Origin of the sequence: Faecalimonas sp. LCP19S3_D12, from assembly GCF_052121495.1 — a bacterium.
GTDB lineage: Bacteria > Bacillota > Clostridia > Lachnospirales > Lachnospiraceae > Faecalimonas.
Window position 1 is genome coordinate 1 of sequence record NZ_JBQKED010000024.1, and the last position, 53,158, is coordinate 53,158.

General features: G+C 47.9%; 45 protein-coding genes and 4 pseudogenes. 15 read left to right on the forward strand and 34 right to left on the reverse strand.

Annotated features, from left to right (window positions below; translation table 11 throughout):
• Positions 1-112 precede the first annotated feature (112 nt).
• The 13 genes and pseudogenes from ACTQXY_RS08745 to ACTQXY_RS08805 form a co-directional block, all read left to right on the forward strand.
• A pseudogene (locus ACTQXY_RS08745) lies at positions 113-652 on the forward strand (methyl-accepting chemotaxis protein); the annotation flags it as partial.
• Between the two features lie 632 nt (positions 653-1,284).
• Positions 1,285-1,725 (forward strand): RNA polymerase sigma factor, encoded by a 441-nt coding sequence (locus tag ACTQXY_RS08750; RefSeq protein WP_441362827.1) that lies wholly within the window; start codon positions 1,285-1,287, stop codon positions 1,723-1,725.
• Positions 1,706-1,957 carry a helix-turn-helix domain-containing protein gene (locus tag ACTQXY_RS08755; protein WP_441659162.1) on the forward strand — a complete coding sequence of 84 codons (252 nt, stop codon included), beginning with the start codon at positions 1,706-1,708 and terminating at the stop codon, positions 1,955-1,957. The genes ACTQXY_RS08750 and ACTQXY_RS08755 overlap by 20 nt, the downstream gene beginning before the upstream one ends.
• Before the next feature lie 418 nt (positions 1,958-2,375).
• Positions 2,376-2,579, forward strand: a complete 204-nt coding sequence (locus ACTQXY_RS08760) for an excisionase (RefSeq protein ID WP_441362825.1) — start codon at positions 2,376-2,378, stop codon at positions 2,577-2,579.
• Positions 2,580-2,657: 78 nt separating this feature from the next.
• Complete coding sequence (locus ACTQXY_RS08765) at positions 2,658-3,851, forward strand: site-specific integrase (protein WP_441362824.1); 1,194 nt, start codon at positions 2,658-2,660, stop codon at positions 3,849-3,851.
• Between the two features lie 214 nt (positions 3,852-4,065).
• Positions 4,066-5,175 carry a DNA polymerase III subunit beta gene (dnaN, locus tag ACTQXY_RS08770; RefSeq protein ID WP_004612641.1) on the forward strand — a complete coding sequence of 370 codons (1,110 nt, stop codon included), beginning with the start codon at positions 4,066-4,068 and terminating at the stop codon, positions 5,173-5,175.
• 28 nt (positions 5,176-5,203) lie between these two features.
• Complete coding sequence (locus tag ACTQXY_RS08775; RefSeq protein WP_441659163.1) at positions 5,204-5,497, forward strand: hypothetical protein; 294 nt, start codon at positions 5,204-5,206, stop codon at positions 5,495-5,497.
• 26 nt (positions 5,498-5,523) lie between these two features.
• On the forward strand, positions 5,524-5,865 hold the full coding sequence (locus ACTQXY_RS08780) for a hypothetical protein (RefSeq protein WP_441659164.1): 342 nt from the start codon (positions 5,524-5,526) through the stop codon (positions 5,863-5,865).
• A complete protein-coding gene (locus tag ACTQXY_RS08785; RefSeq protein WP_441659165.1) occupies positions 5,846-7,921 on the forward strand; it encodes a PcfJ domain-containing protein in 2,076 nt (691 codons plus the stop codon). The genes ACTQXY_RS08780 and ACTQXY_RS08785 overlap by 20 nt, the downstream gene beginning before the upstream one ends.
• A gap of 87 nt (positions 7,922-8,008) precedes the next feature.
• Positions 8,009-8,983 (forward strand): hypothetical protein, encoded by a 975-nt coding sequence (locus ACTQXY_RS08790; RefSeq protein WP_441659166.1) that lies wholly within the window; start codon positions 8,009-8,011, stop codon positions 8,981-8,983.
• On the forward strand, positions 8,983-11,976 hold the full coding sequence (locus ACTQXY_RS08795) for a DEAD/DEAH box helicase (RefSeq protein ID WP_441659167.1): 2,994 nt from the start codon (positions 8,983-8,985) through the stop codon (positions 11,974-11,976). The genes ACTQXY_RS08790 and ACTQXY_RS08795 overlap by 1 nt, the downstream gene beginning before the upstream one ends.
• Positions 11,977-12,187: 211 nt before the next feature.
• Positions 12,188-12,385, forward strand: coding sequence for a helix-turn-helix domain-containing protein (locus ACTQXY_RS08800; protein WP_083864358.1), 198 nt, complete (start codon positions 12,188-12,190; stop codon positions 12,383-12,385).
• Positions 12,386-12,497: 112 nt separating this feature from the next.
• Positions 12,498-13,592, forward strand: coding sequence for a tyrosine-type recombinase/integrase (locus ACTQXY_RS08805; protein WP_441659168.1), 1,095 nt, complete (start codon positions 12,498-12,500; stop codon positions 13,590-13,592).
• Between the two features lie 37 nt (positions 13,593-13,629).
• Here the strand turns inward: ACTQXY_RS08805 and ACTQXY_RS08810 are convergent, their stop codons facing one another.
• The 4 genes from ACTQXY_RS08810 to ACTQXY_RS08825 form a co-directional block, all read right to left on the reverse strand.
• Positions 13,630-15,156: a recombinase family protein gene (locus ACTQXY_RS08810; protein WP_321170264.1), complete on the reverse strand. Its 1,527-nt coding sequence runs from the start codon at positions 15,154-15,156 to the stop codon at positions 13,630-13,632.
• On the reverse strand, positions 15,141-16,799 hold the full coding sequence (locus ACTQXY_RS08815) for a recombinase family protein (protein WP_321170265.1): 1,659 nt from the start codon (positions 16,797-16,799) through the stop codon (positions 15,141-15,143). The genes ACTQXY_RS08810 and ACTQXY_RS08815 overlap by 16 nt, the downstream gene beginning before the upstream one ends.
• A 3-nt stretch (positions 16,800-16,802) precedes the next feature.
• The gene (locus ACTQXY_RS08820; RefSeq protein ID WP_142411306.1) at positions 16,803-18,431 is read right to left on the reverse strand and encodes a recombinase family protein; all 1,629 of its coding nucleotides are present in this window, start codon (positions 18,429-18,431) and stop codon (positions 16,803-16,805) included.
• A gap of 122 nt (positions 18,432-18,553) precedes the next feature.
• Positions 18,554-18,766, reverse strand: a complete 213-nt coding sequence (locus tag ACTQXY_RS08825; RefSeq protein ID WP_057572774.1) for a DUF6870 family protein — start codon at positions 18,764-18,766, stop codon at positions 18,554-18,556.
• Between the two features lie 723 nt (positions 18,767-19,489).
• Here ACTQXY_RS08825 and ACTQXY_RS08830 point away from each other — a divergent pair.
• Positions 19,490-19,864 carry a helix-turn-helix domain-containing protein gene (locus tag ACTQXY_RS08830; RefSeq protein ID WP_154466801.1) on the forward strand — a complete coding sequence of 125 codons (375 nt, stop codon included), beginning with the start codon at positions 19,490-19,492 and terminating at the stop codon, positions 19,862-19,864.
• Positions 19,865-19,924: 60 nt separating this feature from the next.
• Here the strand turns inward: ACTQXY_RS08830 and ACTQXY_RS08835 are convergent, their stop codons facing one another.
• The 17 genes and pseudogenes from ACTQXY_RS08835 to ACTQXY_RS08915 form a co-directional block, all read right to left on the reverse strand.
• Positions 19,925-20,350 (reverse strand): RNA polymerase sigma factor, encoded by a 426-nt coding sequence (locus ACTQXY_RS08835; RefSeq protein ID WP_154466803.1) that lies wholly within the window; start codon positions 20,348-20,350, stop codon positions 19,925-19,927.
• Between the two features lie 464 nt (positions 20,351-20,814).
• Positions 20,815-21,186 (reverse strand): metal-dependent transcriptional regulator, encoded by a 372-nt coding sequence (locus ACTQXY_RS08840; protein ID WP_154466805.1) that lies wholly within the window; start codon positions 21,184-21,186, stop codon positions 20,815-20,817.
• Positions 21,187-21,210: 24 nt separating this feature from the next.
• Positions 21,211-22,944 (reverse strand): ABC transporter ATP-binding protein, encoded by a 1,734-nt coding sequence (locus ACTQXY_RS08845; RefSeq protein WP_154466807.1) that lies wholly within the window; start codon positions 22,942-22,944, stop codon positions 21,211-21,213.
• A 3-nt stretch (positions 22,945-22,947) separates the two neighbouring features.
• Entirely contained in the window at positions 22,948-24,762 is a 1,815-nt protein-coding gene (locus ACTQXY_RS08850) for an ATP-binding cassette domain-containing protein (RefSeq protein WP_441659169.1), read from the reverse strand.
• 2 nt (positions 24,763-24,764) lie between these two features.
• Positions 24,765-26,243: an ATP-binding cassette domain-containing protein gene (locus ACTQXY_RS08855; RefSeq protein WP_441659170.1), complete on the reverse strand. Its 1,479-nt coding sequence runs from the start codon at positions 26,241-26,243 to the stop codon at positions 24,765-24,767.
• 10 nt (positions 26,244-26,253) lie between these two features.
• A complete protein-coding gene (locus tag ACTQXY_RS08860; protein ID WP_226915964.1) occupies positions 26,254-26,955 on the reverse strand; it encodes an energy-coupling factor transporter transmembrane component T family protein in 702 nt (233 codons plus the stop codon).
• Positions 26,952-27,563, reverse strand: a complete 612-nt coding sequence (locus ACTQXY_RS08865) for an MptD family putative ECF transporter S component (protein ID WP_154466815.1) — start codon at positions 27,561-27,563, stop codon at positions 26,952-26,954. The genes ACTQXY_RS08860 and ACTQXY_RS08865 overlap by 4 nt, the downstream gene beginning before the upstream one ends.
• A gap of 126 nt (positions 27,564-27,689) precedes the next feature.
• Entirely contained in the window at positions 27,690-28,646 is a 957-nt protein-coding gene (locus ACTQXY_RS08870) for a helix-turn-helix domain-containing protein (protein WP_321170267.1), read from the reverse strand.
• Between the two features lie 217 nt (positions 28,647-28,863).
• A pseudogene (locus ACTQXY_RS08875) lies at positions 28,864-28,950 on the reverse strand (TnpV protein); the annotation flags it as partial.
• 220 nt (positions 28,951-29,170) lie between these two features.
• Positions 29,171-30,586 (reverse strand): relaxase/mobilization nuclease domain-containing protein, encoded by a 1,416-nt coding sequence (locus ACTQXY_RS08880; RefSeq protein ID WP_154466817.1) that lies wholly within the window; start codon positions 30,584-30,586, stop codon positions 29,171-29,173.
• Between the two features lie 55 nt (positions 30,587-30,641).
• Positions 30,642-31,070, reverse strand: coding sequence for a hypothetical protein (locus ACTQXY_RS08885; protein WP_154466819.1), 429 nt, complete (start codon positions 31,068-31,070; stop codon positions 30,642-30,644).
• Complete coding sequence (locus ACTQXY_RS08890; protein ID WP_154466821.1) at positions 31,063-32,103, reverse strand: PDDEXK nuclease domain-containing protein; 1,041 nt, start codon at positions 32,101-32,103, stop codon at positions 31,063-31,065. Before ACTQXY_RS08890 ends, ACTQXY_RS08885 begins: the two co-directional genes overlap by 8 nt.
• Positions 32,104-32,208: 105 nt before the next feature.
• A complete protein-coding gene (locus tag ACTQXY_RS08895) occupies positions 32,209-32,520 on the reverse strand; it encodes a CD1845 family protein (RefSeq protein ID WP_058722595.1) in 312 nt (103 codons plus the stop codon).
• Between the two features lie 156 nt (positions 32,521-32,676).
• Positions 32,677-33,015, reverse strand: a complete 339-nt coding sequence (locus ACTQXY_RS08900) for a plasmid mobilization protein (protein WP_154466823.1) — start codon at positions 33,013-33,015, stop codon at positions 32,677-32,679.
• Positions 33,016-33,017: 2 nt separating this feature from the next.
• Positions 33,018-33,824 carry a DUF3848 domain-containing protein gene (locus tag ACTQXY_RS08905; protein ID WP_154466825.1) on the reverse strand — a complete coding sequence of 269 codons (807 nt, stop codon included), beginning with the start codon at positions 33,822-33,824 and terminating at the stop codon, positions 33,018-33,020.
• Between the two features lie 2 nt (positions 33,825-33,826).
• A pseudogene (locus tag ACTQXY_RS08910) lies at positions 33,827-39,025 on the reverse strand (SNF2-related protein); the annotation flags it as partial.
• A 2,069-nt stretch (positions 39,026-41,094) separates the two neighbouring features.
• Positions 41,095-41,439 (reverse strand): TnpV protein, encoded by a 345-nt coding sequence (locus tag ACTQXY_RS08915; RefSeq protein WP_330378457.1) that lies wholly within the window; start codon positions 41,437-41,439, stop codon positions 41,095-41,097.
• On the opposite strand from ACTQXY_RS08915, the gene ACTQXY_RS08920 reads away from it, so the two are divergent.
• On the forward strand, positions 41,438-41,722 hold the full coding sequence (locus ACTQXY_RS08920) for a hypothetical protein (RefSeq protein ID WP_226915952.1): 285 nt from the start codon (positions 41,438-41,440) through the stop codon (positions 41,720-41,722). The two genes, ACTQXY_RS08915 and ACTQXY_RS08920, sit on opposite strands and share 2 nt — an antisense overlap.
• A gap of 583 nt (positions 41,723-42,305) precedes the next feature.
• Here the strand turns inward: ACTQXY_RS08920 and ACTQXY_RS08925 are convergent.
• The 13 genes and pseudogenes from ACTQXY_RS08925 to ACTQXY_RS08985 form a co-directional block, all read right to left on the reverse strand.
• Positions 42,306-42,929 (reverse strand): class I SAM-dependent methyltransferase, encoded by a 624-nt coding sequence (locus ACTQXY_RS08925; RefSeq protein ID WP_154466829.1) that lies wholly within the window; start codon positions 42,927-42,929, stop codon positions 42,306-42,308.
• A gap of 29 nt (positions 42,930-42,958) precedes the next feature.
• Positions 42,959-43,186 carry a hypothetical protein gene (locus tag ACTQXY_RS08930; RefSeq protein WP_021659625.1) on the reverse strand — a complete coding sequence of 76 codons (228 nt, stop codon included), beginning with the start codon at positions 43,184-43,186 and terminating at the stop codon, positions 42,959-42,961.
• Positions 43,187-43,279: 93 nt separating this feature from the next.
• Positions 43,280-43,495, reverse strand: coding sequence for a transposon-transfer assisting family protein (locus ACTQXY_RS08935; RefSeq protein ID WP_154466831.1), 216 nt, complete (start codon positions 43,493-43,495; stop codon positions 43,280-43,282).
• A 1-nt stretch (position 43,496) separates the two neighbouring features.
• On the reverse strand, positions 43,497-46,268 hold the full coding sequence (locus tag ACTQXY_RS08940; RefSeq protein WP_441659171.1) for an LPD28 domain-containing protein: 2,772 nt from the start codon (positions 46,266-46,268) through the stop codon (positions 43,497-43,499).
• Positions 46,269-46,270: 2 nt separating this feature from the next.
• Positions 46,271-46,552, reverse strand: a complete 282-nt coding sequence (locus ACTQXY_RS08945; protein WP_002578878.1) for a hypothetical protein — start codon at positions 46,550-46,552, stop codon at positions 46,271-46,273.
• Complete coding sequence (locus tag ACTQXY_RS08950) at positions 46,549-48,666, reverse strand: DNA topoisomerase 3 (RefSeq protein ID WP_441659175.1); 2,118 nt, start codon at positions 48,664-48,666, stop codon at positions 46,549-46,551. Before ACTQXY_RS08950 ends, ACTQXY_RS08945 begins: the two co-directional genes overlap by 4 nt.
• Positions 48,647-49,339 (reverse strand): conjugal transfer protein TraG, encoded by a 693-nt coding sequence (locus tag ACTQXY_RS08955; RefSeq protein ID WP_441659172.1) that lies wholly within the window; start codon positions 49,337-49,339, stop codon positions 48,647-48,649. Before ACTQXY_RS08955 ends, ACTQXY_RS08950 begins: the two co-directional genes overlap by 20 nt.
• A complete protein-coding gene (locus ACTQXY_RS08960; RefSeq protein ID WP_412343421.1) occupies positions 49,336-49,530 on the reverse strand; it encodes a hypothetical protein in 195 nt (64 codons plus the stop codon). Before ACTQXY_RS08960 ends, ACTQXY_RS08955 begins: the two co-directional genes overlap by 4 nt.
• Positions 49,527-50,285, reverse strand: a complete 759-nt coding sequence (locus ACTQXY_RS08965; RefSeq protein ID WP_441659173.1) for a CD1107 family mobile element protein — start codon at positions 50,283-50,285, stop codon at positions 49,527-49,529. Before ACTQXY_RS08965 ends, ACTQXY_RS08960 begins: the two co-directional genes overlap by 4 nt.
• Entirely contained in the window at positions 50,275-50,520 is a 246-nt protein-coding gene (locus ACTQXY_RS08970) for a DUF4315 family protein (protein ID WP_441659176.1), read from the reverse strand. Before ACTQXY_RS08970 ends, ACTQXY_RS08965 begins: the two co-directional genes overlap by 11 nt.
• Before the next feature lie 25 nt (positions 50,521-50,545).
• Positions 50,546-52,243 (reverse strand): CD1108 family mobile element protein, encoded by a 1,698-nt coding sequence (locus ACTQXY_RS08975; RefSeq protein WP_441659174.1) that lies wholly within the window; start codon positions 52,241-52,243, stop codon positions 50,546-50,548.
• Positions 52,236-52,604: a hypothetical protein gene (locus tag ACTQXY_RS08980; RefSeq protein WP_154466843.1), complete on the reverse strand. Its 369-nt coding sequence runs from the start codon at positions 52,602-52,604 to the stop codon at positions 52,236-52,238. The genes ACTQXY_RS08975 and ACTQXY_RS08980 overlap by 8 nt, the downstream gene beginning before the upstream one ends.
• Positions 52,585-53,055, reverse strand: a pseudogene (locus tag ACTQXY_RS08985) (VirB4-like conjugal transfer ATPase, CD1110 family); the annotation flags it as partial. The pseudogene ACTQXY_RS08985 and the gene ACTQXY_RS08980, both read right to left, overlap by 20 nt.
• Positions 53,056-53,158: the final 103 nt, after the last annotated feature.

Below are 53,158 nucleotides of genomic sequence, written 5' to 3' on the forward strand. Positions count from 1 at the left end.
ATCTAAAATGAAAGAATCTTGGAGTTTTTTAAGATTTTTATTAAAACAGAGGCTATTTACAGAAAAGTGGTGCTGGGGATAACTCCCAGCACCAACTTTGTCTACAGTCTGCATCATCAAAATGATTGATGATATATCTTTCCAAACTAATATTCTTGCTTTAAATGCTGCGGTAGAAGCAGCCAGAGCCGGAAGTGCTGGTAAAGGCTTTGCGGTGGTAGCAGACGAAGTAAGAAACCTTGCAACAAAAACGGCAGAAGCAGCAAAGAGTACGACACAGATGATTGACGGCTCTATTGCAGCCGTCAATCATGGTGAGGAATTGGCGCAGAGGACGCATACTGCATTTGGAGAGTTAAATGCCAAAGTAACAGAGGTTGTGAAAATTGTGGACGAAATTTCAGTTGCTTCCGAGGAACAAGCACATGGAATGAAACAGCTTTCCATTGGAGTAGATCAAATTTCTGCCGTTGTCCAAACAAACTCTGCAACCAGTGAAGAAAGTGCAGCGTCTAGTGAGGAACTTTCTGGACAGGCTAGTATGCTGAATCAGTTAGTGGCACAGTTTAAGTTAAATGAAAATGGAGCTGTTGAGGAAGATATAGTTCCTCTGTCTGACGAAAAAAATATCGGTACAACTATCAAATATTAACACAATGATACATGTGTTACTCTCTGATACAGGGGGGCAGGGAATGACATACCCTGCCCCCCTGTTCTATTCTTTTACTTGGCATTGCTATTCAAGTCTTTTTATAGCATTGAGGATATAAGGGGGAAAAATATGTTTTTTATTAGGAAGATGGAAAAGAGAGTTAACAGAATGCAATGCCGAGAAAACAATCCTTTCTTCATGAATAAGGGCGATAATCATTCTTTCAGAAATTTGCTGCAATATTTTTGTCTTGCAGTAACTTTTCTGTGTTCCGATGATTGTGGCTTATTTATTTTTTGTTGACCTATTATCAAACAACAGCCTTTATATTCTATATGTCCATATTTTACTTCAAGGCACCTATGCGAGTTTTCATGCTCGCATGGGTGCCTTTTATCATGTACAGAAACATTCTTTTATGAGCTGTCGTTCTCCCCCTCACTTCCTTTCCTTTTAACTATGAAAAACTCATAGGAGGTGTTGCGCATGGATAGCTCCTAAAAAAATTTTAAATTTTTTCAAAAATTACTGCTTGAAGTTGGCAAAATCAAATTTTCAAGTGGTGTGGGTAGTGAAAGGGGAAATCCACCTATCACCCGCTTTCGCGGCTGCGAAAGGAGGTGAATACCTTGAATGAACCTTATCGCACCCAGTTTGAAATACGTTGTGCTTTTAACGGATTTTGCAAAAAGGCGTTGAAATATGAAGCCAGCAATGCCCACCGCGACGTTAGAAACAGGCAGCTTCGGGAGGTTACTTTTTCTGATTTAACACCAGATGAGGAATCACAGCTTTACACGACAGATACATATTCGTTTGATGAAGCTGACAAGTTTTTCTTTGTGGCAGGAAAGACCTTTACCGCAAAACTGCTTGCCGACGCGCTACACGCGCTGCCGGAGGAAAAGCGCAATGCCGTACTGCTGTACTACTTCTTTGACATGACGGACGCGCAGATAGCGCAACAATTGAATGTTCCAAGAAGTACAGTACAATTTCGACGGACAAGCTCCTTTGAGCTACTAAAAAAATATTTGGAGGGACGTGCTTATGATGAAAATGAATGGTAACAGTGATTTGGACGAACGCGGTTTGTTACCATATCCGGTAATCGTAGCCGCCACCAAGGGCGACCCGGACGCGGTTAAAATCGTCGTACAGCATTACGATGGATATATATCCTCACTTGCTACCCGCAAGCTTCGAGATGAGCGGGGTAATACCTTTTTTGGGATTGATGAGGATATGCGCGACCGTCTACGTTCACGGCTGATTAAAGCTGTACTAGAGTTTAAGGTGTAACATCACCATAGCGACGTACTCCCCTTTCCGTCGCATGGAAAAGCCTTATATTCTCTCTGCTCCTTGACAAAGAAAGTGGCGCAAGATAACAGCGACACAGTATAGGGCAAATCAGATACATTCCTTTTGCGCCGAGCCATGCGGAGGGTGCGCCATGACTTCCCGAACGGGAACGAGCGGGAAACACTACGCCGGAAAACAAGTGTAGCGGCTTGTGGGCGACGACGCGCAGAATACATAATGATACTCCCTTACAGCCACAGTCCGAGCGTTCAAAGCGTCGCAGGCAATGGGTAGGGCTACGGCAGACCGCCGCAGGGGTGAAATTCCCGTGAGATTGTAGCTAACAATCGTCTGACGAAAGCCTATATTTTAGTAACTATCAGATGTTTATTCAATTTCACGAAAGGGGTATTTTATGAGCAATACTGATGTGCCTATTTGGGAAAAGTATACTCTGACTATTGAGGAAGCGTCGAAATATTTTCGTATCGGTGAAAACAAACTGCGCAAGCTGGCAGAGGAAAACTTATCTGCAAATTGGGTAATTGTGAACGGAAATCGTATTCAGATAAAGCGAAAACAGTTTGAAAAAGTGATTGACAATTTAGATACCATATAGATTATGAGCCTTGAATATGCTATAATATTCATAAGCATATCAAGGCTCTTTCCGTCATGGAAAGGAGCATGACGCAAAATGTCACAGAAAAGACGCGATAATAAAAGCCGTATCTTACGGACAGGTGAGAGCCAGAGAAAAGACGGGAGATATGCTTACAAATATACAGATACTTTTGGAAAACCACAATTTGTTTATGCTTGGAAGTTAGTACCCACCGACAAGACCCCGGCAGGAAAACGGGAAGATATTTCTCTTCGAGAAAAAGAGAAAGAAATCCAAAAAGACCTTGACGACAGGATAGACCCTATCGGCAAGAAAATGACCGTCTGCCAACTTTACGCAAAGCAGATACGCCACCGGGCGAATGTGCGTCATGGTACGAAGCAGGGACGACAACAGCTCATGCGGATTTTGCAGGAGGATAGTCTGGGCGGCTGCCCTATCGAAAACGTGAAGCTCTCCGATGCGAAAGAATGGGCTTTACGCATGAAAGAAAAAGAGTATTCTTTCAAGACTATCAACAACTACAAGCGTTCCCTCAAAGCTGCTTTTTACACAGCTATACAGGACGATTGTATCCGTAAAAATCCGTTCGACTTTCAGCTTAACACCGTCATAGAAGATGACACGGAGCCAAAGGTACCGTTATCCCCTACGCAAGAAGCGTCTTTCCTATCCTTTATAGCGGGTGATAAAGTCTATCAGAAGTATTACGACGAAATCACCATACTGTTAGGGACAGGGCTTCGCATTTCCGAACTCTGCGGGCTGACCGACAAAGACATTGATTTTGATAATAAGTTAATCAACGTAGATCACCAACTGCTGAAAGTTTCTGGCATTGGGTATCACATTGAAGTACCGAAAACAAAAAGCGGTGTCCGGCAAATCCCTATGAGTACAAAGGTATGTGAAGCGTTTAAGCGGGTGCTACGAAACCGTAAGCGTACAACACCGATAATCGTCGGTGGACACAACGACTTTATATTCCTCAACCGGGACGGGCTACCGAAAGTAGCGGTCAACTATGAAAGTATGTTCCGGGGGCTTGTGAAGAAGTACAACAAGTACCATGAGGTAGCATTACCGAAAGTCACAACGCCGCACACCTTACGTCATACGTTCTGCACCAATTTAGCAAACGCTGGAATGAACCCAAAAGCATTGCAGTACATCATGGGACATTCCAACATCACAATGACGCTAAACTATTATGCCCATGCGACTTCTGACAGCGCAGTTGCTGAAATGGAACGGCTGATTGCGTAAGTAGTAAATAGCGATTTTACTACCCTGTTTACTACCTTTGAGCAGAAAAACATGAGGGGATATAAAAACTTTTAAGAATATCTCCCATAAAACAAAATGCCATATAGCCCTGAAACATAGGGCTTTGACGGCATTTGAGAAGTTATAAGAAGATAATCAATTTATATATATAAGTTTATAGTAAACATCACAGTTGTATGAAAGGAGAATATTTATGAAAATTATTTGTAAAAAGGCAGATTTAGTAAAAGCAGTTCAGACAGTATCAAAGGCGGTTCCTATGAAATCATCCACCACTATTTTGGAATGTATTCTGCTTCGGGCAGAAAAAGAGAAAATCACTCTTACAGGAAATAACTTGGAACTAGGGATTGAAACGATGATGTCAGGAAATATTGAAGAAGAAGGAAGTATTGCAATTCAAGCAAAAGTATTTGGGGAGATTGTACGAAAACTTCCAGAGGGAGATGTTGTCCTAGAAACAGGAGAAAAAGATCAAGCGACTGTACGCTGTAAGAAAACCAAGTATAATCTTGCAGTAAAGTCAGCAGAAGAATATACCTGTATACCAGATGTGGAACGGAAGAATCGTGTTATGATCTCAGAGTTTGATTTAAAAGAGGCAATTCGACAAACGATTTTTTCAGTAGCAGATACTACCACGAAGAAGGCGATGACAGGAGAATTGTGGGAAATTAATGGAAAGGAATTGAAAATCGTTGCATTGGACGGACACCGTATTTCACTCAGAAAGGTCAAACTGAAAAAGGAGTATGAACCACGAAAGGTCATTGTTCCAGGAAAAAACCTGGCAGAAATGATCAAGATTATTGGTGGGGATCCAGAGAAGGAAGTCGCAGTTTATTTTACAGAGAATCATATTCAGTTTGAGATAGAAAATACAAGAGCAATCTCCCGGTTGATTGAAGGAGAATATTTAAAAGTGGAACAGTTGTTATCAAAAGATTATGGAACAAAAATAAAAGTACAGAAAAAGGAGTTACAGGAATGTATTGACAGGGCAGGTTTATTATTGAAGGATGATGCGAAAAAGCCGATTATTCTAAATATTGAGGAAAACATTTTATCGTTGGAAGTAGCCTCAAACATGGGATCTATGAATGAAAGTATGTTCATTGTAAAAGAGGGAGAAAAATTACGAATTGGGTTTAATCCCAAATTTTTATTAGAGATGTTACGAGTGATTGATGATGAGGAAGTCTTTATGTATTTTACAAATGCGAAAACACCATGTACCGTAAGAGATGAAAAAGACAGCTATGTGTATCTGGTTCTTCCAGTCAACCTTAGTGCCGCAGCATAAAGTGAGAGAAGAGGGTGAATAAAAAGGTATGGAAATTGTTCGAAATGGGCAGAAAATTCTGCTGACAGAATGGGAATTATTTCAGGCATATGAAGAACAGAAATATTTGTACTTAAAGGAAAGCATTCTGGAAAATATGGAAGATTATCTTCCCAAAGAGGTATATAGCAAATTGAAAGCAAATGAAGACTATAGGGAAAGGTGCATCACTTTATTCCAGAAATATTATGAGGATTATCGTATGGAACATGATGTAGCACTAAAAGAGGCAATCCGCGATTCTGCAAAAGCGTTTTTTGATGCAGCAAAACGGAACCTGTAAAAGAAAGAAGGAAGGAATAGTAAAGGATGAAAAGAGAAAATTATATTATTACGGTAAAAAGCATCTATATACGTGATGCAGAGATATTCTGCCCAGAAGATATGACGGAACAGGAAATTTTGAACTTAGACGATATAGATATTTTTCAGTCCTGCGAGTTTGAAAGATACTGGAAAAATGCAGAGGTTTCTGCTTACTTATGTCAGATGGCTTGTGCAGAAGAAGAATGTGAAAAAGAACTGCAGAAAATTGCAGAGCATTTTAAGATACCTGCCTGTTTTTTGGAAGCAATTCCTATGAAAAAAGGCTCTGGAGATGATGAAATTTATAATAATGGAGAGAAGGAAAATGAAGAAAGCACTACTTAAAAAGATACCGGTTATAGAAGCTGGTACTAAGGATAAACAATATATGGAACTTTGCAGACAAAACTATCTGTTAAAGGTACAAAAGACTACGGTAGAGCATAAACGGACTTTAATTCTAAATCTTTATGACGCAGAAGACATCATAAAGGAGCAATACCAGCCGTTCTGTCGCATCTTTTTTTCCAATGGAGACTTTATTACATATTTTATAAGAGAAAACCGTTGGTCTGTAAAAACTTTGGACATATTGGAAGCTAAAAAGGGGAAATTTATATCTCAGATTGCGATACGAACATGTAAGGAAAAAAAGAGTATTAAACAATTTTTTCATCGCGCAGATGATGCAGTAGACAGCATAGAGTTGATAGAAATAGAACAGTATAAAATAAAAGAAGAAAAGGCATTAGAAAGAAAAAAAAGAATGACAAAAGATATAGAGTATCTATTTCGCAGTGTGAAACCAGTGACTAGAAAATTTGAAAAATGGCTGGAACATGAGGTACTAAAAGAAAGTCAGTACATTTTCTATCAGTATTCTAGAAAAAAAATGATAGATTGCACATGTAGTCATTGTAAATCTGAGTATCAATTGGAGAAATCTATACCAAGGCATAACAAAGAATATCTATGCCCCATTTGCAAGCGGAAATCAATTTTTAAGGCAAAAGGAAAATCAGGATATTTTTCTGATCAAGCAGAAGCTATTAAAATTGAAAAAGCATCAGAAGGAATCATATTACGCCATTTTGAAGTTAGAAAATCTTATGTTACGCATGGTACAGGAGAATATACATTATCTTATCAGGAAGACTATCGAGCTGTATTTCATGAGAAGTTCCGCTTTTATTACCCAGTTTATAGCTGTCTTGTTCATAAGTATGTATGGAAAGAGAAATATATAGATCCTTATTTCCATTATAAATACCATATGAATTATACCGTAAAGGTCTATCAGACGATAACTCAAATGCCCGGAATGGTGTATCCATGTAATTTAAAAAATGTTTTTAAAGGAACTCCATTTGAGTATTGCTCTTTAGATTATTTTGTTAAACATAATCGTTCTGTAGAATTTCCGGTTGTATATTATTTGAAGACATATTTGAACTTCCCATTGCTTGAACAGTTCGTGAAGCAGAATATGTTTTATTTTGCTTTGGAATGTCTATATCACCTTCCAAGTGAGTGGAAAGAAACAAATGAAACAAATATCAGGCATCTATTGGGAATAAATTCACGTTTTTGTTCTATTCTGAGCAGGTATAATATGGGAATGAAGGAATTGGACGTTTTGAAAAAAATGGAGAAACTAGATATCCATTTGTCTGAACAGGAAATCTTTGGGTATTGTAAAATTTTTGAGAGTAATAAAGATTTTTTGGAATTACACCAGTATGCATCTATTCGGAAAATTGTGAATTATCTAGCAAAACAGATTGCGAAGAAAGAAAAAGGAAAAGCATATCAGTTGTCCAGTGATGTGTCTTGTATCAGTAGTGCTGAAATAAAATGCTATCAGACATATATAAGAAGCTGGAAAGATTATATTGGATGGGCAGAAAAATTGGAATATGATCTGAAAAGCCGATACGTTCTGTTTCCAAAAAATTTCAAAGATGTTCACGACAAGACTTTTCGGGAGTATCAAAAACAACAAGATAAGATGGAAAGAAAAAAACAGGCAAAAGAAAGACGAACCGTGAACCGCCTTTTAAAGAAAGATATAAAACTACTGGATACACAAATTCAGGATAAGAACTATATCTTAAAAGTTCCTGGGAATTATCAGGAAATCCAAAAAGAAGGACAGGCGTTAGGACATTGTGTAAGCGGCTATATTCCACATATTGCCAATCGGAAATGTGATGTGTATTTTATCCGGAAAAAAACAGATCCGGATACTCCTTTTTTTACTGTTGACTGGAGAGGAGGGAAGATTGTGCAATGTCAGGGGAAAGGGCGGATCCATTATCCACAGGAAATGGTAGAATTTGTTCGCTATGCAGAAGAAAAATTAAGGTTGCTAAAGGGAGAAGAAGAGAAAAAGGCTGCGTAGGAACATGGGAATTTTAAGAGAATAGAAACACAGGCAGAGGGATTAGAATATTCTTCTGCCTTTTTTTATAATGAAAGGGATCAAGTTATGAAGGACGTATTGGAAAAATTACAACATGTCAAAATCCAAAATAAGAGCAGACTTTCCGAAGAGGATCAGAGATTTTGTCAGATACAGCAAAAATTATATGACAGTACTAGGAATCACTTTTTAAGTATGTTTGTAGATATGGAAACACTGCACCAACAGGAACTGAGCTTTTATGGGAGGATACAGAAATATGCAGATAGGGTGTACCAACAGAACTTAATTAGTATGGATAAGAAGAAGCAAACAGAAGTTATGGAAAAAGTACATAATCATTTTATTAAAATAATCATTTCTTTCTTTAATCGGAAATATGGCCTTGCTATACAGATACATTCGTATGAACGCTATATTTCCCTGCAAGATTCAACAGAACCCGTATTACATAACCGGATTTCTTCTTTAACAGAAGAAGAGAAACAAATTTATCGGGAAGAAATGAAGAGGTGCCGTAAACAGAAAGAAGAAAATCTTTATGAAGTTTTATTTGCCAAAATTGATTATCCGCTTATTGTAGATGATATTTTTTCTTATCTTGGTGGTTTTAGTTTTCAAGAAAAGGTAGAACAGGAAATTAAAAAAAATGTGAAAGCCGGATTATCCTACGTAAAATATAATATACAAAGTAAAAAACTGACCATCAAAAATCTGGTCTACAGCAAAACAGATCTTTGGGGAGAATATGAAATTTGTCTGGATAATGAAAAATATAAGGCCGTTTTACGTGCATTGACATTTTTTGACTCTGGAAAAAAACAGTTTAACATTTATGATGGGTGGCTGGAAAGATTTGTGAGTTTTTCATACATCGGGAAAAAAGAAAAAGAAGGGATTTTTGATGAGCACCTCGCACTTGGTAAGAAAGTTGTCAAATTTAAGTATTTTAAAAATGGTAGATGGGATATCGTTTTTGACAGCGGCGTACATGCATTGTCTTTTGCAAAAGAGTACCTGGGCTATAAGGAGGTAATCTAATGGAAAAATACAAAAAAGATACGGAACTTCAAATACCAATGGAGCAAAGGCAAAAATTGAATGAAAAAATTTTGTATCTAGTGGAAAATCATGAAGCAGAACTATATGGGATCACACCAGAGGATATTTTTAATGTATATACAGGAAATGGTGGGCTGCATGGACTGGACAGGAAAGACTTTCAAAATTTTCATGCTTATACAGAAGCGAAAAAAGAAATAGAGCAGGGACAGTTTTTTACACCCCAAGAAGTATGTAAATTTCTTGTTGCCTGTGTCAAACCGGAACCGGAGGATATTATTTATGATTTGACTTATGGAAAAGGCAATTTCTTCAATTATCTTCCTACAGAAAACAATATCTATGGGACAGAAATTGATATGAAAGCGGTAAAGATTGCCCAGTACCTCTATCCGAAGGCAAATCTGCAATACGGAGATATCCGGCAGTATTCCCCTGTTTTAAGCGGAGATATTGTGTTTGGAAATCCGCCCTTTCATTTGGAATGGGGAACAAAAGAAGCACCGGTATCCTCCCAAATGTATTATTGCAAAAAAGCATATCAGGTACTGAAAAACGGAGGTCTTTTGGTTTTGCTGGTTCCAGAAAGCTTCCTTTCAGATGATTTTTCAAATAAAGGGGATATTGAAGAAATCAATCAGATGTTTAATTTGATTGTACAATTTTCTTTGCCGGCAGATGTATTCAAAGAGTATGGTGTGACATCTTTTCGGACAAAAGCCATGATCTTACAGAAAAAGAGTCAATATGTAACAGAAAGACCTTACACCACAAAGAAGGAGGTTCTGAAACATCCCCAAGAAATTTATCAAACTTATGTGTTACCGGTTCTTCAGGAACGGAGAAAAAATGCTGCAAATATTTATTTTGAATGCCAGAATACAGACTTAGAGGGAAAGCAGAAACAGGCATTTCAAGAAAAAACAGTGAAACTGTTGTTTGATATCAAAAGAAATCGAAAGATTACTCATAAAGCGGGACAGGCAGAGGAAATTTTGCAAGAGTACCTGAAACAAACAAAACCAGAGGAACTATCCTGGCAGGAGTGGGAAAAAATCAAGATACAGCCGGAAGATGTTTTACGGAAATTAAAGGAAATTTTATCTTCTGCGAATAAGATTTACAGGAATGAAACTCGGATTGTAAAGACAAATTATAGATTTAAAGTAAAGGATTATCGCGAAAATGGAAGTGATGTAGAGTTAGGTTCTATCCATTCGTTTGTTTTAACAAAGGCGGAAGTTCCAGGATTTGAAAAGTTTTTGAGAAAGAAACGACGGAACTTTGAACTACAGGAAATACCATTTAAAAAAATAAAACAGGATCAGAAAATTACAGAATATCTGGAAAAGTGGCATGTAAAAAGCCAGATGACAGGAGAAGTCAAATATCTAAATCCTATACAGAAACAAGAAGTGAATAAACTGTTGCAGAAACGATATGCCGCCCTACAGTTTTCTATGGGAACCGGAAAAAGCCTTTGTACGCTGGCGATGGCACAGTACAGAATAAAATATAGCCCTGTTCGGAATGTGTTTATTGTTAGCACAGCTCTGGCAATCAATAATACATGGGAAGAAATACTTACAGACTATCAGATTGATTTTTACCGTATCCGAAAAAGAGAAGATATCAAAAGGGTGCAGAAAGGGCAGATTGTACTTTTGACAGTCAACTTACTGACAGACTTAAAAAGAGAGATGAAAAAACTGGTCCGTATCCGTTGTCAGAAGGTCATGTTGATTTTCGATGAAAGCGATACAATCAGCAATGGAAGTTCCAAGAGGACAAAAGCAATGCTTTCTGTCTTCCGAAAGTGCAGATATAAAGTGCTGGCGACTGGAACAATGACGCGAAACAATGTTGTAGAAGCTGCTCCACAATTAGAGCTGCTTTATAATAATTCGATTCATTATCTGGCAAAAAATGAGTGGATTTTCCGATTCGGGAATGGACAGATGGAAAAATATGCGAACCCTTTTTTTAATCAACCATTTCCTGCTTATAAAAAGGGGTATGAACTATTTTCTTTCTCTTATTTGCCAAAGAAGATTACGGTGTTTGGCCTTGAAAAGGCAAACCAAGACATTTATAATTCCTCATTTTTAGATGAATTATTAGAAAAAACCGTAATAACGAAAAATTTTGAGGAAGTAGTTGGTAGAAAAATTTATAAAATTTATCAAGGAACTTGCTCTTTTAATCAGACAGAAAAGGAAGTTTATCTGACTGCCATAAAAGAATTTGATAAAATCCGCAGGAAATACTTTGTGGCTTGTAAAAACGCAAGAAAAGATGCTATGTTTCGGATTTTACAACAATTGATGCTGCTTCTGAAAATATGTGCAGATCCTTCTCTTGCATACGAATATAACAGTAATGAACCGCCTACAAAAGTTAAAAAAGCAATACATCTTTTACAGATGTGGGAAAAAGAAAGAGTTGCCATTGGAGTTCGCAAGATAGAAGTAGCGGAGTCCTATTACCACTATTTAAAACAGGCATTTCCGAAAAGGCCAATTTTTATGATCACAGGAAAGAAAAATCCTTGTAAACAGCGACAGCGGATTGTAGAAGAACTGAGAAAGACAGAGAATGGAATTTTGCTTTCTACACAGCAAAGCTTATCAGAGTCCATGAATATTGATGATGTGGATAAAATTATTTTGCCTGAACTTCATTATAACCATGCAGCTATGGAACAATACTATTTTCGGTTTATTCGTTATACATCTCAAAATTTTAAACAAGTGGTATTTTTGATTTACGAAAATTCCATTGAAGTGAATCTGCTAAAAATGATATTGGCAAAGGAGAAAATTAATTTGTTCATGAAAAATCAATTAATAGAGAACGGAGAATTATATGAAAAATTCGGTATCAATCCTCAGATATTTTCTCTTTTAATGACAACTGGTGTGGATCAGGAAGGGAAACTTCAAATTCAATGGGGTGAGCAGAAAATCCGTTAGAATCGATATTTTACTATTTGTAAACTCTTAAAAGAGGGAACAGAGAAAGGGTTATTTAACTATTTTTAGGTTTTAATAAATTCAATTCAGATTACAAATCTTACAGAAAGAATTCATGTTGTCTAAATGTATCTAAAATAAAATCCAATTATTTACAAATAACTAAAAATCAGAAAATCCAAATGAAATTGGCATCTTAGGAGGTGAGCATATAGGTACACATTCAGAAGAAAAACGTGTATACGAAGTAGAAGATATTCAGGAAATCTTAAATATTGGTCGTACAAAAGCCTATGCTTTTATACAAGAGGTTTATGTAAAACAGAAACCTTTCAAAGTTATAAAAATTGGAAATATTTATCGTATTCCCAAAGCTTCATTTGACCGTTGGCTAGATGAAGGAAACTAAAGCATGTTTACAAACATAGATGCAGGTATTGACACACACAAATCAATTATGTTACGGTGCTTATATGGCAAAAGAAAGCATATAAGCACCTACCAAACAGGAGGTACTTTATATGGAAAAATCAATGATTAATAAAGGAGCTGTATTTTATGAAAATGGCACATGGAGTTTTCTGACAAAGACAGTTAACTGTAATACCTATACAATTGAATATGAGAAAAAAACAGGATTTTCCTCTATTGAAGAGGCAAAGCAGGCACAAGAGCAGGAAAATGAACGATATCAAAAACAGATGAAACGAATTAAAAGTTTGACAAATATGAGATATACGTTCTTTGAATATTTAGATTACTGGTGTCAAAAAATATTTCTTCCTAATGCAGATAGTTCTATTAAAGTGGGGTATTCATGGACGATTTATAAAATCATTATTCCAAATACACCGAAGGATATTTTAATAGGCATGGTATCTTCCAATTATCTAAATGAAATTTTAGAGAATTGTAAAGACTATTGTAAAAGTGCAGGGCCAATGATAAACAAAGTATTTAATGTAGCCTTGAAAGATGCTCTTGATGATGGCTATCTTGAGACCAATCCGTTGCTAGATATGAAAAAGTATTATTGGGATGTTCCTGCAATGGTTATATATTCTAAAAAACAGATACAGACATTGCTTCAAGCAGCATATGAATACCATTCTGTTTATTTAGAGATTTTACTGGCTTTGTTTGTAGGTTTACGCAAAGGTGAAATTTTAGGTTTAAAATATTCGGATTTTAATTCGGAAAATCAAACGGTTAAAGTGGAACGACAGGTTACGAGAGATTATGAAATTGTTGTAAAAGGAAATTTATCTTATAAGATACTATCTTCAAAGCAATCTGTAAAACCGCCAAAATCATTATGTAGTTATCGGACACTGCGTATCCATAACATTATTTTTCAAGAATTAGAAATTCGAAAAAAGGAAAATATGCAGTTGTTTGAAAAACTTGGAGAAGATGAACCAGAATGGAAAGATTTTATCTGTATTGGACCAAAAGGAAATATAAAAGGAGAAACTACCTGTAACGCTGCTTTAGAGCGTATGTGTGAAAGAAACTCACTTCCCAAAATCGGTATGCATGATTTGCGTCACCCGTATGTCAAGCACACGACAAAAAATATAATTCTGAAAAGCAGAAAACCCAAGCTACCAAGATAGATTTGATAGCCTGGGTTTTCCGTTTTTGTATCTTCAATTATTCAAAGAGGTCATGGATTTTGTAAACAATCTCAATGCGGTTGTCGGGGAATACATACACCTTTTCAATCAGCAGATCGGTCAGCTCAGACGTCAGCACATCCGCTTCTACAATCGAGTGAACGATCTCTTGTCGGCTGCTTTGGCGGGCCTGTTCTTCTCGCTTCAGCTTTGCCTGGGCGGTGACAGCAGCATAGGCATTTTTGACTTTCAGTATTTCTGCGTCATAAACTGCTTTCTCCAATTTATAAGTGTCCAGCTCGATCTGCCCCAGGAGATACCGTTCAAAGAGAGATTGCTTCTGATCCCTCAAGGCTTCCAGCTGCTTCTCATACTCAGAGCATTTGGCAGCGGTAGCCTCCAGGTGAATGGTGCCGTCTTTATGTACGGGCAGCAGGATTTCCAGCTGCTTTTTCAAAGTGAGGAGGACGGCTTCTTCCAGCCCAGCAACATCTGCCCGGACATCGCGGCAGCGGCTGTTCACATCAGCGGTAGAATGGCGGCACATATAAAACGGTCTCTTTTGGGCGATGCGGGAGAGTGCATGATCGCAGCAGCCACAATAGACCTTGCCTTTTAGTGGGTACTCCCTGGTTTTCTTGGTCGGCAAGGAGAATCGGCGCTGCACAGCCTGCACCTTTTCAAATAGTTCTTTGTCAACGATTGCCGGATGATGGTCGGGAATAATGAACCATTTGTCCCGGTCCTTCTTGCGGCTTCTTGTGCCGCCCACTTCAATGACTGCACGACGCCCGATTACATAGGAGCCGATATAGCGTTCGTCCTCCAGGATACGGAGAACCGTAGAACTGCTCCAGCGTCCACGGGAGCGGGAGACATCGTGGTACTGCTGCCCATGCGCTGCTTTGTATTCTCCGGGGGTCGGTATGCCTCGCTTAAAGAGTTCCCTGGTAACGGCTGCCGCTCCAATTCCGGTTGCGGCAAGTTGGAAAATGAGCTGTACCACAGCAGCGGTTTCCGGGTTCGGTTCCATTCTGCCATTGGCGCTTTTGCGATACCCGTAAGGGCAAACTTTGCTCTGGTATTCGCCGCGCTGCATTTTGGCGTACTTGGCGCTTTTGGTCTTGATGGACATATCCCGGCTGTAATACTCGCTGATCAGATACTTGAAAGCCACATCCATACCGCCGGTATCGCCCTTGTGCTGATCGCTGTCAAAATCATCGTTGATAGAAATGAACCGAGTGTGAAACAGAGGGAACACACGCTCAATGAAATAGCCAGTCTCAATGCTGTTTCGTCCAAACCGGGAAAAGTCTTTTACGATGATGCAGTCGATCTTATTGGCCCGCACCATCTCAATCAGCTCCTGGACTTTGGGGCGTTCGAAGTTTGTCCCGCTATACCCGTTGTCGATAAACTCAAGGACTTCTGCATGAGTGGACTCCGGCATGGAAGAAACAAATTCGTTCAGCGCAAGGTGCTGGTTTTCAATGCTCATACTGTCGTATTTATAATCCTCCAGGGAAAGGCGGATATAAAGGGCAATCACATATTTCTGCACTGGCTCAGCACCTCCTCACAATGCTCAAATTCGCTCTGGAAGCGGAAACGAACCGTAATCCGCTTTTCTCTTGAGACCTCTACACGGTCAATCAGGCGGTCAATCAGAGCTGCCGTCAGCTGGCGATCTTCCTTGATATGCTGTGCATCCTGGGACGGCATTTTATACTGTTCCAGCTGCTTGGCGAGAATCGCAAGCCCTGCTTTCAGCTGCTCGATTTCTTTGCTGATGGCCTCAATTTTGGCTTCGTATTTTTCTTTGAAGGTAAAATACTCGTCTTTTGACAGATGGTTCTGGATCAGGCCCTCATACAATCCGCGCTGATAGGTTCGCAGCTGCTGGATTTCCTGTTTCCGGCTGGCGATTTTAGCCTGTATGTTTTTCTGTTCCTCGGCTTCTTTGGAGAGGTTTTCCAGACCAAGAGAGTATTGCCCCAGCGTGGTATCAAGCTGTTCCTGTATCATATCGGCCAAGGTATCCAGCAGCTCTTTTTCAAAGATAAATGCACCAGGACAAACGCCCTTTTTGATACGGTTGTTGCTGATACAGTGGTAGACATATACCTCCTGTGACTTTCTGCGGACGCATTTCTGTCGGTGAAGGCTGCGTCCGCAGTGGGCGCAGAAGATTTTGCCTTTCAAAAGATTGGGGGACCAGGAATGGATCTCCCTGTCTTTTGCCTGCTGTGCAGCCTGGTCCAACGCTTTCTGAACAGCGGCAAACAGCTCCCGGCTGATGATGGCTTCATGGGTGCCGCGTACCGTTGTCCATTCATCGGCGCTGGCTCTGACCTGCTTGTGGTCAATGATTTTAGATACCCCTTGCACCAGATCTCCGGTATAAACCTCTGCGCGAAGAATTTTGGCTACGGTGCGGGTTTGCCAATGCCCATTGCCTACCAGATTTTCATGGGTGATCTCTCCCAAAGTCCTCTTGTAGTGGCTGGGAGAGAGATACCCGGCCTCGTTCAATCGTACCGCTATGGTGTTTAATCCTGCGCCCTCGGCGGCCCATTGGAACATGGTTTTGACTACCTCGGCAGCCACAGGATCAACAATCAGCTGGTGGCAATCATCTGGAGCTTTCAAATATCCATAGGGTGTGCGCCCACCAACATACTTGCCGTCTTTCATAGCCTGTCGCTGCTGGGCTTTGATTTTCCTGGCAATATCCATCGCATAGGCTTCGTTAATCATGTTCCGCAGCGGGATGATGATACCATCGTGGGCATTATCCGGGGAAGAAGAATCGTAGCGGTCATTTACGGCAATAAAGCGGACTTTCTGCATGGGAAAGTAACGCTCGATATAGTAGCCTGTGTCTATGACATTTCGCCCCAGGCGGGAGAGGTCCTTTACAATGACGCAGTTGATAAGACCCGCTTCAATATCGGAGAGCATCTGCTGGAAGCCGGGGCGGTGGAAGTTCGTACCCGTTGCGCCATTGTCAATGTAGGTCTGTACCACAATAATCTCCGGGTTCTGCTCCAGATACCGGGCGATAATCAGCTGCTGGGTTTCGATAGAAACGGTGTGGGTATGCTTATCCTCAACGGAAAGCCGCACATAAATTCCAGCGCGGCAAGAGGGATCTATCTCCGGTGCAGGAAGCACCACAGTTTCCTTTCTGCTTTTTCTTGCCACAAATCATCCCACCTTTCTTTGGCTTGTTTGCTCTGCCAGCTGGATCAGCTGGATCGCTTTCTGGTATTCGTCCTGGTATGTAAAGGTGATCTCCAATTCCTTTTTTCCAATCACCTTGATACTCTGTATCATGTGAACCACAGCTTTGCGGTCCAGGGTCTCCATCGTAGAAAACTGTGTGAAGTGGGAAATCCAGCGGTTCCGTTCACTCCGGTTCTCCAGAACATCAGCCAGCTTTTCCTTTAAGACCCGAATACTCTCTTTCGCGTTTTCCGCAATCCTCGTGTATCTGGCCTTATAGTCGGTATATTCCTCTTTGCTGATGGTGCCGGTAATCAGGCTTTCATACAGTCGGGCCTTAAATTCAAGCGCCTGTTCCACCTGCTGCTCATTGGCGGCGATGTGGGAGGCGTATTCATTGGCAAGTGCTTGGTTGATGCTGCTCTGGTCGATACCGTCCAGGATGGCTTGCAGGCAGCTCACATTGTCGATGTAGCCTTTCAGACTGTCCTTGACGCACTCGACAAGATCGCTTTCCTTGAGCATTACCGGGTTGGTGCAGCCATGCTTTTTCCCGGTGGGGCAATAATAATAGTGATATTCCTTGCCCTTGACCCGGTTCGTTTTCCGCGTCATGCGGCTCCCACAGCACCCGCAGATTAAGACACCGGAAAACAGATACACCGTATCCTGCTTGGGAGAAGTCCGGGTATCCAGTCTGCGGATACGCTGGACAAGTTCAAAATCCTGCTTGGCAATCAGCGGTTCATGGGCATCAGGGACGCGAATCCATTCAGAGGACGGCCGCTGCTCCATCTGCTTGATTTTGTAGTGCGGGGAGCCTTGCTTCCCCTGTACCAATGTGCCGATATAGGTTTCATCCTGCAAAATGCGGATGATCGTTGTAGCAGACCACTTGCAATCCTCTTTGTCGGCATAGCCGTGTTTGGCATAAGGAAAACCATTGTTTTTCTTATAAGCAAGGGGGGAGAGGATGCCCATTTCATTCAGCACGGTGGCGATTCGCAGGGCGCTCGTCCCATCCAGGCGCATACGGAAGATGTCCTGGACAACGCGGGAAGCATACGGGTCAGGTACAAGCAGGTTTTTGTTTTCCTCAGACTTCATATAGCCGTAAACGGGAAAGGCTCCAACAAAATCTCCGTTACGGCGCTTTATATCCAAAGAGGTACGGGTCTTGATGGAAATATCCCGGCAGTAGGCTTCGTTCATAATGTTTTTGACGGATACGGTCAGATCGTCACCGCTGCCTTCATGGGCGGTGTCGATGTTATCCGTGATGGCAATAAAGCGGACCCCATAAGTTGGGAATACCCGGCGCAGGTAGCGTCCGGTTTCAATGTACTCTCGTCCCAGGCGGGAGAGGTCCTTTACAATGACACAGTTGATCTTGCCATCGGTGATGTCCTGCATCATTTCCTTAAACGCCGGACGGTCAAAAATGATACCGCTGTAACCATCGTCGATTTTTTCGGATACGATTTGGATGTCCGGGTTTCGTTCAATGAAGTTCTCAATCAGCTTCCGCTGGTTGGTAACGCTGTCGCTCTCGCTGGAGCGATCATCTGTGTAAGACAGACGAATGTAAGCTGTTGCCTGATATTTTGGCATGAAAAAGCACTCCTTTCCTCCCGGAAGCTCCCGCAAGAAAAGAGTGGATTTCGAGGTTTTCAGTTTTCATCCTTTTCCATACACATCGTAGCACGCTTTTGGAAAAAGAGCGAGGATGTCGATTACCTTAAAATCCCTTGCAGGCATTCCTCCAATGTGACCCCGTTGCTGGAAAATGCAGCGTTTACCACAAAATCGCCGCAGCGAAAGCGATAGGGGTTTTTGATCTGGTGAAGAAAGGCCGCGATCCGTTCCTCTTTGGGGAGGTCTTTATCTACCGTGACTTCACGGATGTCAACCAATTCATCGGTTGATGTTTGTGTTAGCTGGCTCATAAGTGTTCTCCTTTCTTTGAAGTCGGTTTCAAAATCACATGAATGAGCTGGCAACCAGAGCTGCCAGCTCATGGTATCTGACTTTGAAAAGAAAGGACTGCACCCAAATGATGCCTTGTTGTTGCTAACAGCAAATGGACGCAGCCTTTCAGATAATATCCGTTACTTTCGTCACATTTGCCACGCGCCCCTGACGATAGGGACATTCCTGGTCTCCGCTGGCGCGGCTGTCATAACTCCGCAGCGTCGTTTTACTCGTGCGCCGCAGGGTTCCCCCCAAGTCTTTAGGAGGCCGTGAGGAAGTATCTTTAAGCCCCCATGCAGTCACCGCGACCCGAAGTGCCACCTCCGGGTTTCAGGCTTGCGTTGATCGCTCAGGACAGCCGGTTCATCACCTCTTTGGCTTGTCCTTCTTGGCGGCGCGCCTGATTCGCTCGTACATGGGCTATGTACCAGAAATGCCGTCTATTCGGTTGTCAAAGAACAGAGAAGAAAAAACTCCTTCTTGACAACCATGACAAAAATAGGTGATTTGTCCTGTCTGGTAATGCGATTTTTTTGAAAATATTTTTGGTCTTGCCGCCTTACAAGGAGTTTAGTGAAGAGCAAGTACCCAGCAAGCAAAATAAAATAGGTACTATCGTACTTAAAAATACCTTTTATAAGGTTCTTCCGACAGAAAAATGGGCACGATAAAATATTATTAAGGAGACGATAGTACTTATGGAACTGTTAAAAGAATTGGGACGAAGGATACAAAAAGCGCGTAAGGAAAAAGGACTGACGCAACAGGAACTCGCAGATCAGAGCCATTTTTCGCTGAAGCACGTTCAAAGCTGTGAAAGAGGGGTAAAGAACCCTTCCTTTGAGGTTCTGCGTGCTTTTTGCAAAGTCTTGAATTTGTCCTTGGATTCCCTGATGAATCTCGATTTGCCAGAAGATGAGCAAGCCGCCAACGATATGCGGCAGCTTTACCTTTCGTGCCCTCCGGCTGCCAGAAAAGTGCTGTTAAACTCGACCCGCGCGTTGGCTGATGAGCTGAAAGAGATGGTAAAGACAGCTGGGGTTGATCCAGATGAACATTTAGAGGATAAGTAAGCTGGTGGAGGAATAACAATCCTCCACCAGCTATTTTTTTGCCACTATGCGGCGGTCATATTATCGGGCCGTTCCCAGCAGACGCGCCAGTTTCTTCAGTCCGCGCCGGATGCTATCCCACACGCGGCGGCGGTCCGCGCCCTCGATCCGGGCAATCTCGGCCACGGTCATGCCCAGGTAGAACCTGGCGTAGATACGTCGGGCCTGGATGGCAGGCAGCTGCATCAGCGCGGCGTACACTTCCTCCCGTAGCTGCTTCTGCTCCAAGATTTCCTCCGGAATGAGCGGCCGGTTGAGGGCATCGTTTTCAATGCCATCCTCCCGGTTCAGAGAGTAATGGGCCTTGTACCGGAACTTCCGGCGCTCGTAGGCAGCATCGTCCTTCTCCTGGCCCCGGATTGCCGCCAGCACTTCCTCGGCCACGTCCACAAAGACATCGGTTTTATACACATCGGGATACAGTTCCCGAAGATTGATCTTCTGCATTATGTACCTCCATTTCGATTCACAGGTTGATGAGTGAACCGAAATGAAGGCGGTGAGCGGCACCTTTCGGGGAAATTCCCGAAAAAACGACAAGCAAAAGCGCCAGCATCCGAAGAACGGCGGCTGGCGCTGCTAAAATAGGATTTATGACACTTATAGACCAGCCACGATAGTGCCTGTTTATAAGCAGATGGAGGTTGATTGACGGTCAGGCTTTTTTTGACAGGTAAATCCCTGCCGAATCATGTCGAAACAGTCTTTGTTTCACGGCGGCTCCCTCCTAAAGCCGCCGTGTCAGCGTATAGGCGTCACTCCTTTGTTGAGGGCATAAGGAACGGCGGCCTTGATGTACTCAAAACCGCCGCAGTCTTTGAAAATCCATTATGAGCGCACAAAGCTACCTGCCCTGCAACGGTTTTTTTCTTTCCCCGTCTGGCGGGGCAGGATAGCTTGGCATATTTAGTTTAGTCTTGCCCCTGTGCAGCTGCCTCCTTCAGCCGCGAAAAGCTCTCGTCGCTGATGATGTGTTCAATCCGGCAGGCGTCGGCCTCCGCAGTCTTGGGGTCAACGCCTGCGGCGATAAGCTGCTCAGTAAAGAAGCAGTGACGCTTATAGATTTTTTCAGCCATCTCGCGGCCCACATCGGTCAGATGGAGAAAGTGATCTTCGTCCATCGTAAGAAAGCCGCCGTCTTTCAAAGTGTTTACTGCCACACATACGCTTGGCTTTGACACTCCCATGTGCCGGGCCACATCTACGGAGCGCACCATACCCGTTTTCTTATGGAGAACAAGGATGGTTTCCAGATAGTCCTCCCCGGACGCATGAAGTTTCATGGAACATCTCCCTTCTAAAACAATTTACACAGCCCAACCAAGACTCTCCTGTTGGATATGGAACAGTTTATGGTACAATCCGTTCTTTTTCATCAATTCATCATGGGTACCGTGTTCCACCAGTCTACCGTTATCAAGAACGAGAATTTGGTCGGCATCCACAACGGTACGAAGCCGGTGAGCAATCATAATGACCGTCTTACCCTCCACCAGCTTTGCAATGGCCCGCTGGATTAAAACCTCGTTCTCCGGGTCAAGAGATGCTGTTGCTTCATCAAGAAGAATAATCGGGGCATCTTTCAGCAGAGCGCGGGCAATGGAGATTCGCTGACGTTCTCCGCCAGAAAGAGTGCTGCCGTTCTCCCCCAAGATAGTCTGATAACCATCCGGCAATCGCTGGATAAATTCGTTACAGTACGCTGCCTTTGCCGCTGCCATGACCTGCTCTTCGGTAGCGTTCATGTTGCCTACGCGGATGTTATTAAAAACAGTGTCGTTGAACAAGGTCACATCCTGAAATACAAAGGACATACAGCGCATCAGGTGTTCCGGTTCAATGGTGCGAACATCCATACCACCAATGGAAATCTGACCTTTTCTTACATCCCAAAAGCGGGCAATGAGTTTGGAAATTGTGCTTTTGCCGCTACCGGAAGGCCCTACCAGGGCTGTTACGCTGCCAGTTGGAATAGAAAAAGATACATCCTTGATAACATCGTCCTGATTGTATCCGAAAGTGACGCTTTTCAGTTCAATGTCATACTTGGATACATCCTTATCCTCGCCCTCCATAGCGGGCGTGGTTAGCAGGGTACGCATACGGTTGGTAACAGTCCCCAAATGAAACAGAGAGGTTAACTGCGAAAGGATGGCAAGGATTGGGCCGTAAATCTGCGTGGAGAACATGAACAGCACCAGCAAAGGGAGCAGTTCAATTTGACCGCCAGTTATCAGTACCGTCCCGATAAAAATGGTGATACCAAGACCTGCTTGCAGAACCAGGCTGGCTCCCTGAACCAGAATACCAGAGGCCAGTTCCACCCTGATGGCGATTTTTCTCATGGCTTGGAGTGCTTTATCCAGCGTAGAGAAACGGGAACCACCAAGACCACAGGCTTTGATAATCTTTATACCTTCCAAGTATTCCTGAATCTGGCTGGACGCCTCCAATTTCACATCCACCTGTTTGTCAAACAGACGGAGTTGCAGTTTGCGTCCGCACCAGATGATAAGAAATGTGATCGGCATCGTGCAGAAAATCGCAAGGGCCATTCTCCAGTCAAAAAATGCCAGACAAATACAGATCAGGGTGACAGAGATAATATTTGCGATCAGCGGCGGAATGGTACTGCTGAGCATGGATTCCATGCTGCTGCAATCCGCCATCATGTTTGTGGTAATATCAGATAAATCTTTTGTGTTAAAGAAGCTCATGGGGAGCTTGCGAAGATGTTCTGCGATCCGAAGTCTGGTCGTGCTGGCCTCTTTATAAGAAGCAATGTAGGTTTTTCTATAATCATTTTTTGCAGCCAGGAATACCAGAATAGCCGCAACCACTCCCAGTCCCAGCAGCTTCCACAGTGCGTCCCATGAAATTGCCTCTCCGGTGAACGGTTTCAGCAGTTCCCAAAAGAGTAGGCAGGCCACCATTGAAGGAAGCAGCAGCACAATATTGGTTATTGTGCAGGCTGTAATTGCTTTTTTTAGGTCGGAGTAGCCTTTCTCCGACAGCATTAACTTTTCTTTCAGCTTACTCATAGATCACACCGCCTTTCCCGTACTGATTTTCCAGTTGATCGACTCCGTATAGCTGCTCCACATCTGCGCGTATTTTCCACCCTTCTTCAGCAACTCGTCATGGGTGCCAGATTCAATCAGGTGTCCTTTTTCCATGACAAGGATCTGGCCAGCGTTGCGAATCGTAGACAGACGATGGGCAATCATTACAACCGTTTTATTCTGGATTAGCTTTTCAAAGGCTTTTTGAATCAGGTACTCATTTTCCGGGTCGCTGAATGCGGTTGCTTCGTCCAGTACGATGATAGGGGCATCCTTTACGATAGCCCTTGCAATGGCAATCCGTTGGCGTTCACCACCTGAGAGATGAACGCCGGTGCTTCCAATCACAGTCTGATAACCGTTTGGAAGTTGCTCGATAAATTCGTGGCATCTTGCCGCCTTTGCCGCCGCAATCACCTGTTCCTCCGTAGCATCTGAATTTCCCATGCGGATGTTATCCAGGATGCTCTGTTTGAACAGGAACGTATCCTGAAATACGAAGCTGACCTTATCCATCAGCGCATCCAGAGGAATATCCCGAATGTCAACGCCGCCGATCTGAATACTTCCGTCCGTCACATCATAAAACCGGGAGATTAGGCTGGCGATGGTACTTTTACCGCCACCGGAGGGGCCGACAATGGCTGTCACCTTGCCCTGATCCGCAAAGAAAGAAACATGAGACAGGGCCTTGACCTGGGAATCGGCTTCGTAGGAAAAGCTGACATCCCGGAAAGCAATCCCATAGTTTTCGATTGCTTGCGCCGTACTCTTTTCGGGCAGGGCCGGGATACACAGGATTTCATCCATACGCTCCACGCTGCCGTCAATCTGCGTAAAGGACTCAGAGATATACATGATTTTATTCAGGACACCGGAAATCGCATGGACAATAATCAGGTAGAAAATAAATGTCAGCGAATACTCCCTGAAATCCGTAGTGTGCATCCCGATCAGAATGCCCACCGGAATCAAAAGCAGATAAATATTGTTGATGATCGTTGTAAAAGCAGGCATACAGTTCTGCCAGCCCAATGCGTACTCCAACACAAAAGAGGTATAGTCTGTAATGGATTTGCCCAACCGCTTAAAGGAATCGGCGGTCTGATTAAATGCTTTGATCTCCGACATACCACGTACATATTCCACAGAGGCGCTGTTCATGTTCTCCTGGGCGGTCTGAAAACGGTGCATTTTTTCCTTTGCTTCTCCGTTGAAGCCCGCAAACTGCACGATAAAGGCCAGAACAATACCGACCAGACAAACCACGCCATACCGCCAGTCAATTCCAAGAAGAATGATAACCAGAACAAGCGGCGCGACCAAAGAGGCCACAAAGTCCGGGAGCTGGTGAGCGATGAATTTCTCAACACTTTCAATGTTTTCGTCCATGATTTTTCTCAGTTTGCCGCTGCCCAAGGTCAGATGATACCCAAGCGGAATGTGCATAATGTGGTCGGCAAAGGCCACCTTCAATTCATAAAGCGTTCCAAACGCTGCAATGTGGGAACACAGTAAGGCAAAAAAGTAAAATACGATGTTCCCCAAAATACCAGCCAGGGCAAGCCAGCCCCAGGTTGAGATTGCAGAAACATTCAAGAGCGACATATCCGGGTAAACAAACAGGATTTCCCGAACGATGTAATAAATTGATAAATAAGGTGCAAAAGAACAAATTGCTGCCAGTGCAGCCAGAAACCCTGATAGAAACAAAAGCCATTTATGACCCGAAGCTAATTCCAGGCAACGCGCCAGTCCAGTCTTCGCCTTCGGCTGTTTCTCATTTTGCCGTGTCATTCCTAACCCTCCTTTTGGTCATACCCAATTTTTTCTAAAAGAAGCTCTGCTCCTCTGATTTGAAAATCATCAGTAATATATCCGTTTTCAAGGCGCATTGCCCGCTCGCAACAGGCAAGCGCACACTCTGCGTCATGGGTAATGACGATAATGGTGCGCCCCATTTTCGCCAGTTTGCGGATCATCCGGCTGACATTCCGCATATTCGTGCCATCCAGCCCACTTGTAGGTTCGTCAAGTATGATAATAGGTGCTTCGTGTATCAGAGCTACGCCAAGAGCCAGCCTCTGCTTTTGCCCTCCTGACAGCGTAGAGGGATGCTGTTTGATGAACGGCGTCAGTTCCAGGGCTTCCAGAATTTCTTCTGCCGCTTGCTTCCGCTCCAGGCTGGCCTCTGAGCCAGTAGTCAGTTCGTCCAGCAAATCCTCACCGAATAGCTGACTGTCTAAATCCTGGGGAATGTACCAGACCTTTCCCAAGCGGTCTTTGGGTCTGCAATGCTTTCCGAATAAAACGACTTCGCCGGATTTCTCTTTCAAAAGCCCTGCCAAGATTCGCCCTATGGTGCTTTTGCCCGTTCCGTTGGGGCCGATCAGGGCAATCACTTCTCCCTTACGGCATTGAAAGTCAATATCCTTAGCTACAATTGTTTCACCAAAAGAGTGGTTCAGTTTTTTCACTTCCAGAACAACCTCGCTGGTTGCCGCAGACGGGATTTCCGTCTGCTCAATCTGATGCAGGTCAGGAGTGCGAAGTCCCAATGCCTGGATTTCCTTATTAGTCAGAGCTTTCATTTGTTGTGCGGTAAATTCCCGCACAATTTTTCCTTTCTGCACACACAAGAAGCGGTCTGCCAGATCTATCAGATAATAAAGCCGATGTTCTGCTATGATAATGGTTTTTCCCTGCTGTTTCAAATCGCGGATAATGTCCGCAAAGCGATAAGTAGATGCAATATCCAGATTGGCGGATGGTTCATCCATGACATAGATTTCCGGGTCAATCGCCTCTGCCGATGCAATCGCAACCTTCTGGCGCATTCCATAGGACAAGCTGTGCAGGCTATGATCCAGAATGTCCTGAATCTTAATGTCCGCCGCCGCCCGGTGAACATGGTTCCGAATTTCCTCATGGGAATAACCGTAGTTCTCACAGCCAAAAGCAATCTCGCCTGCGACCTCATTGGCAAAAAACTGGCTCCTCGGGTCTTGAAATACATTTCCTGCGATTTTGCCGCGCTCCCAGGACGGAATTTCTTTCAGCGGTTTCCCGTCCACAAAAACCTCGCCGCTTAAGTCCCCCTCGTAAAAGTAGGGGATCAGTCCGTTAATTACTCTTGTTAAAGAGCTTTTTCCACTTCCTGATGGGCCGGTCATAACAATGACTTCTCCGGCAGCAATGTCTAACGATATATGTTCCAGTTGATTTCCGTTCCCGCCATAGGAAAAGGTCAGGTCACGGATCATTATTTCTTTTCCCATTCCATTCCTCCTATAAAAGACAGCAGCACACAGTAGCTCCCACGCTGACAACAATCAAAAAGCAATCCAGCGCAGCAATCCGGCTGACATAGTAACTTTCTTTCTTGTAGGGGCTTTCAATTCCCCTGACTATGGAAGAAGCGGCTAACTCGTCCGCGATCTTTAAGGAGCGAAATACCATCGGGACAATGGCATATTCCAATGTGTCCATTGGGTGTTTCAAAACATTGCCAACCGATTTTAAGAAACCACGAATTTTCATGGCCTCCCTGACTTCTCCAAATTCATGTAGCACAGTCGGAGCAAAGCGGAGCATGACAATCAATACAAGCATGATACGGGTAGGAATCGGCATTTTTCGCAGGCAGGCTGTCAGTTTCCCGGACGGGATTTTAGCCAGAAGATAAGCTGGCATAGCGGGAAGCAACAGCTTGTAAATCATGCTGAGTAGTAGCGGAGAGGGGATGCTGATCTGATATTTTGTCTCGATCATCAGCCATACAATCGCCACTAAATAGACCGCAAAGCATCCCAGAGCCTGTTTATATAAGCCGAACCAGCAGAGGATTAAAAAGATCAAAAAGCTAAAACAACCATGCCCTAAAAAACTTGTTGTAAGAAAGGTCACGATGCAGGCGCACAGCGTAAGGAAAAGAACTGTGCGCCCATCGATCTGGTCAATGCGTTTTTGCTTTTTTTCTCCGGCCATCATCCTACAATACCTGCTTTTTGGAAATGCTTTCTAAGCAACCGCTGGCCGAACAATGTACCAAGAATTGCAAGAACCGCAGTAATGACAACACCCAGAAGCATCAGCTCCGGAGAAGTCACCATAGAGAGCTGCATATTCAAGGTATTTGCATCAAAACCGCTGCTTGCTGCCATTTCCTGATAGCTGTCCCAAGACCACCACAGCGGTACGGCACAGCCTACAAAATTTCCGATTGAGTTGACCATCCAGCCAATTCGGTTGCGAACTGCACTTCGGTATGTATTCTTGCCAACCATGCATAACTCGGCAATGAGGGCTACAATCAAGAAATAGGGAACCAAGAACATATAACCCATAACACCTTGGATTAGTCCATAAACCGTAGCCCAAGCAAACAACAATCCGTGTTTGTTAATGCGATTTGCCGCAACCAAATAAAATGTTGCTCCAATAAAGGCATCAATACCAGCAGAGCCGTATAAATATACTGCTGGGAAAGGCAATGTAACCGTACCAATCACCATTGCAATTGCGAAATTGATGACCATCATTGCGGCAATCGTCATAATATCGCGAACGCCAAGTTTTTTCTTTAACGTTTGTTCCATTCCAGAACCCTCCTTAAATATAATAGCGTTGTGGTTAGCCAAAACTAACCACAACGCTATTATACAGTAGTTCGCATCCGCTAACTACTCCAAATGAAAAGACAGTCGGCCCAAACAGCCCAAAAGTTAATTTGATTTTTTTACTTTACGATAATCCTTTGGAAGCATTCCAAACACTTCTTGAAAAGCCCTCGCAAACTTACTAATATTTGAATAACCAAGTTCACCAGCTATTTGAGTGATTGATTGATCTGTTTCCTGCAAATAAACAGCCGCAAGATTCATTTTATATTTTTTGATATGAGCATAGGGCGTATCACCATAAATCTGCTTGAAAATAGCTTGAAATGTGACCTTGCTCATTGGTTCTTTTCGCAGGAGTTCTTCTATGGATATTTTTTTGTCGAGGTTTTCTATAAGCTCTTGACGGATGCGTTTGATGATTTCAATTTGCTCTTTAGCATAATATGTTGCCTCATATTGATCTTCTATCCGCAGTTGTTTGATATGATAAAAGAGTTCCAATAATTTGATGCGGAAGTAATCTTGCCCTTCAACACCTTTTGCAGCGTACAATTCATCGAAGATATGTAACAACCGCTGTGGTGTCCGACATAAAAACCACTTTTTTTCTAATTCCAATTCTCGTCCGAGATTTAGAACATCAATGTTGTAGTACGAAAAAATCTGTTGTGTTTCCACATCGACAGAATCCTTATCAATCACACAGCTTAGTCCTACACTATATCCAAAGGGAAAGGAATAGGCCGCAGGAATATTAGCAAGGGCATTGATGCAAAATTCTCCCTCTTTCATGTGGAAAACTTTATTATTTCTTAGCTCAAACTCAACGCGTCCTTTTTGGTAATGACGTATTTCGATGATATTCTTATTAGGAATAGGCTCATGGAATGTATCTGAGCAGTTAAAATCCATAAAAATTAAGTCAATACCAGGGAAAAGAGTGTAGTCATAGAGACGACCTGTTCCATTACATTTATATTCGATTTGAACATAATCATTATGTTCATCAGTTAGCGTAGCATATTCACCGTACCATTCTGTTCCATGTGACTCTTTCACTCATATCTTCCTCCTTTTTGGTTAGCGGTAACTAATTATATGTTAAATTGTTTTTTTGCTCTCGTCAACCTCTGACGACATATTCTTTATATTTCATTTAGGATAAAAGTTCAAGGAAAAGATATGGCGGAATTGCAAAACAAACAGAGGCCGCAAGTAGCAGCCTCCGCTTGCAAAATTATTGATAAATCAGCTCTGTCAGCACAATTTCCTCCGCCTACGCTTTCAGCGTGTTCATCAGGCCCACCCAGCGCATGGGGTCACGGGCTTTCAGTTCCTCAATGACGCCCGCCGCCTCCATCATGCGGAATAGTGAGAACGGTGGTTGTTCCAAAATTATTCCGATTCAGGGATAATACCGGCAAGCAATGCCGGTGTTAATACACTCGGCCCGCAGAGGGAAAAATCCTGCCGTGATTTTCCCCTCCGCTTTGCTTGCCCGGGGCAGCGCCCCCAAGCCCCCTTGAACACAGAATTTCATTCTGTGGCTGCGCGTTCTGCGAACGCTTTGGACCATGACCGGCTCACCGCTGGCCGTGGCCTTTTTCCTGTTCTTTTTTCTGTTCCTCGTCCATTTTCAGCAGCCGATCCACATTGGCCTTTGCCGTTAAAAGCTCCCGCATTTCCTCACGGGAACGCCGGTACTCGGCGTAGGTTTTCTTCTTTTCCTCCAGCAGCTTTGCGTACTCGGCTTGCAGGTCTTTGACCTTGGGCAGCTTCTTCACGCCCATCTCGTCAAAGGCATTTTTTGCCGCCTGATGGAGCAGGATTTCTTCCTCATGTTCCTCCCGAAATTTTCGAGAATAACCCGCCTTGCGGTATGCCACATAGACCTCACGGGTCTTGGCATAATTTACGATGTGAGTACGCAGAACAGCAATCTCTGCCATGCGCTTTTCAGCCGCTTTGATCTGCGCCGAAAGATCATTGTGATGTGCCGTGGTAGCCGCAGCCTTTTCTTCCAAAACCACATACTCCAGCAGATTGTTCTCTGACAGGTAATTCATGGTCTGCGCCATTTGTTTCAGATTAAAAACTTTAGCCCATCGAGCATAGCCTGCACCTTTTCCAGCCTGCAATTTTGCCTGAATGTCCACCAGCAGATTGACCTTGGGCGGCTCCGGCTGCACGATGGATTTTTTACGGGGCGTATGCTGTTTTTCACCGGCCAGCACCGCACGGATTTCTGCTTCACTGTACCCGGCCCCCAGCTTGTCATCCATGCGGGCTACATTCTTCCAGCCGGGTGCTTTGAGCCGGATTGCTTTCCCGCGCCGGGATACTTCACAGCCCATTTCGGAAAGCAGCTTCAGCAGCGCATCAAAGTCCGCCGGTTTCTGCTCCAGCACACGGTCAATCATCACCCGCAGCTGCTCCCGATGGGAGGGCTTGGCCTGATCACCCAGCCATTTGTTGTAGCTTTTTCCGTGGGGCTTGGGATTCTCCACAATAGACAATCCGTTCTCGATACAGATGGTATCGCTCAAGCGTCGGACGGCTCTGGTGCTGCCCCAAAAGTTGCGGAATTTTCGGTCACAATCTGCATTGACCGCCGACCAGATGATGTGATTATGAACGTGCGATTTGTCTATGTGAGTGCAGACCACAAAGGCGTGATTGCCCTTGGTGAACCGCTTGGCAAATTCTATGCCCAGGCGGTTGGCTTCCTCCGGCGTGATTTCACCGGGTTTGAATGACTGGCGCACATGGTAAGCGATCACATCGTCCGCCCCGCGCACCCGCCCGGTGGCGGCGATATACTGCCGCTTCGCCAGCAGAAACTCCGCATCGGCGGTCCGGCTGTCACAGCCATAGCCGGTAATCAGTTTTCCGTTGTCGGTCTTTTGCGGATTTGCCACATAATCAATGATGTCGCTGATTGCCTGACTTTCGGTGCGGCCCTTGCCGATATGCAGGGGCATGATGCGTGTGGTTGCCATAGATGGAGCCTCCTTTCCAAAAAAGAAAAGGACAGCTGTGTGAGCTGTCCTTTGGTTAATCTAAATTTTCAACAGGCTGCTGTGCTTTTAAGACTGCAATCCGTTTGGTATCCACAAAATGAGTTGCATACCATTTCTCAATTTCCAGATTTCCGCTTTTGCTGAACCGCAGCGGAATCACCGGCTTGTGTCCCTGCCCATTTTTCTTTTTTACACCCCATTTCTTGTAGTAACAGAAGGAGGGTTTTAAGCCAGTTTTTTGTGCGTACACCCGCATCTGGTGCATGATGAATGAGAGTTTGCGCAGATTGACAGTACATACCCGTTCCAGATAATCAACCCGCCCAAACCGCCAGTCCTCATATTTCTGTTTTGGCAGGACACCGATCTCCATCAGTACATCTACCGGAGTCGCATAACCACGGCACTGGCATTGATGATAGACCGCTGAATGTACTTTTCCAATCAGTTCTTTTTCAGTCATGGCAGTTATCTTTCTTATCGTGCCAGTTTTTCAAGACAGCCTCTACCTGAGCAATCAGCTGTTCCTTGTCCGGCATATAGAGAACATACCGGGATGCGAAGATATTGTTGGACAGACCGCCCAAGGCATATTCCGCCGCGATGCTGTCTTTTTCCGTACAGAGGATAATACCGATAGGCGGGTTATCGTCAGGGTCGTTGACTTCTGCCGCATAGTAGTTTAAGTACATATTGAGCTGACCGGCAGCCTCTGGTGTCAGTTTTTTCGTTTTCAGTTCAATCAGTACATAAGCACGGAGGATTTTATTGTAAAATACCATGTCCACATAGTAGTGGGTGTTGTTCAGGGTCACGCGCTGCTGGGTTCCGACAAACATGAAGCCCCGTCCAAGTTCCAAAAGAAACTTTTCGATCTGTACGACAAGAGCTTTTTCCAAATCGCTTTCCAATATGGGCTTGTTCTCCGGCACACCCAAAAACTCGAACACATAGGGATCACGGATGATGTCAGCTGGCTGATTGATTTTAATCCCTTTCTGCGCCAGAGAGAGGACCTTTTCTTTATTCGCATCTCCGCTGGAAAGTAGCAGCCGTTCATACAGCGAGCTGTCAATCTGCCGTTTCAGCTCCCGAACTGACCAGCCCGAATTGATAGATTCTTTCTCGTAAAAGCTGCGTTTGTTCTCATCCGTAATACTCAAAAGTTCACAGTAATGAGACCAGGACAATTTGCCAGACACTGTCTGGCATTTTTCATAAGCAAGATAAAATGCCCGCATATTTTGCAAATTAGAACGAGAAAAACCTTTTCCAAATTCCCGTGTCAGCTCTTTGGAAAGTTCCCTTAAGGTTTGTTTTCCATAATCCGCGCGAATCTGATTTTGCTGTTCATACTCCACGATAATCCGGCCAATGTTCCAGTAGGTTGTCAAAAGCTGCGTATTAACCTGCTGTGTAACATTTTTTCTGGCGTTTTCCAGCAGCTCTCGGATTTCCAAAATCATGGAGTTGTTTGGCGTTAATTGATTTTCCATACACGCCCTCCTTTATCTAAAACTATCCGCACTCGGCGGCAGAATATATTCTTATATAGTATATCCTATTTTCAATGGAAAGTAAAATAACATCAGTGGCATATTTTATCCATAAACCAAATCCTGAATGGCAAACTTCAAGTCCTGCACCTTGCCCAGCAGCCAGATGGCAGCCATCGGCAGACCATAGGGACTAATAAGGAATGCCATCACGAGCAGGATAATGCCGTTTTGCAGGGAACAGGTCAGCAGAACCGCCACACCCAGCAGGGCGATTACCATGCTGATAAGCCCCAGCACCAGACCGGAAACATAGACGATCCCCACACAAATCCAAACGAACAGGGTCAGTGTCAGAATTACCGGAGCTACCAAAATCTTCAACAACAGTTTTAACAAAAACACCAATGCCCTCATTGTTATGCCTCCTCCCAAAATCACAGTTCCTGTTCCTGATTCCATTATCCCTGTCTCACAGCCAAAAGGCAAGGATATGGGCAAAAAGAAAAAGCGGAGGAAGGCGCGGCGAAAAGAACGCCGTTCCTCCCTCCGCAGATGGGGTATTTGTCCTGATTATGAAAGTTTAGCGAGCCGGGTCAGTATCTCCTTAACGCCGTCCCATAACTGTTCCTGCCGTTGGGATATATCCTCCAAATCGGCATCATAAATCCGCCCGGTCTCATGCACCTTGCGGGTCAGCTGGTTTAAGTTGTTGCTGCTCCGGCGCAGCAGGGATACCAGTTCTTTCAGTTCCGGCAAGTCCAGCTGCACCACATAGCCGTCCACAGCCATTTTCCGCAGATAGGCGCTCAGGTTTTTTGTCCCAAACTGTGCCATTTTCTGCTGGATCACATCCATCTCCGCAGGGGAAACCCAAAACAGGACCGGCACATCTCGCTTGCGCTTTGCCATGGTTATCGCTCCGGCTCCTGTTTCTTCGGGGCGGCAGGCTTATGGGCAGGCGGTTCCTGTTTGAGCTTTTGCAGGACAGAGCTTTTCTGCGGTTCCTGCATGGTTTTTCTGGCCTGCCTGGTAAACAGGTCGGTCAGACCGGGGTTGACCCCATCCACAACCAGATAGGCACAGTGGCGGGAAGCATCGCTGTCCTCCGGCATGGGAATGGTTTTTGCCCAGGCTTTATTGTCCTGAGAGATACGCCCGTCATGGTTCTTGTGCTGGATGGTGTTGGCAAGAATGAACTGTACCCGTTCCGCCCCGAACTTTTCCAGCACATCTTTGACCGCCGCCTCCGTATCCAGCCGGTTCTCTGCATAGTGGGCGCTGATAGCCTGTTCAATGGCTTCTTTGCAGGCGCTGTTTGCCTGATATGAACGGTTATATTGTGCCATTTCCCCATGCTGGGACGCATAGGCGGCAGAATGGGGATAGAGAGGGGCAGTTCGTAATTCTTCCTGCTCCCTGCACACATCATCGGCACGGTTTTCAATGCTGTCCCGGATCACATCCATGTAGCCGGTCTCCAGCTTTTCAAAATGGCGGTACACATCCGCCAACGGCGAAGAAGATTCCAAAAGTGCCTGGGCCTGGGCGTCGGTCAGCTCCAGCTGCTCCATCGCCATCACGATGTCCTCCCGGACCGTGTACTCATAGGTGTGGTGCAGAATTTCCTCCGGGGGCTGGCTTTTCAGCCAGTCCCGGAATTTATCCTGTTCATCAGACATTTTCTCAAAAAGAGCTGTATTCCAATCCGTTGCATTCATAATCATCGTACCTCCTCGTGTTGTTTTGGTTTCTTTTCAAGGCTGCGTGGTGGCACAGGGCGTTTCAGGCTGTCCAGCACCGAGGGCCGCGCACTCTTGGCAACCACGGTTTCCGGCTGGGTGTGGCCTTTGCCGTCAATGTTCAGCAAGGTGTCCAGTTCCACCAGACGGGCGGACTTGACCCGCAGATCGTCCTCAAAGGGGAACGGCTTGCCAACTTCCTCTTTGGCAGCGGCCTGCTGCTGGTAAAGGTTCTCCAGCTGGTTTTTGACCGCCTCCAGACGCTGGGGCATCTGCGCCAGTGCGTTGTCGATACGGGTAAGATTTCCGCGCGGGTCTGTACCAAGAGTTGCCCTGTGGGTCATCTGTCCTTTCAGCAGGAGCGTATATTCCTGTTTCCAAGCGGAAAATTCCACGGACATGGCATAGCCCCGGTAACTGCCAATCTGCACCGGATCGGAGGTTTTGACCTCCTTGCAGGCATCCAGCAGGGCTGCACCGGCATTTTCTTTGTCGGTCAGCACATCGCCCCGGATCTCCATACCGGCAAAGCCATCTGCCGGGTGTGGGTGGGCAGCCAGTGTTTCTAAATCGGCTTCAAAGCCCTGGATATACCCCTTGTTGGTTTCGATTTCCTGGGGGAAGTATTTGAGCAGCTGGTCCTCCAGACGGTATTGCTTGCTCTGGTGGTCGGCTTTCATCAGCTTCAGCTTGGCAACCTCCACATCCAAATCCATACGCTCCTTGATACGGGGGTCTCCGGCACACAGGGCCTTGATCTCGGCAAAGGAAAGCGCCGTTTCATCCACATCGTCGCAGCTTCTCACAGGCGATTTCGAAGTCATGATCTGGCTGATGAATTTCTGTTTGTTTTCCACCGTCTGCCAGAGGTAGGCATCAAAAGTTCCCTCGGTCACATAGCGGTAGACATGGACCAGGGGGTTCTGGTTGCCCTGGCGCTCGATACGGCCCTTGCGCTGGGCAAGGTCTCCCGGACGCCACGGGCAGTCCAAATCATGCAGCGCCACAAGGCGATCCTGCACATTGGTGCCTGCGCCCATCTTGGCGGTGCTGCCTAATAGTACACGCACCTGACCGGTACGGACTTTAGAGAACAGCTCCTTTTTCCGTACTTCGGTGTTGGCTTCATGGATAAAAGCAATCTGGTCGGCAGGCATCCCCTGAGCAATGAGTTTCTGGCGGATGTCCTCATAGATGGTAAAGGCAGGCTCCGGTTCATCCAGTGGGATTGCTTCTTCCAACCCGTGAAGCAGCGGATTGTCCAGCTGTTTGGCTGCCTTTTTGGAGGGAGCTGCCTGGGGCGTGGAAATGTCGCAGAACACCAACTGGGTCAGCTTGTCTGCATCCCCGTCCCGCCAGATCTGCATGATGTTGTCCACGCACTGATTGATCTTTGTGCCAGGTTCATCCGGCAGCATCTGGTTGACGATCCTCTGGTCCAGTCCCAGCTTGCGGCCATCCGAGGTGATTTTGAGCATATTATCCACCGACGGGTCCACACTGCCTCTGTGTACTTCGGAAGCGCGCTCAGAGAGTGCCTTCACCATTTCCTGCTGATGTTCGGTGGGCTGTGCCACGATGTTGTGGTATTCCACTTCCGGGGTAGGCAGATTCAGTTGGTCGGCAGTCTTAATGTCGGCCACCTCTTTGAACAGGTTCATCAGCTCCGGCAGGTTAAAAAACTTGGAGAATCGAGTGCGCGCCCGATAGCCGGTTCCCTCCGGGGCCAGTTCCAGCGCCGTGACGGTTTCTCCGAAACGGCTGGCCCAGCAGTCGAAATGGGTCATGCTCAGTTCTTGCAGGCGGTCATACTGGAGATACCGCTGCATGGTGTAAAGCTCGGTCATGGAGTTGCTGACCGGGGTTCCGGTTGCAAAGATAACGCCACGGTTTCCGGTAATCTCGTCCATATAGCGGCACTTGGCGAACATATCGCTGGACTTTTGGGCATCGCTGGTGGAGAGACCTGCCACATTCCGCATTTTGGTGTATAAAAACAGGTTTTTGTAGTTGTGTGCCTCGTCCACGAACAGCCGATCCACGCCCAGCTGCTCGAATGTCACCACATCGTCCTTGCGGCTCTCGGCCTGCAATTTTTCCAGCCTGGCTTCCAGCGATTTGCGGGTGCGTTCCAGCTGCTTGACTGTAAAACGCTCGCCGCCGCTGGCCTGTACCTCGGCAATCCCTTCCGTGATCTCGTCGATCTGCTCATAGAGGAGCCGTTCCTGACGCTCTCGGCTGATGGGGATTTTCTCAAACTGGCTGTGTCCCATGATGATGGCATCATAGTCGCCGGTGGCGATCCGGGCGCAGAACTTCTTACGGTTGTGGGTCTCAAAGTCCTTTTTCGTGGTGACAAGGATGTTGGCGGAAGGATAGAGCCGCAGAAACTCCGAAGCCCACTGCTCGGTCAGGTGGTTCGGCACAACAAAGAGGGATTTCTGGCACAGCCCCAGACGCTTACTCTCCATGGCGGCAGCCACCATTTCAAAGGTTTTGCCCGCGCCTACTTCGTGCGCCAGCAGCGTATTGCCGCCGTACATCACATGGGCAATGGCGTTCAGCTGATGCTCCCGCAGGGTAATGGACGGGTTCATGCCGCCAAAAACAATATGGCTGCCGTCATACTCGCGGGGGCGGGTGGAGTTCATTTCCTCGTTGTACTGGCGCACCAGAGTTCGACGGCGCTCCGGGTCTTTCCAAATCCAGTCCTTAAACGCATCCCGGATAGCCTGCTGCTTTTGGGCTGCCAGCGTGGTTTCTTTGGCGTTCAGCACCCGGCGCTCTTTGCCGTCTGCGTCCTCCACCGTGTCATAGATACGGACATCCCGCAGGTTTAAGGAATCCTCCAAAAGCTTGTAGGCGTTGGCACGGCTGGTTCCGTAGGTGGTATAGGCTGCCACATTGTTCTGGCTTACAGAGCTTTTGCCGGTGATCTGCCACTCGGCGGTGAAAGAAGAATAGTTGACCTCGATATTGCGCTGGAGATAAAACGGCGTATCGAAGGTCTCATACATAAACTGCTGGATGTACTCTTTGTCGATCCAGGTAGCGCCCAGGCGCACCTCAATCTCCGAAGCGTCCAGGTCTTTGGGCTGGGCTGCGGTAAGAGCCTCCACATTGACTGCAAAGGAAGGGTCCTGCTGTGCTGCCCGCTGTGCCTGACGCAGCTTGCGCCGCACATTGCCGGACAGGTATTCGTCGGCTGTTACATAATGGGGAGTGCCGTCTTTCTCCACCTGTCCCGGTACACGGAAGATCACGCCTTGCAGCTCGGCGGCCAGTTCGTCGCTGGTCTTGCCAGTCAGCTCCGACATATACGCCATATCCACACAGGCTTTCTCCGCGATAGAGACGGCAAGGGCTTCACTGGCGGTATCCACGGTGTCCACTGCCTTGTGTGGCTTGATGGTGCGCTTGGTGAACATATCCGCCTTGCGTTCCAGCTTGCCGTCCTCGTCAATGACTTCCAGCGCGCAGAGCAGATAGTAGCTGGAATCATCGGCAAAGGCCAGTCGGTTCGCCCGGTCATTGATAAGACCATATTTTGCGGAAAAGCTGTCATAGAGCCGGTTCAGTTCAGCCTGTTTATCCTGGATGGCGCTGTCCGGTGTGGCGGCGTCCATTTGCAGATCAATGAGCTGCTGGACACATTCCCGCAGCCCCACCAGCCCTTTTACACGAGCTTCGGCGGTGGCATTCAAGTCAGGCCGCACCATACGGCTATTTTCACGGTAGTACACATCACCGTCCACAACGGTGTAGGAGTAATTTTTCACATTGGGGTCGGCGGGAATGGAGGTGTCGATGGCTTCGCCCTCACCCAGCTCCGGCAGCTCGGCTTCCTGGTAGGTGCCGCGAATGTACTTCACGGCATCATGCAGCTGATCGGCAAGCTCCAGCCCCTCAATGGGATTCACGGTGTAGTCCATGCCATGGGCGGTGCTTTCCGGTTCCTGTCGGCCCAGCACCATTTCCGGGTGGTCCAGGAAATAGCGGTTGATGGCAAATCCGTCCTCCGTCTGTCCGGTCTGGGTCCACTCTGGTGCAATGTCCAGCGGACGGTCACGCTTTTGCAGGAAAATGATGTCCGAAACGACCTCTGCACCAGCGTTTTTCTTGAAAGCGTCATTGGGCAGACGGATGGCTCCCAGCAGCTCGGCACGTTGAGCAAGATACCGGCGCACGGTGGAATCCTTGGCGTCCATCGTATAGCGGCTGGTGACAAAGGCCACCACGCCGCCGGGACGCACCTGGTCGAGTGCTTTGGCAAAAAAGTAGTTGTGGATGCTGAAATTCAGCTTGTCATAGGCTTTATCTCGAACCTGATACTGGCCGAAAGGCACATTACCAATGGCAAGGTCATAGAAATCTCGCCTGTCGGTGGTCTCAAACCCGGCCACGGTGATGTCGGCCTTGGGGTAGAGCTGCTTTGCAATCCGTCCACTGATGGAATCCAGCTCAACGCCATACAGACGGCTGTTTCGCATTTCTTCCGGCAGCATACCGAAGAAATTGCCCACACCGCAGGACGGCTCCAGGATGTTGCCGGTCTCAAAACCCATGCGGCCCACGGCCTCATAGATGGCCCGGATTACCGTGGGACTGGTGTAGTGCGCGTTGAGGGTGGAACCTCTGGCGGCAGTATATTCTTCCGGGGTCAGCAGCTCTTTCAACTGGGTATATTCCGCAGCCCATGCGGGCTTCTCCGGGTCAAAGGCGTCGGCCAGACCGCCCCAGCCCACATACCGGGAAAGAATTTTCTGCTGCTCCGGCGTTGCCTGTTCAGTGGTTTCCTCCAGATATTTCAGCAGCTTGATTGCCGCGATATTGGCCTGAAACTTGGCTTTCGGACCGCCTTCGCCCAGGTGGTCGTCGGTGATACGGAAATTCTCAGCGGTGCGGCGCAGGTTGTCCTTGTATTCCCCGTAAGCGGCTTCCTCGGCGGCTCTGGCATTGGGGAAGGTCTGCCACTCGCCGTTTACCTGAATGGAAACGGGGTGTTCGTCCAGCACTTCATCCAGAGTTTTTTCCGGCTCAGCGGCAGATGCAGGCGGCTCTGGCTCATTGGTTCGCAGGGTCTGAACAACCACATCATAGGGCAGATGGTTCTTGTCACCGGGATAAACTGTCACCGGCTCAGTGGTAAAACCGGGCTGTGCAGGTTCCGGCTTCTGCTCCAAATGCTGACGAATGACTGAAATCGGCTCCACCCGGAAGATGGGGAATCCCACCGCATTTGCAAAGGTCACATCTTGAAGTTCCACCCGGCCAATATCCGGCTCCAGCTTGCTGACCCGGAAAGTGCGCCCATCCAATGCAAAGGTGGTCTCGCCGGGAATTAGGTTGTGACGGGCATACTCGGCATCGGAAAGCGATTGGTTCGACTGCTCCTGTTCTTCAGCGGCAATCTGCTCCACATCCGCCATCACGCGCTGAATGAATGCGTCATTGCCCAGCTTTTCTTCGTCCACCAGCTCGCCATTCACAATACCGCGCTCGGCCAGCGCCTCCCGGATGGCGATGGGGTCGATGTTGTCGAACCGGTCCTGTTCTGCTTCGGTGTAGAACCGGTCCTCCTTGATAAGCTGAGCGATCCGGCGCTGTACCTTGGGCCAGGGCAGCTCAATTCCCTCCGGACTTCCGGCGCGGATCACAAACAGGCTCTTGCTGTCACTGCCGCTGTATTCCTGAGCCAGCCATGCAGCGGTATCTTTTTCCCGCCCATGCTGTTCCATGTAGCGGACAACGGCGTGTTTGCTCTGAATATCTCCGTTCCATGCGCGGATGGCATCGTCAATGTCATCCTGCGAGAGAGGACGCAGCATTTCATGGAGCCGTGGGTAGGTTTCGTCAATTACTTCCCGGTGCAGCCGTTGGCGGAACTCCGGCACATCGGAATAGAGCCGAATCAGCTCCAAATCACCGGAGCCGAGAACGGCACGGCGGATGGCGGCATTGCCCTCAATGACAGCATTTTCATGGTCGCTGTGACCGCAGGCGTTGCGGTATGGCACATCCTCCATCACAGCGGCAAGCACAGTGGGTTTGTACTGCTCATGCAGTTCCCGAATCGTGGGAGCTGGCTGTTCCGGCACATCCTCCTGCAAATCGTCAAGGTTTGTATCCGGCTGCTGGGACTGGACTTCATCTTCCTCCGCCAGCGCCTTTTCCGCCTGGATTTTGTCGTACTCTGCCTGTTCCTGTTTGGTGAGATAGCGTCCCTTTTGAATCAGATCAGTAATCCGTTTGGCAGCTTTCTCCCATGTGAAATGCACATCCGGGCAGCCATCCTTTTTGTAACGCAGACCTTTTCCATCGTGATCTTCCCAGCTGCCCCCAGCGCCGGACAGGGCGTGAGAGTGTCCGCCAGTGCCGTACTCATTTTTGAGAAAATCCACCTTTTCTTTATCCGTATGGGGCTTCTGGAAAAAGGTAAAAATCCGGCCTTTACCACTTTCAAATCCGCTGCCTCTGGTCATGGCGGCGTCGATCTCATCCTCGGTAATGAAGTGCTGGACGGTTGGCACTTGGGAAAGGGCCGAAGAAAAAGTCCTGCGGGACAGGGACAGGTCTTTCAGGTTTTCCCAAATCTCTCTCGGTTTGTGGTAGTGGAAGCGCAGCAACTCCCGGTCCTGCTGGTAGGCCGTCCAGAAGGCAGCGTATTCTTCCGCAAGGGTCTGACGGAACTCCGGGCGGTTCAGCTGCTCGGCAAGCCATGCGGTTTCTTCCGGGAACCCGTTTCTCTGAATACCGGACAGACAGGACAGATACCCGGAATCTCTGGCTTTATCGCTGAAATCGTGGTACAGATGCCAAAGTTTTTCCGCAAGGAGGGAGCGTTCATAGCCCGCCGCCTCAGCCAGCTCCACATTGGCGGCAAACTGGCCCTCCTGCAAAAGCTGGCCGATACGCTCGGCGGCGCTCTCCCAGGAAATGACCTGGGCGGACTTGTCGTAACGGGCTGTTTTGCCGTGGGAAAGATGGATGCCGTCCTCGGCATACCATGCGGTGACGCTGCCGATCCCGTTGCCGCCGTGATACAGATTTTTCAGAGTGTCTGCGATTTCGGCGGTGGATTTCTGCTTCTCAAAGGCCGCCACAATGCGCTCCCTTTGGCGATCCGTGTTGCCGCCCAGCCGCAGCACATGGTCAATATCCGCCTGGGCAAAAGAAAAAGCAGAGGATGTTTTCACATTCTCTGCTTCATCTATGATTCGGATTTGTTCGTTTTCGGAGAGGAAGAAACTCAGCTGTGAATAAGCTCCGCCATCAGAATCTCCTCGGCCTGCGCCTTGCAGGTGTTCATCAGGCCCACCCAGCGCATCGGATCGCTGGCTTTCAGCTGCTCCGTCGCGCCCGCGTCTTTCGCCAGCTGGGGCATCAGCTGCTCCAGACGGCTCTGTGCGGTCTCGTCGATTTCCAGCAGGTGTGGGTACAGCTTCTCGCTCATCAGCAGCTGGTTGTATAGGATGGGACGGTGTTCCTTGAGGTATGCTTTCCGCATCCTGCCGTACTTGCCCAGGGGCTTCTCCGGCTGTTCGCTCAGCTTCAGGTCGGGAATCAGATAATCTCCGTTCTGGATGTAGTTCATGGGATTCTTCATGTTGGGGTCTCCTTTCTTTGATGGCCTCACGCTCGGCATTTCGGATGGTAACGCCGATCTGCCGCAGCACCTGTTGATTGATCTGGCTGACCGCCGTTCCCAACGCCCCGATGGTAGACGGGGTGTTGAAATCAAAGATCGCCATGAAATCTTCGTGGTCGAAGTAGCGTTCCGGCTCCAGTCCACAGCGGGACATCAATGCGTAAGTGATGCTGACGGTGGCGGCTGCCTTAAACTGTACTTCGATGTTAAATTCATCATATTCCTCTAAAAAGGAATCGTCAACGATATAAAGAAAGTCCTGACGATGCTCGTTCCAGTATTCGCCCGCCAGTTTTCCGGCCACCGCCTCCAGCTGCTGGGCAAGGTCATCGCCGCCAACCTCGTAAGTGCGCTCCAGCATGGCCGACACAGAATCCCTGTGCTGTTCCTCCAGCTTCCACAGCCAGGGGGTGCGGGAATGTTCGCGGGTCCCGGTGTCCGTGATGTCGAACACATAGCGCAAACGGGGTTTATCACCGGAATCGTCCACCAGGGCGATACCCTTGGAGCCACGGCGCACATAGCGGCCCATTTTTTCATTCCATAAATCATACTCCGCACAGGCGGTAGCGTCGGGGCGCTGGGCATAGATCAGCAGCTGTTCATGGAATGGATACTTGTAAAGGCGGGCAGCAGTGTTCAGAAATCCCGCCCATTCCTGCCAGCTGCCAGTGAGCTGGGTCGCCACATGGTCGGCCATCTGCCGGTAAAATTCTGTTTTGGATGGCATGGTGTTTTGTCCTCCTTTCAGTTTTGGGTAAAAGAAAAGCAGGAAACCTTGAAAGATTTCCTGCTGCTTATACGTTTATTACCTATTTTTTTGCCAGAATACAGATATGATGTTTTTGGTTTTTGTGATCGATGGTGATTTCTGAAAATCCTGCTTCAGTTAGAAAAAATTCTAACTGCTCTACAGTATAAATTTTCATGTTGTCAATGATTTTCAACCACTTATCATCCGCTTTATTTGTACCATCGGATTCATTCACAATTAAAAACCTGCCACCTTTTTTGAGGATTTGGTACACCTGTTTAAAACTCTCAAGAGGTCCCGGCCAGAAATATACAGTTTCAAATGCTGTAGCCAAATCAAAAGTGTCTGCGTTAAAAGGAAGCTGCAAAACATTTGCATGAGTAACCTGCAATCTTCCGTTTTTAATCGCTTGCTGATTGAACTGTTTTGTTTTTTGGACAGAAATCTCAGAGTAATCTAAAGCATGCACCGTTGCAGCCGGAAATCGCTTTAATAATTCTGCTGCATTTCGCCCACCTCCACACCCCAGATCTATGATTTTAGATGGGTGCAATTTTGTAATATGCTCCATCCCCCAATCCGAAACAGCAGCGTGGCCTTTATTCATACTTTTCACCATAAGTTCGCCCAGCAAGCCTTCTGGTTTTCTTGTGCTATTAAATAATTTTTTTACAATTCCCATTTCCCATTTCCAACCCGTTCTTGATATATTTATATCTTTTTCCTGTATTCAATTCCTAAAATAAACAACCCAGTGATAAATATGATTGAAAAACAACCGATGGGAACAGCAATACCATGTTCAAGCATGGTACAAATCAATCTGCCCGGTGGTGTTATCCAACTCGTTACGGGATTTAAGATACAAGCCGCCAGCAGAATAACAATGCCAATCGTTCCACTCAAAGTTAAAAAACCGCCAATTAGTGTTTTTTTCATAGCATCTACCTCTTTTTATATCCGAAGATATTACTGGTTAGCATTAACTAACTATAAATATACCACAACAGGCAGCAATTATCAAGTATTTGCTTATTCATCAAAATCCGGGTACAGTTCCAGCTGGGCAAACTCGGCGTCGCTCATAGCCTGGAGCTTCATCAGGGCGCTGTCGGTCAGTTCCCTCAGTTCCGTTTCCTCCGGCGAAAGTTCGCCGCGCATCTCGGTCAGAGCCTCCATCAGCCCGGTGCGGCTGCCGGTGTTGTAGATACAAAGCAGGTTCATTTCTTCAAAAGTAAAGTTTCCCATATCAAAGCTCCCTTTCCGCGCTCTTTTTAGGCGCTGTCTTTTTGTGTTCCGTCCGGGGCTGGCTTTTCAGCTGCTCCATGACGGACTTTTTCTTGTCCCGTTCCTCCCGGTGGACAGCTTCCGCTAAATCCATGAGAGAGATTGGCTGGCCGCTGCGGGCCTGCTGTTCCAGCTGCGCCACGGTCGGCTCTTTTGGGCCGTTGTTGATGATGCCGTCGATCATGCCGTAGTCATCCTCCAGCATCATTTCCGCATTTTTCAGCGGATTGTCCGGCAGAAATCCGGGAATCTCGGTGAAACCAACGCTGTCGCAGTAATGACAGGATACCTTACCGTCCTGCTTGATGGCAACGATGTCGCTGACGCTCAGGGACGGGCTGTGAAAATCCACAGGCTTTTTCAGGTTGAACTGTTCATACAGCGTTTCCAGCTGCTCCATAGTGCTGCCGGAACCGTTCAGCGGGGCGGTGTAGATCAGGTCATAATTACTTCGGTCCACGGCCAGATTGTGCGATTGCAGCCAGTCCAGATTCATAAACCGTACATTCTGCGGATCGTCCCGGCTCACCTGATAAATGGCAAAGCAGCAGCCCTCATGGGCAAGAAATGCCTGCTCCCGTTCCAGCTGCCGTTCCTGCCGTTCCAGCACCTTTTCATGGAACTGGGGGCTTTTCTCCCATTCCTCGTGTTCCACACCGAAAAGTCCGCCATGCTCCATGATTTCTTCGGTGTCAAACACCATGCTCTCCGTGTTATCTTCATGGAGGACATAGACGGTCAGACCGGCAGCGTCCAGTTCCAGCGCCCGTTCTCTGGTGACAGGCAGCATCCCATCGTAAAAGTAGCCGTATTCCTGCATATCCGAAACAGATACTTCGCTGTCGGGCATGGGGTACTCATCCAAAGACTGTTCCTGAGCATCCGGCAGCTGGGTGGCGGTTGCTTCTGCGGTCTGCTGGTTGACCTGTTCCGGCTCCTGTTTGGCGGTCAGGTCAATGCCGCGCTCCTTACAGATTTCCTTGTAGTGGCATTCGATGTTGTTAATCAGCTCACAGGAAGTCTTATTGATGGTCTCCAGGCTGGCTCGCAGCTCCTTCAGCTCCTTGTCCTTGCTCCAGGTGGCGATATACCCGAAACTGTTTTCCCCGGTCTGGATGCCAAAATACTGGCAGACTGCATAGGAAATGCTTTCTGCTTCGACTTCTTCTGTGCGACGGTCCTTTTTCTGTTCCTGCAAAAACTGCGAGAGGGTAAGCATACCGCCGTTAAAATTCAGTCCGGTCTCATCTGTAAAATACAGCCTGCCTTCTTCTGAAAACTCTAACGGAGCAGTCAAAATAACAGAACCAGCGTGGTTCACCACCACTCTTTCCTCAACACAAATCGGGGAACCGGGGTCCTCATCCGAACCACGCAGGTCATAGCAATAAACGCCTTCGGGCAGATCATCACGGGAAATACGCCCGTTGGAAAACAGGGCGGGTTTCTCAAATAACTCTACTTCCTGATATTGTTCGTCATTGTCAATCTGAATTTTTTTCTGATTATGGAGCTTGCTGTGTGCAATTTCATGGACAGTGGCAGAAACGGTCTGCACCTCGCTCATGCCTTCCCGGATGGCGATGCGCTGCTGGTCGGGGGAAAAATAGCCGTCCGTGTTGGCGACCATCGGCTCAAACTCGATGGGAACCGGGGCAGAGCGCCGCAGGGCTTCCAGAAAGGCTTCATAGTGCGGCACAGTCCCCGAAAGGCTGGAGGACAGCTCTGGCAGGGGCTTGCCATCGGTCTGGCTCACATCAAACACCTTAACCGGGCGAAACATGGGGATTTCAATTTCTTTTTCCTCCATGACCGCCTTACCGTCTGCATCCAGAATGGGGGCATGGGTGTCCGGGTCGCGCTTCATTTCCTCGATTTTCTTTTTGTAGGGCGTGGGGGCGATGATGGTGATGCCATGCTCGCCCTTTTTCACATGGCGCGCAAACTGGTTTTTCCACTTGTTGAATCCAGCCACCAGCGTAGCTTCCGGCTTCTGCATATAGATGAGCATGGTGTTGTTCACCGAATAACGGTGAAACTTGGACATGACGGACAGATAGCGCATATACTTTTCGCTCTCGAACAGCTCCTTGATACCCTGTTCGATACCCGCTGTGATTTCCTGCAACCGTTCCCGGTTGGTGGGCTTATCAGCCATGATGTTCACTCTCCTCTCTAAATTGGCGATTGTTGATTGATGTTCAGCGATCCATAGCTTTTGTTCCTCCGGGCTGTCCTCCAGAAAAGAATCCAGCAGATAGCCGATATAATCCTTTTGCTGCACCGCCTCTAAAAAACGGGGGTGCATGGGTTCCTCCTGTGTTTTGGGTGTGTAGCCCGCTTCCCACTTGCGGAGAAGATGGAAGTAGTCCGCCAGAACCCGAAAGGCATGGTCCCGGTTCTCCTGAAACTTCTGCGCCTCGGTTTTCTGGCGAACATAGTTCCTCCGGGGAGGAGCCTGACTGTCATAGATAAGGCCAAAATCCTGCGCCAGCTTCTCGGCGGCTTCCTTGGGGGACAGGTTGTAGAGCCGGGCGGTCAGGTCTATCACATCGCCGGTGGCTCCGCAGCCGAAACAGTAGAAATATTCTTCGTTCAGCTTCATGCTGGGATTTTTGTCATCGTGGAAGGGACAGCAGGCCATGCCGCCCCTTTTGACCTCAATCCCATATCGTTCTGCGGCTTCCCGGACGGTGACAGACTGCTTGACCATCTCAAATACATTTGCGCCCATCGTCAATCAGCTTTCGGTTTGGGGATGGGCGGCCTGTACCCGGCAGCCTTGGCCCGTTCACTGGCAGCCTTGCGGCGCTCGGCGCTGTATGGCTCCCGGACGGACACACAGCGTTTGGGGACTGTAAAATTGTGCTTATCCTTTTTGCAGACCTGTTCCGGGTGCTTTTTGGAAAGGCGGGTCAGCTTCTCCATCAGTTTTCGGTCATGGGTATAAACTTCGGCGGTGTCCTCGGCCTGATTGTAGAGGAGAATGGTTTCCTGTTCATAAAGGGAGAGCTTCATTTTGCACCGCCTTTCTGCCGGTCAAATTCCAGCTTGAAGTTGGCGTACCGCCCATCGTCCTCCAGAACCACCGTGGCATCATAGGTCTTGCCGGTCTTTTCGGAATAGCAACCGGTGATCCTTGCGCGGCCATCCTTGAGCAGCGCCGTCACCAGTGCCTTGGTAGGCTGCTTTTTCTTGGCTGCCCACCATTTGTTGTTTTTCCAGATGGCAAATTTGCAGGATTCTGTCTGGCAGAAAAATCCTTTTTGCAGTTCCGCCACATCGCCGCCGCAGCGGGGGCATTTGCCCACCACTTCGCGGGGCGGCGTGAACAGGTACTCAGTCCCCTTGATGACCTGATAGGTTCCCACCAACTCCCGGAGCATGGCACAGATCCCACCCATGAAGTCCTCCGGGGACAGCTCGTCGCGCTCGATCTCGCTTAAACGGTGTTCCCATTCAGCGGTCAGCAGAGGCGATTGCAGCTGTTCCGGCAGCACGGTGATCAGGGACACCGCATCTTTGGATGGCATGAGCTGCACAGCTTTCTTACTCTTTTTGCGCTCCAAAAAGCCGGTGGACACCAGCTTTTCCAGAATCCCGGCGCGTGTGGCGGGAGTGCCAAGCCCTTTGCGCTCGGCATCGTCCGGCATTTCCTTTGAGCCGGCAGTTTCCATCGCGGAAAGCAGCGTATCCTCGGTGAAGTGTTTGGGCGGGCTGGTTTTGCCCTCCTTAACAGCGGCATTGGAAAGAGGCAGCGTCTGACCCTCGGACAGTTCTGGCAGACGGCCTCCGTCCGGCAGGGCCTTGTCCTCGGTTTCCTTGTCCGGCTCCGCATTTTTCAGCGCAGAACGGTAGGCAGTGTCCAGTGCCCGCCAGCCGGGGCGTTTCACCGTTTTGCCTTTGGTGGTAAACTCCGCACCGGCACACTCCACGGTGACAGCAGTTTCTGAGTAAGTATGCGGTTCCGCCACCGCGCACAACAGGCGTTGTGCTACCAGCTCCAGCACCGCCTTTTCACCCACCGGCAGGCCGGACAGGTCGGCGTTTTGGAGATTGCGGGTAGGGATCACTGCATGGTGGTCGGTCACTTTTTTGTCGTTGATAACCTGAGCCGCATCACAGGAAATGGCGATCCCTTTGCGAAACGGCATGGCATTGGCAACCAGATTGACCAGCACCGGCAATCCCTCCGCCATATCCGAAGTCAGATAGCGGCTGTCCGTGCGGGGATAGGTGCAGAGCTTCTTTTCGTACAGATTTTGGAGGTAGTCCAGGGTTTGCTGGGCCGTATATCCCAACAATCGGTTGGCATCCCGTTGGAGGGTAGTCAGGTCATAGAGGGCGGGCGGCTTTTCCGATTTGTCCCTGCGCTCCACCTTTTTCACCGTGGCAGCTGTACCCTGGCAGGCGGCTTTCAGCTGCTCGGCAGCAGCCTTATCCGCCATGCGCTCTCCGGAAACGGAAAAACCGGGCAGCTCCAGGACTACCGTGTAAAACGGAACCGGCTTGAAGGTGTCGATCTCGGCTTCCCGTTGGACGATGAGCGCCAGCGTTGGGGACATGACGCGCCCGATGTTGAGGGTACGGTGGTACAGCACCGAAAACAGTCTTGTGGCGTTGATCCCCACCAGCCAGTCCGCCTTGGCGCGGCAGAGAGCAGCTTGGCGCAGACCGTCATAATCGGCACCGGGGCGCAGGTTCGCAAAGCCCTCCCGAATAGCGGAATCCTCCATACTGGAAATCCACAGCCGCTTCATGGGTTTTTGGCATCCCGCCAGTTCATAGACGCTGCGGAAAATCAGTTCGCCCTCGCGGCCGGCATCGCAGGCGTTTACCACCTCGGTCACATCCGGGGCGTTCATCAGCTGTTTCAGCACAGCAAACTGTTTCTTCTTGTCTTTACCCACCACCATCTGCCAGTGTTCCGGCAGGATGGGCAGATCGTCATAACGCCACTTAGCGTAGTCCGGGTTATATACATCGGCATCGGCCAGCCCGGCCAGATGACCCACGCACCAGCTGACCCGCCAGCCGTTACCCTCCAGATACCCGTCTTTACGGACGGTTGCGCCGATCACGGCGGCCAGACTTTGTGCAACAGACGGTTTTTCAGCAATCACAAGTTTCATCATCTTCATCCTCCCATTCTTCCCGCACAGGCGTGTGCAGTTTTTTCTCAATGCTGTTTTCCTCATCCAGCAGCAGGTCATAGCCGAACCGGTAGTCATAGCGGTACAGCTTTCCCAGCAAATCGTTGATAAGGATACGGCAGGCCAGAATGACACGGGTTTTGTCCACCTGCAACAATCGGTAGCGTTGATAATTGCTGTAATATTCCTCATGGCGGCGGGTACGGCGGACGGTTTCCTCAAACAAAATATCCACCGGGTCTTGGTAGCCGTCCTCTTTTTCTCCCTCCATGCAGTTCAGAAGTTCCATCACCATAGGGAAGTTCCGTTCATCCATTGGGGCTTCTTCTGCCAGAAAGCCTACCAGTGCGGATAAGAGCAGGCGGGCGGCTGTCTGTTCCCGGTCTGTCAAAACTGCCATTGTCTGCGCAGCATCCGGCAGGAGCGTTTCTTCCACAAAATCCGCTGCGTCGCCTGAATAAAGCTGACGAATGGAATCTATGGACAGGGGAATCGCTGCGGCATCCAGGGAGAAATCAAAAGGTTCCTCCTGTGTGGGCTTTTTCCGAAATTTGCTCCACACAGTTGAGAGAATGTCGCTGCCAAAATAGACGGCGATCACCAGCAGGTCAAAAACCGCAAGCAGCTTGATAAATGTAATCAGAATACTCATTTTTTTCGTTTCCTTTCTTTGAGCCATCGTTCCATCTCACGGTGGCAGACTCCCACACAGGGCTGACCATAATTCCCGCATCCATAACAGGGGTGGCTTTTGGGTAAAGAAGGAGGACGGGAAGTTTCCTTCCCGCCCTCCGGCCTGCGTGTCATCATGCGTTCATAGGGGCTGTCGGTGAACCGGGTCATGGGGTCTCATCCTCACTTTCTTCACCGCCGCCCCTGTCAGCGTCCAGCTCGCCCGATTCCTCGTCCTCCAGTTCCATTTCTTCCTCATCCGGCAGTTCCTCGCCGTCCTCATAGTCATAATCGTCTGGATTGCTGTTGTTTTTATGGTTGGCTTTACCCTTAATAAATTTGAAGTAGGCAAAAGCAGCGCCGCCCATCACAGCCAGCACCAGCAGCAGGACAGCCGGATTTAACCCTGCGGGTTCTTTTTTCTCCGGTTCCGTGGGTTCCTTTGGCGGTTCCGGCTTCTTGCCGGTACAGCCGGTCATGTCCGTACTGCACACCTCGCATTTGGTGTTGACCGCACCGGCTTCGCATTTTTCCGTGCAGTTGCAGACAGCGGGCGGTTTCTCGGCGGATTGCCCGTCCTCCATCAGTGCCATCAGGTCGGCTTCATCCACCTGATTTAAGAAATGGACGGCGGTTTCCTTGTCCTCGTTGGCACGGTCAATGAGGATGTAGAAATAATTGCCGGATTTTGTGGTGACGGTGATGAGCTGCTTGTTGCCGCCGAAATCATCTACCAGGGCAGCATTGCCCTCCGGGGTCAGGGCAGGACTGTCCTCAGTTTCTTCCACCACATTGGTATCGTTGGTGGCATCCTCCGCCGGGGGCTGCTCCGGCCCTTGAGCAAAAGCGGTGACAGAAAAACCGCCCATCAGCACCAGTGCGGCGCAGAGGGCGGAAAGGGTCTTAAAAATTCTCTTATTCTTCATGGGCGGTGTCCTCCTGTTCTTCATGAGCATCCATACCGGGGAGTGTGCCGCCGGACAGCATGGCGCTTAACTGCTCCGGGGTCATACGCATAGCGCGCACCATCTGGACGATCTCCAGATTTTCCGCTTCGGTTTTCTGCGCTTCCAGCGCTTTCAGCTTTTCCTGATACTCTGCGATTTTCTCACGGGTTTTCGTAATTTCCCGGTCAATGCGTTCGATTTTCGTAGCCATAATCAATCACTCCTTATCAAAAGATTTGTCACCAGTTCATCAGACCGTAGCCCTTGATGCACTCGTAGTTCACATCGTAGCTTCTGATTTTGCAGGCATCGCCGCTGTTTCCCTCTACGGTATAGACCCGGCTGCCGTCTGTGCCGATGACGATGCCCACATGGTCGGCGCTGCCGTCCAGGTCCCAATCGAAGAAGATGGCGTCGCCGGGGGCCAGATTGTCATAGCCGCGCGCGCCCCATTGTCCATGGGACTGGAACCACGGGATGCCCTGGGACTGGCAGGCGGCAAAGCGCGGCTCGGATAATCCCATCTGCCCATAGCACCAGGACACAAAGCAGGCGCACCATTCCACACGGGAATTGAAGCCGTACCAGCTCCAGTAGGGCTGCCCGCCCACATTTCCCACCTGACGTTTGGCCAGTTCCACCAGCTCCGGGTTGCCGGGGCGTGTGCCATTTACAAACTCCACACCGTCCAAACTCTCGGAATCACTGGTATTTGTGGAGCCGCCGCCGAAGATCAGCGGCTTGTTGCCAAGCGTCTGCCGGTACACCTGATACATTTCCAGCTGCTCCGGGGTCAAAAGCTCTGTGGCAAGAGAGGAGATGGGGCGGCTCTCCAGCTTGACATGAAGAATCCGGTATTCGTATTCGTGGGTGTCGCCATCCTCGTCCGTATAGGTGCGAATCTGGATTTCCTCGGTGAGCGTCAGGGTATATTGGGCGGAAAACACGCGCTCCAGTTCGCCTTGGGCGCTGGACTGAGTGTAACCTTGCAGCACGGCGGACAGGTAGGCTGCCAGCTCATGGGGGTCATGCCCGATCATATCAAGGTCATAGCGGTACTCGTCATATCCCGGATGGCTGCTTTCGATGTTGTCGATCTCGGCTTGCAGCGCCGTTTCTCTGGCGGCGTAATCGGCCTCCACCGCAACAAGTTCCGGGTCATCCGACGGATAGGTGGAGCCGGAAATGGCAGAACCGATGCTCTGCGCCATCATGGAGCAGGAGGACATGGTGTTGAGCAGCAGGCAGATGAGCAGAAAAATTGCGCCCACAAGCAAGAAACCTTTTTTGTGGCGCATAACAAATGCTCCGGCCTGCTGTGCCTTTTCCTTGACCGTCTTGGCGGCCTTGCCGGTCTTTTTTGCGGTGTTGGCGGTGTTTCCGGCGCGCTTGGCGGCGGCGTATTCCTTTTTGATGGTCTGTTTCTGCTGCCAGCGTGAAAACGGATTGCTGGTAAGCTGGGGATTTTCCCGCAGGGACTTTTGATACAGGGCATTTACATTGGCCTTTTCCAGCTTTTGCTCCGCCTGTGCCGCCTTGCGGTAAGGTTTCAGATTGTGACTGCGGTAGCCTTCCCGAACAAGCCTAACGCCGGTCTCTGCGGTTTCCTCAGACTTGTGGGCGCTCTCCACGCCCACATTGTCCTGTTCCGTTTCACGGATTTCCTTGTGGAGTTTCCCCAGCGCCGCATCTCCCGGAGCATCCCGGACCGCATGGGACAGCTTGGAGGGCGGTTTTTTCTTGTCCTCCAGCACCAGTTTGGTGGTCACTTTGCCGGTCTTAGGGTCCACCGTTTTTTGCCGCACCTGCTTTTTGGAGATTTTCGCCTGCGCCTTGTCTGCTTTGGCGGCGGCCCGGTCAGCCTTGCGGATGGGCTTTTCCAGCGCCGGGTCAGCGCGTTCCTCGTCTGTAAAGTGCAGGCGCGGTTCCTTACGCATACCAGCCACCCGCCATCAGGTCATCCAGCAGCACACAGGTTTCCGCATATACCGGAATCTGAATGGTTTCTGCCGGAAAGACCGTTGTGGACAGGAAAATCGCCATCAGGGTTCCTCTTGCCATGTCCCGATCCTGAATCGGGCTGCCTATAAACAGCTTGGGAACATCCGGTATGCCCTCTGTCCAGATATGGTGAATCCGGGTAAATCCGGCATAGCCCTTGGGCGTGAGATTTTTTGCTGTCTTTTCCTGCTCATAGCAGTAATGGACGGCGGCGCGAAGCAGTTCCACCATCTGCTCACATCCGCTGACGGCGGCCAGAAGCAGACCTGCGCCTTTTTCAATTTCTTTCTTTGTCATGCTGTTCATCCTCCTTTTTTAAGTCCAACGGTTTGGTGGTCATTATGGCATAGAGTTCGGTGTTTTTCGGGAAGTGGTCCACGAAGGGCAGGATGGTGGAGCCGTAGAACAAAAGCCCTTCACCCTCGCCGGAGTGGGTCACATAGGAAAGCTGGTGCGGGGAAATGCCCAGCTGTTTGGCAAGAATCTGCCGGTCTCCGCCCGCCTGGTTGAGCATATACACGAAGTCGGAGTTTTCAAAGATGTTCTCCACCTCGCGGCTGCTCAAAAGGTCTTTGACGTTCTGCGTGATACCGGTCGGGATGCCGCCCCATTTACGGAATCGCTTCCAGATTTCCACCGTATAAGCGGCGGTCTGTTCCTCTTTCAGCAGCAGGTGCATCTCGTCGATGTAGTAACGGGTGGACTTATGGGCGGCGCGGTTGATGGTGACGCGGTTCCACACCTGATTGTGATAGGTAATCCGCCGCTTTTGCCATATCTCCCGATATGGTAGTCAGGACGGATTTTCCCCCACGTCGCACCGTGCGTGCGGCTTTCGTCGCACACGGCGC

What these genes read in the sequence shown, in the direction of transcription:
- ACTQXY_RS08940 (WP_441659171.1), bottom strand. Translation starts at nt 46,268, where the DNA reads ATGGGCGCAAATGTATTTGAGATGGTCAAGCAGTCTGTCACCGTCCGG.
- ACTQXY_RS08845 (WP_154466807.1), bottom strand. Translation starts at nt 22,944, where the DNA reads ATGAGTAAGCTGAAAGAAAAGTTAATGCTGTCGGAGAAAGGCTACTCC.
- ACTQXY_RS08895 (WP_058722595.1), bottom strand. Translation starts at nt 32,520, where the DNA reads ATGAGGGCATTGGTGTTTTTGTTAAAACTGTTGTTGAAGATTTTGGTA.
- dnaN (WP_004612641.1), top strand. Translation starts at nt 4,066, where the DNA reads ATGAAAATTATTTGTAAAAAGGCAGATTTAGTAAAAGCAGTTCAGACA.
- ACTQXY_RS08960 (WP_412343421.1), bottom strand. Translation starts at nt 49,530, where the DNA reads ATGACCCGGTTCACCGACAGCCCCTATGAACGCATGATGACACGCAGG.
- ACTQXY_RS08975 (WP_441659174.1), bottom strand. Translation starts at nt 52,243, where the DNA reads ATGCGTAAGGAACCGCGCCTGCACTTTACAGACGAGGAACGCGCTGAC.
- ACTQXY_RS08885 (WP_154466819.1), bottom strand. Translation starts at nt 31,070, where the DNA reads ATGACTGAAAAAGAACTGATTGGAAAAGTACATTCAGCGGTCTATCAT.
- ACTQXY_RS08760 (WP_441362825.1), top strand. Translation starts at nt 2,376, where the DNA reads ATGAGCAATACTGATGTGCCTATTTGGGAAAAGTATACTCTGACTATT.
- ACTQXY_RS08980 (WP_154466843.1), bottom strand. Translation starts at nt 52,604, where the DNA reads ATGACAAAGAAAGAAATTGAAAAAGGCGCAGGTCTGCTTCTGGCCGCC.
- ACTQXY_RS08955 (WP_441659172.1), bottom strand. Translation starts at nt 49,339, where the DNA reads ATGAGTATTCTGATTACATTTATCAAGCTGCTTGCGGTTTTTGACCTG.
- ACTQXY_RS08835 (WP_154466803.1), bottom strand. Translation starts at nt 20,350, where the DNA reads ATGCAGAAGATCAATCTTCGGGAACTGTATCCCGATGTGTATAAAACC.
- ACTQXY_RS08805 (WP_441659168.1), top strand. Translation starts at nt 12,498, where the DNA reads ATGGAAAAATCAATGATTAATAAAGGAGCTGTATTTTATGAAAATGGC.
- ACTQXY_RS08935 (WP_154466831.1), bottom strand. Translation starts at nt 43,495, where the DNA reads ATGGGAAACTTTACTTTTGAAGAAATGAACCTGCTTTGTATCTACAAC.
- ACTQXY_RS08775 (WP_441659163.1), top strand. Translation starts at nt 5,204, where the DNA reads ATGGAAATTGTTCGAAATGGGCAGAAAATTCTGCTGACAGAATGGGAA.
- ACTQXY_RS08890 (WP_154466821.1), bottom strand. Translation starts at nt 32,103, where the DNA reads ATGGAAAATCAATTAACGCCAAACAACTCCATGATTTTGGAAATCCGA.
- ACTQXY_RS08855 (WP_441659170.1), bottom strand. Translation starts at nt 26,243, where the DNA reads ATGGGAAAAGAAATAATGATCCGTGACCTGACCTTTTCCTATGGCGGG.
- ACTQXY_RS08780 (WP_441659164.1), top strand. Translation starts at nt 5,524, where the DNA reads ATGAAAAGAGAAAATTATATTATTACGGTAAAAAGCATCTATATACGT.
- ACTQXY_RS08825 (WP_057572774.1), bottom strand. Translation starts at nt 18,766, where the DNA reads ATGAGCCAGCTAACACAAACATCAACCGATGAATTGGTTGACATCCGT.
- ACTQXY_RS08860 (WP_226915964.1), bottom strand. Translation starts at nt 26,955, where the DNA reads ATGATGGCCGGAGAAAAAAAGCAAAAACGCATTGACCAGATCGATGGG.
- ACTQXY_RS08925 (WP_154466829.1), bottom strand. Translation starts at nt 42,929, where the DNA reads ATGGGAATTGTAAAAAAATTATTTAATAGCACAAGAAAACCAGAAGGC.
- ACTQXY_RS08820 (WP_142411306.1), bottom strand. Translation starts at nt 18,431, where the DNA reads ATGCCAAAATATCAGGCAACAGCTTACATTCGTCTGTCTTACACAGAT.
- ACTQXY_RS08785 (WP_441659165.1), top strand. Translation starts at nt 5,846, where the DNA reads ATGAAGAAAGCACTACTTAAAAAGATACCGGTTATAGAAGCTGGTACT.
- ACTQXY_RS08880 (WP_154466817.1), bottom strand. Translation starts at nt 30,586, where the DNA reads ATGGCAACCACACGCATCATGCCCCTGCATATCGGCAAGGGCCGCACC.
- ACTQXY_RS08865 (WP_154466815.1), bottom strand. Translation starts at nt 27,563, where the DNA reads ATGGAACAAACGTTAAAGAAAAAACTTGGCGTTCGCGATATTATGACG.
- ACTQXY_RS08765 (WP_441362824.1), top strand. Translation starts at nt 2,658, where the DNA reads ATGTCACAGAAAAGACGCGATAATAAAAGCCGTATCTTACGGACAGGT.
- ACTQXY_RS08965 (WP_441659173.1), bottom strand. Translation starts at nt 50,285, where the DNA reads ATGAAGAATAAGAGAATTTTTAAGACCCTTTCCGCCCTCTGCGCCGCA.
- ACTQXY_RS08905 (WP_154466825.1), bottom strand. Translation starts at nt 33,824, where the DNA reads ATGAATGCAACGGATTGGAATACAGCTCTTTTTGAGAAAATGTCTGAT.
- ACTQXY_RS08850 (WP_441659169.1), bottom strand. Translation starts at nt 24,762, where the DNA reads ATGACACGGCAAAATGAGAAACAGCCGAAGGCGAAGACTGGACTGGCG.
- ACTQXY_RS08945 (WP_002578878.1), bottom strand. Translation starts at nt 46,552, where the DNA reads ATGAAGCTCTCCCTTTATGAACAGGAAACCATTCTCCTCTACAATCAG.
- ACTQXY_RS08790 (WP_441659166.1), top strand. Translation starts at nt 8,009, where the DNA reads ATGAAGGACGTATTGGAAAAATTACAACATGTCAAAATCCAAAATAAG.
- ACTQXY_RS08920 (WP_226915952.1), top strand. Translation starts at nt 41,438, where the DNA reads ATGGGATTCTTCATGTTGGGGTCTCCTTTCTTTGATGGCCTCACGCTC.
- ACTQXY_RS08915 (WP_330378457.1), bottom strand. Translation starts at nt 41,439, where the DNA reads ATGAACTACATCCAGAACGGAGATTATCTGATTCCCGACCTGAAGCTG.
- ACTQXY_RS08950 (WP_441659175.1), bottom strand. Translation starts at nt 48,666, where the DNA reads ATGAAACTTGTGATTGCTGAAAAACCGTCTGTTGCACAAAGTCTGGCC.
- ACTQXY_RS08840 (WP_154466805.1), bottom strand. Translation starts at nt 21,186, where the DNA reads ATGAAACTTCATGCGTCCGGGGAGGACTATCTGGAAACCATCCTTGTT.
- ACTQXY_RS08900 (WP_154466823.1), bottom strand. Translation starts at nt 33,015, where the DNA reads ATGGCAAAGCGCAAGCGAGATGTGCCGGTCCTGTTTTGGGTTTCCCCT.
- ACTQXY_RS08830 (WP_154466801.1), top strand. Translation starts at nt 19,490, where the DNA reads ATGGAACTGTTAAAAGAATTGGGACGAAGGATACAAAAAGCGCGTAAG.
- ACTQXY_RS08930 (WP_021659625.1), bottom strand. Translation starts at nt 43,186, where the DNA reads ATGAAAAAAACACTAATTGGCGGTTTTTTAACTTTGAGTGGAACGATT.
- ACTQXY_RS08755 (WP_441659162.1), top strand. Translation starts at nt 1,706, where the DNA reads ATGATGAAAATGAATGGTAACAGTGATTTGGACGAACGCGGTTTGTTA.
- ACTQXY_RS08795 (WP_441659167.1), top strand. Translation starts at nt 8,983, where the DNA reads ATGGAAAAATACAAAAAAGATACGGAACTTCAAATACCAATGGAGCAA.